Origin of the sequence: Collinsella aerofaciens, from assembly GCF_039758965.1 — a bacterium.
In the GTDB taxonomy this organism is placed as follows: domain Bacteria; phylum Actinomycetota; class Coriobacteriia; order Coriobacteriales; family Coriobacteriaceae; genus Collinsella; species Collinsella aerofaciens_BR.
Map to the genome: position 1 here is coordinate 1 of NZ_JBDMSL010000001.1, position 57,671 is coordinate 57,671.

Here is a 57,671-nt window from a genome sequence, read left to right on the forward strand (position 1 = left end):
TCACCATTGTCGGCCTAATCCGCGGTCTTTCATGCAGCAGGGGCTCTCAATGTTTTTATGTCCTGCTCATATCGTCTCTGCCGGCAGTTGGGGACACTCCTTGGCAATTGACGCATTGGAGCGCTCGGACATACAGTTTTTCGATTCCGTATGTATATATGCGCGTTAATGGGTTATAAAATCTAAGTCTGAACATAGCAGGTCTGCGATGCGGCTCGGGCGACCGGGCCGTTTTTGCGGACAGGGGTAGCGCGAAAGGACTGCACATGCGTCAATTTAAGACCGAGAGCAAAAAACTGCTCGACCTCATGATCAACTCCATCTACACCAATAAAGAAATCTTCCTGCGCGAGCTTATCTCTAACGCGAGCGACGCCGTCGACAAGCTCAACTTTAAGAGCCTGCAGGACCCGAGCGTCAAGATCGACCAGGGCGACCTGGCCATTCGCGTCTCCTTTGATAAAGACGCCCGCACCATTACCATCTCGGATAACGGCATTGGCATGACCGCCGAGGAGCTGGAGCGCAATCTGGGCACCATCGCCCATTCCGGCTCCGAGGAGTTTAAGACCGAGAACGCCGAGCAGCAGGGCTCCGATGTCGACATCATCGGTCAGTTTGGCGTGGGCTTCTACTCGGCTTTTATGGTCGCCAGCCATGTGAAGGTCGTCAGCCGCGCCTACGGCGAGGATGTCGCCCATGTGTGGGAATCCGACGGTCTTGAGGGCTACACCATCGAGGACGGCGAGCGCGCCGAGCACGGTACCGATGTCATCCTGACGCTGCGCGAGAACGAGAAGCTCGATGCCGACGGCGAGGCCGAGACCTACGATCGCTTCCTGACCGAGTGGGGTCTCAAGAGCCTGATTCAGCAGTACAGCAACTATGTGCGCTACCCGATTCAGATGATGGTGTCCAAGAGCCGCCAGAAACCCAAGCCCGAGGACGCCGGCGACGATTACAAGCCCGAGTACGAGGACTACCAGGAGCTCGAGACCGTCAATTCCATGACACCGATCTGGAAGAAGCGCAGCTCCGATGTCGAGCAGAAGGACTACGACGAGTTCTACAAGTCCACGTTCCACGACTTTGACGATCCTGCGCGCACCATCAGCTTCCATGCCGAGGGCACGCTCGAGTATGACGCCCTGCTGTTTGTGCCGGGACGCGCGCCGTTCGATCTGTACAGCAAGGACTACGAGAAGGGCCTGGCGCTCTACAGCTCCAACGTCCTGATCATGGAGAAGTGCGACGACCTGCTGCCCGACTACTACAACTTTGTCCGCGGCGTCGTGGATTCCGCCGACGTGTCGCTCAACATCTCGCGCGAGACGCTTCAGCAGAACCGTCAGCTCAAGGCCATCGCCAAGCGTGTGGAAAAGAAGATCACCGCCGACCTTGAGGATATGCGTGACAACGACCGCGAGGCCTACGAGAAGTTCTTTGAGAACTTTGGCCGCGGCCTCAAGTACGGCATCTACTCGAGTTATGGCATGAAGGCCGATGAGCTCGCCGATCTGTTGCTGTTCTGGTCTGCCAAGGAACAGAAGATGATTACCCTGGCCGAGTATGCCAAGGGCATGCCCGAGGATCAGAAGGCCATCTACTACGCCGCCGGCGACTCGCGTGAGCGCTTGGCCAAGATGCCCGTGGTAAAGGGCGTGCTCGACCGCGGCTATGACGTGCTGCTTCTGACGCAGGACGTGGATGAGTTCACCTTCCAGGCCATGCGTGAGTACGTTGCCGCCGATATGCCCAAGGTCTACGAGGACGATGCTGCCCGCGAGGCTGCCGAGAAGGCTGTGGCCGACGGTGCCGAGCCCGAGGTCGAGGATCGTCATCTAGAGCTCAAGAACGTTGCGACTGGCGATCTTGATCTGGCGACCGAGGACGAGAAGAAGGAGGCCGAGGACGCCACCAAGGAAAACGAGGACCTCTTTAGCGCTATGAAGGAGGCGCTCGGTGACAAGGTCGAGAAAGTTGCCGTCTCCGCGCGCCTGACCGATGCCCCCGCTTGCATCACCACCGAGGGCCCGCTTTCGCTCGAGATGGAGAAGGTGCTCCAGAAGGGTCCCGAGGGCGCGCCCGACGGTATGCCCAAGAGCCAGCGCGTGCTCGAGCTCAACGCCAAGCACCCGGTCTTTTCCAAGCTCGTCGCCGCTCAGAAGGCGGGCGACGCCGACAAGATCAAGCAGTACTCCGGTTTGCTCTATGACCAGGCCCTGCTGGTCGAGGGCATCCTCCCCGAGGATCCCGTAGCCTTCGCGGCGGCTGTTTGCAACTTGATGTAGTTCGGGGATACGGCACCGTAACTAGATTAGAACGAGAGTGGATAATCTCCCACTTTTGGCTCGAATGCGGGCTTGAAGTGAGAGATTTTCCACTCTCGTTTCCTTTTGAATGATCCCTCCGTCCCCAAGGGATCATTTATTTGTGCGGGTTGTGGTTTTGTGACCTGCTGAAATTTAAGATACTGTACAACTGTACGTTAACTCATCTTCGTAGTATATTGCTACCCGCAAAACTCAACACCATTGTGCTTTGAGACGTTAAAGCGCCTACTACAATGGTTGTCGATAGTACGATTCGATTCAACGACAGGATGGATGGTCCAAGCGTGAGTCTCGGCAGCAAACTATCCAATGCAAAGGTCTCCTTTGCGATATTTAAGCGCGACATTAAGCGACTGCTTGTGAACCCCGTCGCCTTGGTGGTTACCCTTGGCGTGTGCGTTATTCCCTCGCTGTATGCCTGGTACAACATCGTGGCCAACTGGGATCCGTACGGAAACACCCAGGGCATCAAGATTGCCATCGCCAACAACGATCGGGGCACCCAAAACGACCTGGTGGGCGAGCTCAACGCGGGCGATCAGGTCGTCGATCAGCTCAAGGAGAACGATCAGCTGGGCTGGACCTTCGTCGATTCTGCGGCCGATGCCAAAGAGGGCGTCGAGAGCGGTGAGTACTATGCGGCCATCGTAGTCCCCAAGAACTTCTCGGATAACCTGGTTTCGATGCTCGACGGCAACTACCATCAGCCCAAGCTTACGTACTACGTCAATGAGAAGAAGAGCGCTATTGCGCCCAAGGTTACCGACACCGGTGCAAACACCATCGAGGAGCAGATCAACTCGGAATTTGTCTCCACGGTGGGCGAGACCGTTGCCAGTATTGCCAAGGATGCCGGAGTCGATTTAAAGGACAAGGCAACCCAGACTCAGGATTCGTTGGCCGGTTCGGTATCAGAGGCTTCCGATACGTTGGGCGAAGTGCGTGATTCGATTGGCGACATGAATGCCGCCATCGATAAGACGAGTGGTTCCATTGCCTCGGCAGATGCGGCACTTGCCGGTCTGCAGGGTCAGGCGCCGTCGCTGACGCAGGCGATCTCCCAGGGCAATGACCTGCTGGGCGAGGCTCGCGCCACGGCGGGCAACTCTGTCGCCTCGCTCTCCAAGGCGCTCTCGGAAGGCAGCCTTGCGCTCACCAAGACGTCAGCCTCTGCGAACGCTGCCATCGGCAAGCTGACGGGCACGGTCACATCTACGACCACCCGTATCGACAACTCGCTCGAGTCTCTCCAAGCGACGATCGACCACAATAAGGCCGTTATCGGGCACTTAGAGATTCTCGCCAATGACACGTCGACAGGTTCCGAGGAAATTGACGCGCGCATTGTATCGACCATCGATTTGCTTCGAGAGCAGAATGAAAAGCTTCAGAGCATCAAGGACGGTCTGTCCGCGCAGTCGAGCGCCATGGCGAATGACGCAGCGGCTGTTTCGGGTGCCAGTGACGCTATCAATAACGCAATTCATACCGGTGCGACCAACCTTGGCCAAGCCCAGACGGACTTGGGCCAAAACGCGCTGCCGAAGGCCTCGAGCGCACTTGATTCGTTTGCCGCCGTCTCGGGTGATCTGACGGGAATCGTGTCTGGCCTCACGCCCACGATTGCAAGTGCGCGCGGTACACTTTCGCAACTCAACGCCACGCTCGGTCAGGCCAAGACCACGCTGTCCCAGACCGATGCCTCGCTTGCCAAGGTCCAGGACAAGCTCGCAACCGCCGCCAACGACATCGCGGCGCTACAGACCTCCGAGTCCATGGGCGAGCTGGCCGGCCTGATGGGCGTCGACGTCGATGATGTTGCAGACTTCATGGCATCTCCGGTCGAGCTGACCTCAAAGTCAATTTACCCGGTCAAGAGCTTTGGTTCGGGCATTGCCCCGTTCTATACCAATCTGGCGCTGTGGGTGGGCGGCTACGTGCTTATCGCCATCTACAAGCTCGAGGTCGACCGCGAAGGCATCGGCAGCTTTACCGCGCGTCAGGGCTACTTTGGCCGCTGGTTGCTCCTGGTGATCCTGGGCGCGTTGCAGGCCATCATCGTTACGGTAGGCGATCTGGTGATTGGCGTGCAGTGCGTCAGCCCGCTGCTGTTCGTGCTGGGCGGCATCGCCATCTCGTTCACCTACGTCAATATCATCTATGCGCTGTCCACCACGTTTAAGCATATCGGCAAGGCTATCGGCGTCATTCTGGTTATCGTGCAGATCCCGGGTTCGTCGGGCATGTACCCCATCGAGATGATGCCAGGCTTCTTCCAGTGGCTGCACCCGCTGCTGCCCTTTACCTACGGCATCAATCTGCTGCGCGAGACGGTCGGCGGCATGTATTCGTTCAACTACCTGTTTAACCTGTGCATTCTGGGCGTGTTCTTGATCGTGGCGCTCTTTATCGGCCTGCAGCTGCGTCCGCTGCTGCTCAACCTTAACCTGCTCTTTGATAAACAGCTCTCCACGACCGGTATGATGATTTGCGAGTCCAACGACCTGCCGCGCCAGCGCTACTCGCTGCGCACGGCCATGCGCGTCATGCTCGATTCCGATTCGTACCGTCGCGAACTGCTCGATCATGCGGTCGCCTTTGAACATCGCTACCCGTACTACATCAAGGGCGGTTTTGCCGCCGTGGTGGGCGTTCAGGTCCTGCTCTTTGTCCTGTCGACGGTTCTCGATATCGACAATAACGGCAAGATCATCCTGCTTGTCATTTGGATCATCTCGGTTATTGCCATCTGCGGCTGGCTGATCAATATCGAATATATCCGAGCGAGCCTCAATACCCAGATGCGCATCTCGGCGCTTTCGGATGAGGACCTGCGTCGCGAGATGCGCGAACACACGGCCGCCATTCCTGCCGCCCGCCACATGTTTGGCCTCAACGCCAGCGAGCGTGGTGCCAAGGGCGGCGATCAGTCCACGGGCCGCTTGCCGCATATCGGCTCGCACCATAAATCTCAGGGCAGCGACAGCACAGCCACAAATGATGGAGATGCCACCGCGCTTGGCAAGCACTCCAAAGGAGGTGAGGCATAAATGAAGAACATCCTGCATCTGTTTAAGCGCGATGTCCAAAACGTGTCTCGCTCCGTGATCGGCTTGGTTGTCGTGATGGGCCTCATTATCGTACCGTGTCTGTACGCGTGGTTTAACATCGCCGGCAGCTGGGATCCGTACGGCAACACCGGCAATCTTAAGATCGCCGTGGTCAACACCGATGAGGGTTACGAGAGCGATTTGATCCCCGTCGAGGTTAACGTGGGCGAAAACGTGACCGCCACCCTACGCGGCAACGAGAGCTTCGATTGGGTTGTGCTCAACAATCGCGAAAAGGCTATCGAGGGCGTTAAGTCGGGCGCGTACTATGCTGCCGTCGTTATCCCCAAAACGTTTAGCGCTGACATGATGACGCTTTTCTCGACCGACGTGAAACACGCCGATATCGAGTTTTACGAGAACCAGAAGGCCAACGCCATTGCGCAGATCGTGACCGAGAAGGGTTCGAGTGCCGTTCAGAGCCAGGTTAACGAAACTTTTACCGAGACCATTACGAGCATCGGTCTTAAGACGGTGTCCAGCCTGCTCGATTACATGAGCACCGACCAGGTCAGCAACTTTATCGCCAACCTGTCCTCGACGCTTGGCGATTCGATTGAGGACCTGCGAGACGTTCAGGCAAATGCTTCGTCGCTGGCGGGCATTTTGAGCTCCACGTCCGATTCGCTGACGTCGGCGAGCGGCATGCTCAAGCAGACCGGTGCCGTCGATGAGTCGACAAAGCAGCTCATGGAACATGCCAAAAGCGGCATCGATGATTCCAAAGAAGCGCTTAAGGCGGCAAACGATGCCATCGATGCCGCAATCGATGGAAGTGCGGGTTCGTTCGACAATGTGTCTGCCGAGCTCGCGAAGGCGTTCGACACCGCAAACCAGCATGTCGACCTTACGGTGTCCCAACTCAACGATGCCGCTGCGGCCCTCAATGCGCGCGCCAAGGATATCGATGCGATGGCCGATCAGCTCCGCAGCCTTGCCGACCAGGTGAGCGATGAGAATTTGAAGGACGGCCTCAAGTCCGCCGCGACGTCGCTGGGCAGAATCGCCGTTGAGTACCGCAACAATGCCAAGGATCTGGCGGCTACCGCGAAGTCTCTCTCCGATAGCATGGCCGAGGTCAACAACTTGCGTGCCGAGGTCGATCAGGCCATCGCTGATGCCAAGGCCGGCATCGCGGGTGCCAAATCCGATTACGATTCCACGTTCTCGGTTAAGGCCAAGGAGCTCAAGAAGACGGTTTCGGGCATTCTGGACTCGCTTGATGGCATCTCGGGCGACCTGGATAGCGCCGTAGGCGGCCTGACCGACGCATCCGGCTCGTTGGCGAAGGGCCTCTCCAAGGCCGCCAAGCTGGTCAACAAGGCTTCCGATCAGCTAGGTGAAGCGTCCGATAAGATCAGTGCGTTTAAGGATGAGCTCGATGGCGCCCTGATGTCGGACGACCTTGCCACGATCAAGACGATGATTGGCAACGATCCCGAGGGTTTGGCCGTGTCGCTTTCCGGTCCCGTCGCGCTCGATCGCAAACCGGTCTATCCGATCCGCAACTACGGCTCGGCCATGGCGCCGTTCTACACGATTCTGTCGCTCTGGGTCGGCTCGATCGTGCTGGCGGCCATGATGAAGGTGTCGGTTGACGATGAGCTTATCAACGAGCTCATCCCCGTACGCCTACACGAGATCTACCTGGGTCGTTACTTGTTCTTTGGCGGTTTGGCTCTGCTGCAGGCAACGCTCGTGTGCGCGGGCGACATCCTGTTCTTTGGCATCCAGTGCGACAACCCGCTGCAGTTTGTGCTGGCGGGCTGGGTTGCGAGTCTCGTGTTCTCCAATATCGTCTACACGCTTACGGTGTCGTTTGGCGATATCGGCAAGGCGCTCGCCGTCGTGCTGCTGGTCATGCAGGTCGGCGGTTCGGGCGGTACGTTCCCCATCGAGATGACCGGCCCTGTGTTCCAGGCGATCTATCCGTTCCTGCCGTTTACCCATGGCATTAACGCCATGCATGCCGCCATGGCTGGCGCCTACCATATGGAGTACTGGGTTGAGCTGGGCATTCTGGCGAGCTATCTGATTCCGTCGCTGGCCCTGGGCGTCGTCTTCCGCCGTCCGGTCATCAAAGCCAACGACTGGATCATCGAAAAACTGGAGTCAACCAAATTGATTTAGTTCAGACACGTAAACGCCGTCGGAACATCGAGATCTTCCAACCCGATGCTTTAGCGTAGTGAATTGCACGGGCTGCTTGGTTGTTGCTACAGTAGCGGGGCGTGCCGGGGGTCCGGTGCGCCCTGCTTTTATTTGACCATGAGGCGGCACGCAGCCATGCGCGTGCGGACACCACGCCCAGATTGAGCGCGAGGATGCCCTATGGCCCAGCATGCCACTGACAATATCGAAATGATGCCCGATAGCCCTGTTGCTCGCGAGGACCTGGGCGCGGGCGGCACCTCCCGCGGCGCCGGCGCTCGCTCGCCGCTGTTCTGGAAAGTCCTGCTGCTTTCGGTGGCAGTCGTCTGGGGCTACTCCTTTACGACCATGAAGGACGCGCTCGACACCATTCCGGTGTTCGAACTGCTCTACGTGCGCTTTCTGCCTGCGGCGTTGGTCATGTTTTTCATCTTCCACAAGCGCATCATCGCGCACCTCAACGCCCGCAACCTTATCGTCGGACTTGGCATGGGCGCACTTATGTGGGCCGCCTACGCCCTGCAGACAGTCGGTCTGGCGCACACCACGGCGGGCAAGAATGCTTTTTTGACGGGCACGTATTGCATCGTTGTGCCGTTCGCGAGCTATTTTCTGAGCGGCGAAAAACTCACCCGCTATAACCTGGGCGCGGCGCTGCTGTGCTTGGCGGGCATTGGCTTGGTGGCGCTCGATAGCGTTGAATTCAACATCGGTGATGTCATTACGCTGGCGGGTGCGGTCTTTTTCGCCATCCAGATGGCGGTGACTGCCAAGTACGGTCGCAAAATGGACATCAACGTCATCACGTTTTGGATGTTTGTGGGCAACGGCGTGCTGAGCCTGGCAACGTCGCTGCTATTCGAGACCCAAGCGCCTCTGTCCGTGTGGACGCCGAGCTTTATCAGCGCGATGGCGTTTCTCTCGGTTGGTTGCACATGCGCGGCTCTGCTCATCCAAAACGTCGGCCTGGCGCATGTCTCGGCCTCGACGGGCTCACTGCTCCTTTCGATGGAGTCGCCTTCGGGCGTGCTGTTCTCGGTGCTGCTGATGGGGGAGGCGCTCACCTCGCGCCTGCTCGCCGGCTTCGCGCTCATCTTTCTTTCGATTATCTTGAGCGAGACGCATTTCGATTTTTTGCGTCGAAAGCCGCGTCCGCAATTGTAAACAATTTGTTGCGCCGCCTCCCGGGGCGGCATTTTTTATGCGTCGCCCTTAAAGTAGTACCTTGCACTTTACGCTATCAAAGTGCTTGCTGCAAAAACGTTACTGGAGGGCTTCTATGGCATCAGCTCTGTCCAATTTTCAACCGCAATCAGCGCCCAAGGCCACCGCGGCGGCGCAGACCGCTATCGGTGACGGTCTTGTTGCAGAAGCTCAGGCTTTTGCAGACGAGCTCGCTGCGTGGCGACACGATTTACATCAGATGCCCGAGCTGGGTAATAGCCTCCCGCAGACCTCTACGTATATCCAAGCGCGCCTGACCGAGATGGACATCCCATTTGCAACGCTCGTCGATGGTTCCTGCGTTGTGGGCCTTGTCGGCGCCGGTGCCGCTGCGGCCCAAGGCAATGGCGTCTGCACGAATGAGCAGGCCGGTACGGTCATCATGCTTCGTGGCGACATGGACGCCCTGCCCGTTGCCGAGGAATCCGGCGAGCCCTTTGCATCCACCAACGGCTGCATGCACGCTTGCGGTCACGATATGCACGCGACGGCGCTGCTTGGTGCGGCTCGTATGCTCAAAGCTCGCGAGGCAGAGCTTGTTGATGCCAACGCTACGGTTAAGTTGCTGTTCCAGCCGGGCGAGGAAACCTTTGAGGGTGCCCGCGCCGCCATCGCCGACGGTCTGCTGCAGAACCCGCGTCCTCAGGTCGCCTTTGCCATGCATGTCAATAGCCAGTCGCCGCTCGGCCTGGTGCTCTACGGCAGCCCGGCGCTCTCGGGCGTGTACGGTTTTCGTATCACGCTTCAGGGCAAGGGCGGCCATGGCTCGAGCCCCGAGATTTGCATCGACCCCATCACGGCCGGCGTGCATGTGCATCTGGCGCTTCAGGAGCTTATCGCTCGCGAAGTGCCGGCGGCTAAGGAGGTCGCGCTTACCGTTGGCAAGTTCGCCGGCGGTCAGGCCGCAAATGTCATCCCCGACACTTGTGTGCTCGAGGGAACGCTGCGTGGCTTCGATGTCGAGCTCATGGCTCATCTCAAGGAGCGTATCGCCGAGGTCGTTAACGGCGTGGCCGCAACGTATCGCACGCCGGCGACCCTCGAGACACTCTCGGATGTTCCCCCGCTCGTACTCGATGACGACATGACCCAGGCGTCGCTTGGCTACGTGGGCGCGGTGCTGCCCAAGGCCGCCTTCCTGCCGCTGTTCCACGCCATGGCGAGCGAGGACTTCGCGCTGATCTCGAGCGAGATCCCGAGTGCGTACTTTACCGTGGGCGCAGCTGTGACCGATACGGACGAGCACTTTGCCCAACACCATCCCAAGGCACGCTTTAGCGATGCCGAGCTGCCGCTCGGCGCCGCGGCCTATACCGCCGTCGCTTTGGGCTATATCGCCGACCACCGGTAGCACCCAACCTTGCCTTTCAAGCCTGCGGGCATGGCCGTAAGGCCTATGCCCTTGTCTTTCAAGGCAATCTTGGGCACTACCGGCGCCCGGCGCAGGCTATTCGTTTGTTTAAAAGGAACAGTATGTCCCAGCAGCATAAATTCTTCCCCGGTTGGCTTGTTGTGGCCTCCGGCTTCGTGATCATGGCCACGTGCTACACGATTTTCGTCAACTGCATGAGCCTGTTCCAGCCGCTGATCGTCAGCAACCTCGGGATTACGCTTGCCCAGTACAACATCTCCAACGCTATCTCCACCGTGGTGAGTGTCGTGGGTTCGCTCGTTATCGGTCATGTTGCCGATAAGGTGAGTGGCCGCGTATTGGGCTCGCTCACCGTTATCGCCACCTCGACGGTGCTCGCGGGCATGAGCTTTGTGGGTGAGCTTTGGCAGGTCTATGTGCTCTTTGCCGTCTCGGGCTCCTTTGCGAGCACCTGGATCGTGTGCCTGGCGTGCTCCGTGGTCATGCTCGTGTTCCTGCTGGCATCCGAGCCCATCGCCGCCAAGCTGCGCGCGAGCGTGGCGGGGGAGTAGGTAGGCCAAAGCGCATCGCCGCTTGTCCGCTTCGTCCGCGGTGGCGCGTCTGGCCGAACGAGCCCCCATACCCTCGTTCGGTCAGACGCGCCACCGCGTTTTGTGTTTGTGCCGTATAATGACCACTACCTATGACGCGATACAAAAGAAAGGTGTTTGCCCATGCAGGCACAGAAGGCGGAGGGAACCCGCGACCTTATCGGCGCCGAGATGCGCGCCTGGCAAAAGATGCAGCAGATCGCTGCCGGCGTGTTCGAGCCGTTTGGCTTTAAGCCCATCGAGACGCCCGCTATCGAGCAGGTGGACGTGTTTGTCCACGGCATCGGCCAGTCGACCGACGTCGTGCGCAAGGAAATGTTCCGCGTGTTCAGCGGTGCCAACCTGGAGCGCGTCTTTACCGAGGGCACCGACACCAAACTCAAGCCCAAGCAGCGCCTGGCACTTCGCCCCGAGGGCACGGCCGGCGTGGTGCGCGCCGTCGTCGAGAACAATCTGGTGCCCCAGGGCTCCACGCCGTTTAAGGCTTACTACGCCGAGGCCATGTTCCGCGGCGAGCGTCCCCAGAAGGGCCGCCTGCGCCAGTTCCACCAGGTGGGCATCGAGTGGCTCGGCGCTCCCGATCCGGCGGCAGACGCCGAGTGCATCATCATGCTCATGGAGTTCTACAAGCGCCTGGGCTTCGATCTTTCCAAGCTTCGTCTGCTCATCAACTCGATGGGTGACGCCCAGTGCCGTCCGGCTTATCGCGAGCAGGTTAAGCAGTTCATCCTCGATCACGCCGACGAGATGTGCGATGAGTGCCGCGAGCGCGCCGAGCTCAACCCGCTGCGTGCCTTCGACTGCAAGAACGACCACTGCCGCGAGATCATGGCCGAGGCTCCGCTGATGGGTGACAACCTGTGCGATGAGTGCCGCGAGCACTACGAGCAGGTCAAGCGCTATCTGGATGCCGCCGGTATCGAGTATGTCGAGGATCCCACCTTGGTGCGCGGCCTGGACTACTACACCCGTACTGTCTTTGAGGTCGAGGCCCCTGGCGCCGGCGTCGGCTCCATCGGCGGCGGCGGCCGCTACGATGGCCTGGTCGAGCTCGAGGGTGGCAAGCCCACGGCGGGCGTCGGCTTTGCTGTCGGTTTTGAGCGCGCCCTGCTGGCCCTGCAGGCCTTTGGCAGCGATTTGGGTGCCGATGAGGCCCCGTGCGTCTATGTCGCCAACGCCGGCAAGGAGCTGCGTCAGAACGTCTTTGCCATTACGCAGGAGCTTCGCGCCGCAGGTATCGTGACCGAGGCCGACTATCAGGGTCGTTCGCTCAAGGCCCAGTTTAAGCAAGCCGATAAGGTAGGCGCCAAGCTCATCTTGGTCCTGGGTGGCGACGAGCTTGCCGCCGGCAAGGTCAAAGTGCGCGACATGCAGAGCCATGACGAGGTGCTCGCCGATCTGGACAACGTCGTCGAGGCGGTTCGCGAGCGCCTGTAGCGCATCTTTTTGAGCTTCGGGCCTGCTAACGTGCCCTGCTCATGGAGAGCGATTGTTACGGGGGTGTTTCGCTTTTATGCGGAATGCCCCCGTTTACGTATGCCGCCCACCGAGAAATACGACCATTTAGGGCAAAAACCTTTGCAATGCAGAAAATACTTTTGTGTGGTAAAGCGCAATCAGTGTCGAAAGTATTTCTCAAGCGCCTATAATGAATACCGCATGTTACGTGCATAGAAGGAGGAATGGGAGGAAACGTGGCTGAGAACCTAAGCAACCAGTCTGTACCCGAAGCCGCGGCGCGCGTCGCTGCCGTGGTCAACCGCCTCGTTAACCGAATCGGCTCGAATGCCGAGTCCAGGGAGCGTCTCGCCGAGATCGAGATCCCCGAGGAGCTGCGCGACAATCTGGCGCTGTTCTTGCGCCTGGAGCGCCGTGTGCTTAGCGAGTATGATCCCGAGATCGCGGACCTGTTCGACAAGATTTTGACAGCCGAGATTGTGGTCAATGCCGGCAACCCCGGTACCTGCGCTGCCGACGAAGCCGTCGACGAGCAGGGCGTGCCCACCGCCGACGAGCCCACTGCCGTGGCATTTCGTGAGGTCGTCGATTTGATCGACAGCCTGCCGCTCGATAAGCAGCAGGTCATCGTTCGCGCCTTTACGAGCTTTTTCCATCTGGCAAACCTGTCGGAGGAGAACTACCGTGTGGCGCAGCTGCGCGAGCGCGAGGCCGGTGCGTCGACCGATACCGAGGTCGATCCTGCCAACGAGCTTACCGTTGCCTATCACCAGCTGGTGAATGAGCTGGGTGTCGAGGGTGCCAACGAGCTGCTCGACAAGCTCGAGTTCCACCCTGTCTTTACCGCACATCCCACCGAGGCCCGTCGTAAGGCCGTCGAGGGCAAGATCCGCCGTATCTCCAACCTGCTGGAGGAGCGTCCGCGTCTGGGCGGCTCCGACCTGGTGGAGAACGAGCGCCATATGCTGCAGGAGATCGACGCCCTGGTGCGTACGAGTCCCATCGCGCTCAAGAAGCCCACGCCGGTCGAGGAAGCCGATACCATCATCGACATCTTCGATAACACGCTGTTCGACGTTATCCCCGTTATCTATCGTCGTTTTGACGATTGGGTGCTGGGCGACAAGGCCGGTACTGTGCCGCCGCTGTGCCCGGCGTTCTTCCATCCCGGCAGCTGGATCGGTTCCGACCGCGACGGTAACCCCAACGTCACCGCCAAGGTGAGCCGTGAGGTCGCCGCCAAGTACTTTACGCACATGGTGCTCAAGCTCGAGGACAAGTGCCGCCACATCGGCCGCAACCTCACGCTCGAGGCTACCTACAGCAAGCCGTCGGCCGAGCTCATTAACCTGTGGAACCATCAGGTCGAGATGAGCCCTCGTTACACGGCCCGCGCCGAGCTGATCTCCGAGCACGAGCCGCATCGCGCCGTCATGCTCGTCATGGCCGACCGCCTGAACGCCACCGTCCGTCGTATCACCGACACCATGTACCACAGCGCCGACGAGTTCCTGGATGACCTGCGCGTCGTCCAGCGTTCGCTGGCCGCCTGCGGTGCCGTCCGTGCTGCCTACGGCCCGGTCCAAACCATCATCTGGCAGGTCGAGTCCTTCGGCTTCCATATGGTCGAGATGGAGTTCCGTCAGCACTCCGTGGTGCATGCCCGCGCCCTTAAGGATATCCACGAGAACGGTATCCATGGCGACCTGCAGCCCATGACGCGCGAGGTCATCGATACCTTCCGCGCTATCGGCTCCATCCAAAAGCGCTACGGCAAGAAGATGGCGCACCGCTACATCATCTCGTTTACCAAGAGCGCTCAGCATGTGGCCGACGTCTTTGAGCTGGCGCACCTGTCCTTTGCACACGAGGAGGATGTCCCCGAGCTCGACGTGATCCCGTTGTTCGAGCAGCTCGAGGACCTCGAGGGCTGCGTCGACGTGCTCGATCAGATGCTTACGCTGCCCGTGGTGCAAAAGCGCCTTGCCCAGACCAACCGCCGCATGGAGGTCATGCTGGGCTATTCCGACTCTTCCAAGGATGCCGGTCCTACCACGGCCATGCTCGCGCTGCACTCCGCGCAGGAGCGCATCGCCAAGTGGGCAGAGAAGAACGATATCGACCTGGTGCTCATGCACGGTCGCGGCGGTGCCGTGGGCCGTGGCGGCGGCCCGGCCAACAAGGCCGTGCTGGCGCAGCCCAAGGGTTCGGTCAACTGCTTCTTTAAGCTTACCGAGCAGGGCGAAGTCATCTTTGCCCGTTACGGCAACCGCACGCTGGCTCAGCGCCATGTTGAGTCCGTTGCCGCCGCAACGCTTTTGCAGTCGGCCCCGAGTGTCGAGAAGACCAACACCGAGACCACGCAGAAGTTCTGGGATATGGCCGAGAAGCTCAACACTGCAAGCCACGAACGCTATCTGGACCTGCTGAACACCGAGGACTTTACACCGTGGTTCTCGACCGTGACGCCGCTGACCGAGGTCGGTCTGCTGCCGATCGGCTCGCGTCCCGCCAAGCGCGGTCTGGGCGCCAAGTCGCTCGATGACCTGCGTACCATCCCGTGGATCTTCAGCTGGAGCCAGGCGCGCATTAACCTGGCCGCTTGGTACGGTCTGGGCACCGCCTGCGAGCAGCTTGGCGATCTTGACCAGCTCAAGGCTGCCTACCAGGAGTGGCCGTTCTTCCGCACCTTTATCGACAACATTGAGATGTCGATCGCCAAGACCGACCAGCGCATCGCCAAGATGTATCTGCACCTGGGCGATCGCCAGGATCTGTCCGAGAAGGTCTTCACCGAGATGCAGCTCACGCGTAAGTGGGTCCTTGCCATCGTCGGTGACGAATGGCCGCTGCAGCGCCGCCGCGTGCTCGGCTGCGCCGTTCGCGTGCGTAACCCCTACGTCGACGCTCTGTCCATCGCCCAGGTCCGCGCCCTTCGCGAGGTGCGCATGAATCAGGACGAGATGGCCGAGGAGAAGAAGGCCGAGTACATGAGCCTGATTCTTTCGACTGTGACCGGCGTCTCGGCAGGATTGCAGAACACGGGGTAATCGATAACCCTGTAGTCGTCCGGGCCCGCCATAAGTTTACTTTTAGGCACGTCCTCGGACATGCAAGAAGCCCTCGCTGCGCACTTCGTGCGGCGAGGGCTTCTTGCGTCCTGCGGAGTGTGCCTAAAAGTAAACTTATGGCGGGCCCTGCGATGTCCGGTCTTCGGCGGATTACTGGCTGGGGGAATAATGGCGCGCTTCGCGCGTTTTGGATGGGGTCTGTCCCGGCGGCGCGTTTGGCGCTTCGCGCCTCGCGTCTTATCGATCGGGATCGAGATGCATCTGGTGCTTCTCGCCTTACGACTGTAGCGGCTGCGGTTCCGTTTGGGATCGCGGCCGTTTTGTTGTGGGTCAAATATGAACGTTGTGTTAACGAGTCGGTGGACGGTGGTGTTTTTCGGTGAGCGGCGTATCCTTCCAACGGTTTATCTAGTGTGTCAGTTGAAAGGAAGAGGGCGCTCGTCATTGTTTGAATGTGAACTGCCGTTTGACCACAAGACGTTGCATCTGGAGCTCGAGGATAAGAACTTCGCGGGTGTGATGGAAGGTCATCAAAACGAGTTTAAGACTACAAAATCGCAGGAAGAGCTGGTGGAGGAGTCGCTTGCCAACCCTTATGGCTCGCCTTCGCTCGAGGAGCTTTGTGCTGGCAAGAAGGATATTGTCATCATTAGCTCCGATCATACGCGTCCCGTTCCCTCGTGTGTGACGATGCCTATTTTGCTGCATCACATCCATTCCGCTGCGCCCGAGGCTCGAGTGCGTATTTTGGTTGCTACGGGTATGCACCGTCCGTCGACGCACGAGGAACTCGTCAACAAGTATGGCGAGGAGATTGTTGCCAACGAGGAAATCGTTATGCACGTCGCGACTGACGACAGCATGATGAAAAAGATTGGCACCCTGCCTTCTGGTGGCGAGTGCATCATCAACAAGATTGCCGCCGATTGTGATCTGCTGCTTGCCGAGGGCTTCATTGAGCCGCACTTCTTTGCAGGCTTTTCTGGCAGCCGCAAGTCCGTCCTGCCTGGCATCGCCAGCTACAAGACCATCATGTACAACCACAACGGTCAGTTTGTGAACGATTCCCATTCGCGTGCAGGCAACCTGTGCCACAATCACGTGAGTGAGGACATGTTTGCCGCTGCCGAGATGGCTCACCTTGCCTTTGTGCTCAACGTGGTGCTCAACGGCAAGCACGAGGTCATCGGCTCCTTTGCCGGCGACATCCACAAGGCGCACGAGGCTGGCTGCGAGTTCGTGAAGAGCCTTGCCGGCGTTGAGCCCGTCGAGTGCGAGATTGCCATTACCACCAACGACGGCTACCCGCTCGACCAGAACATCTATCAGGCCGTGAAGGGCATGTGCTCTGCCGAGGCTACGCTTCCCGAGGGCGGCGTGATCATCGATGTCGCCGGTTGTGCCGACGGTCACGGTGGCGAGGGTTTCTATCACAACATCGCCGACAATGATCCGGCAGAGTTTGAGCGCGCCTGCATCGACCGTCCTAAGGACGAGACCCTGCCCGACCAGTGGACGAGCCAGATCTTTGCCCGCATCCTGGCGCATCACCCTGTGATCATGGTTACCGACCTGTGCGATCACCAGATGATCAAGGATATGCACATGACGCCGGTTAACACCCTCGATGAGGCGCTCAAGCTCGCCTTTGAGATGAAGGGTGCCGATGCCAAGGTGGCCGTCATTCCCGATGGCCTGGGCGTTGTCGTCGCACAGCACTAGTACGCGGCCTAAACGAATCGTTTATAACCGACAAGAAAGATAAGGTTTTATGCTTACCAAACTCCTCTGCGAATTCGGCGCAACGGCCCTCATGATCATCTTTGGCGTGGGCGTGCACTGCGATACCGTGCTTAAGGGCACCAAGTATCAGGGCTCCGGCCACATGTTTGCCATCACCACCTGGTCTTTTGGCATCTCGGTTTGCCTGTTTGTCTTTGGCGGCGCCGTGTGCATGAACCCCGCCATGGTGCTTGCCCAGTGCATCGTAGGCCTGGTGCCGTGGAGCAGCTGCATCCCCTTCATGATTGCCGATATGCTCGGCGGCTTTGCGGGTGCCGTGATCGCGTGGTTGATGTATGCCGATGAGTTCAAGGCTTCCGAGGGCGTCGTCGACCCTATTGCCCAGCGCAACATCTTCTCGACCAACCCTACCACCGAGGGGACGAACTATGCTCGCAACTTCTTCTGCGAGGCCATCTGCACCTTTGTGTTCATCAGCGCCATCCTTGCTGCCGCTAGCCGCGCCGGTGAGAACGTTTTGATGCTCGCCATCTGCGTCGGTCTGATCGTTTGGGCCGTTGGCATGGGCATGGGCGGCATCACTGGCTTCGCCATGAACCAGGCTCGTGACCTTGGTCCTCGCATGGCTTATCAGGTGCTGCCGATCAAGAACAAGGCCGACAACAACTGGAAGTACGGCCTGCTCGTTCCTGGCATTGCTCCGTTTGTCGGTGCCGCTCTGGCCGCACTGTTTGTGCACGGTTTCTTGGGCATGTTCTAGTTTGAGGCTACATAGTTGTCCGCTGACCGCATGGGGTAACTTCCCAGCGCGTCCTCGGACATGCAAAAAGGCTCGCTGCGCACTTCGTGCGGCGAGCCTTTTTGCGTCCTGCGGAATGCGCTGGGAAGTTACCCCATGCGGTCAGCTGCGGGGTCTTTGTTGCGTTCGTACAAGCAACCCAACATATATATCTGAATTTGGATGGGAGGGGCTTGTTACTGGTAGGGGCGTTGGGCTGTTGTCGATACTTTGGGATGGATTGTGCTTTGGGTTGGGGCGGAACTTTGGGATGAGCTTCTTACTTAGTTGAAGAGGGGCTTTATGGCTGAGAGGTAGTCTTTTGCTACGTCGGTTTTGTCTGCTTGGAAGTTGTGCCAGGCCCACCATTGGACGGTTGCTACGAAGCTTGAGGCTATGTGGTGTAGTAGGAAACTGCGGTCCATGTTGCCGGCGGGGCCTGCGGGGTCGACGGGGACGGTTTCGGCTGCGCGCGACATGATGGTCTTGCGGAGACAGTCGGCGAAGACGCGTGAGCCGGCACCGGCTACGAGGGCGCGTACGCCCTGACGACGCTCCCAGAGGTTGTTGAGGATATGCTCGACCTGTACGAGTGGGTCGTCGAGGGGCGTACCGTCATCGTCGAGGGCGTGGGCGCAGATATCGCTCACGAGCGCGGCGAGTAGGTCGTCTTTGCTCTTGAAGAGGCCGTAGAACGTGGCCCGACCCACATGGGCGCGAGCGATGATGTCACCGACGGTGATCTTGTTGTAGTCTTCCTCGCGCAGGAGCTCAGAGAATGCCGCGACGATGGCGGCGCGGCTTTTTTCTTTGCGGGCATCCATGGCTATGCATCCACGTGAACGAGCAGACAACGGAGCGTGCCGGAGCAACCCTCGTAGGGGCGCTTGCCGGCGCCGTAGCCGACGGCCTCGATGCGGTAGCGGGCCGGCAGGTGCTCGGATGTACGCAGCGCGGCAACGATGGCGGCGCCCGTGGGCGTCACGAGCTCGCCGGCGACCGGTGCGGGCGTGAGGGCGATATTGCCCGCCTGGCATAGGTTGACGACAGCGGGGACGGGAATGGGCATGAGACCGTGGGCACAGCGGATGGTTCCGTGGCCCTCGGAGAGCGACTCGACAACGATGTCCTCAATGCCCAGGTCATCGAGGCAGATGGCGACAGAGCAGACGTCGACGATGGAATCGACGGCGCCTACCTCGTGGAACATGACGGTCTCGGGCGTTTTGCCGTGAGCCTTTGCCTCGGCAGCAGCGAGTACGGAAAAAATGGCGAGCGCACGACGCTTAGCGCCATCGCTTAGCTGCGAGCCGTCGATGATGGCGGTGACGTCCGCCAAAGAACGGTGGTGATGATGGTGGGCGTGATGATGGTCCTCGTGGCCATGACCGTGGTCCTCATGGCCATGCTCGTGGCAGTGCTCGTGTTCGTGCTCGCCATGGTCATGATGGTGGTGATCATGCTCGTGTGCGTGCTCGGCAGCTGCTTCGTTGCCGTAGAGCCAGGCCATATCGTGATCGTGGTTCTCGAGCTCCTCTGCAAGCTGGACGTCGAAATCGCAGGCGTCGATGCCATGCTTGTTTACGCGCGTCACGGCGATCGAAAAGCCATCGACCGGCAGCGTGGCGAGCTGCTCGTGCAGATGCTCCTCGCTGGCGCCCAGGTCGAGCAGGGCCGCGACAGTCATGTCGCCGCTGATGCCCGAGGTGCCGTCGATGATAAGCGTGTGCTGATGATTAGACATGGAATGCTCCTTAACGGGCGCAGGACGTGCCGGCGCTCAGATGATTGATAAGACTTGCCTGATAGGCGGCACCAAAGCCGTTGTCGATATTGACGACCGAAACGCCGCTGGCGCAGGAGTTGAGCATGGCGAGCAGTGCGGCTACGCCACCAAAACTTGCGCCGTAGCCCACGCTGGTGGGAACGGCGATGACCGGACAGCTCACCAGACCGCCGACAACGCTCGCCAGAGCGCCCTCCATGCCGGCGATGGCGATGACCACCTGTGCCTGGGCAAGTTCCTCGGCATGCGCGAGCAGGCGGTGCAGGCCGGCGACGCCCACGTCGTAGAGGCGGTCGACCTCGTTGCCATAGAACTCGGCCGTCAATGCGGCTTCCTCGGCGACGGGCAAGTCGCTCGTGCCGGCGCAGGCGACGACGATGCGTCCGTTGCCGGTAGGGGAGGGCTTGCCGCCCACGAGGGCGAGCTGTGCGTCCGGGGCATATCCCAGGTCGATGCCGTTGCCGAGGAGCTCCGAGGTGCGGGCTGCCTTTTCGGCATCCAGGCGCGTGACCAGGATACGTTCCTGGCCGGCATCGCGCAGCGCTTCGATAATGGCGGCAATCTGCTCGGCGGTTTTACCGGCACCGTAGACAACCTCGCCGGCTCCCTGGCGCACTCCGCGCGAAAGATCGAGCTGTGCAAAACCCAAATCGGCGGTCGGAGCCGTCTGGATGCGCGTGAGGGCGACGGCCGGGGTGACTGCTCCGCCGGCAACATCGCTCAGCAACTGCTCAAGATCTCGCTTATCCATATATGTTCCCTTCGACGGCGCAAAGTCTAGCACTCAAAGGGTATGTTTCCGAACACTAAGACAAAATTGTTCGGAAACTATAGGACAGACTGATTCAATTGTTAGACGGATCGGCTAGTCACGCAGGATGATGTCCATGGCGAGCATCAGGTTGCGCTCGTCGATGGCAAACGGGGCGGCCTCGCGCGTCTTGGGCTTGGCACAAAACGCGATGCCCGTGCCCGCGGCCTGAATCATGGGGATGTCGTTGGCACCGTCGCCGATTGCCACGGTATGGGCCATGTCGACACCGCACTCAACTGCCCAATCCAGCATCTGGATGAGCTTGGACTCCTTGGTCACGATGTCTGCCGCCAGCTTGCCGGTGAGCTTGCCGTCTACGACTTCCAGGCGGTTGGCCAGGCAAAAATCGATGCCCGCGGCGGCCACAATCTTGTCAGCGACCTCGTGAAAGCCACCGCTTACCACGCCGACCTTCCAGCCCTTGCTGTGCGCCGAGCGCACAAGCTCCAACGCGCCGGGGGTAAACGTCACGCGCGCAAAGGTGCGCTCGAACACGCTCTCGTCCAAGCCGGCAAGCAGCCCCACGCGCTCCTCGAGCGCCTGCTTAAAGTCGAGCTCGCCGCGCATGGCGCGCTCAGTGATCTGCGCCACTTGCTCGCCTACGCCGGCCTCCTTGCCCAACAGGTCGATAACTTCCTGGTTGATGAGCGTGGAGTCGATATCCATAACGATGAGGCGTGCAGTCATGGCGGGCCTTTCCGAGTGCAGTTGTATTGGGGCACATTGTCGCACGTCGCAAGCCTGGGCGACGGCCACGGTGCGTCAATTGTTTCGTCTCCGTCAAGTCTTTGGGCAAGAGCTACTTTTTCGCGGCACATCGACGCGGGTGCGATAAGATAGAACGCCATGTCCGGCTGCGCGGTTTACGCAGGCTGGGCAAATCTGTACGACGCCGCCCGGAACGACACGGGGCGGCACAGATCCATAAAGGAGGATCACTGGTATGAGCCAGACCCGTCCCATCGATGAGCATTCCATGCACACCCGTACCTGCGGCGAGCTTCGCTTCGAGAACGTGGGCGAAGAGGTCACCCTCACCGGTTGGGTGAGCCGTCGCCGCGACCACGGCGGCCTTATCTTCTGTGACCTTCGCGACCGCGAGGGCATCACGCAGCTCACCTTCGACCCCGAGCACTCCGACGGCGATGCCTTTAAGATCGCCGAGACCATGCGTCCCGAGTGGCCCATCAAGATTCACGGCGTCGTGCGCGCCCGTGGCGAGGAGACCACCAACACCAAACTCGCGACCGGCGAGATCGAGGTCCTGACCGACCACGCCGAGGTACTCAACACGTCTGTCACCCCGCCGTTCCAGATCGAGGACGGCATCGAGACCAGCGAGGACACCCGCCTGCGCTATCGCTATCTGGACCTCCGCCGTCCCGAGATGATGGCCAACCTCAAACTGCGCTCCGACTTTACCTTTGCCATTCGCGAGGCGCTGCACAACCGTGAGTTCATGGAGGTCGAGACGCCCTCCCTGTTTAAGTCCACGCCCGAGGGCGCTCGAGACTTCATCGTTCCCAGCCGTATCCAGCCGGGTAACTTCTACGCCCTGCCGCAGTCCCCGCAGCTCCTGAAGCAGCTGCTCATGGTCGGTGGCGTCGAGCGCTACTACCAGGTTGCCAAGTGCTTCCGCGACGAGGACCTGCGTGCCGACCGTCAGCCCGAGTTCACCCAGGTCGATATCGAGATGTCCTTCGTGGACCAGAACGACGTCATGAGCGCGCTCGAGGAGGTTCTTGCCGATGCCTTCGGTCGCATGGGTGTCGAGATGCCCACGCCGCTGCGTCGTATGGACTACTGGGAGGCCATGGACACCTATGGCTCCGACAAGCCCGATACCCGCTATGGCATGCACCTGGTCGACCTGACCGACATCTTCGCCAACTCCAAGTTCAAGGTCTTTGCGACTGCCGCAAACGAGGAGGGCTCTGTCGTCAAGGCCATCAACGCCAAGGGCGCCGGTGCCTGGGCACGTGCCAAGATCGATAAGCTTGCCGGCGTGGCCTCCACGTTTGGCGCCAAGGGCCTGGCCTGGATCGCATTCCGCGAGGACGGCTCCATCAACAGCCCCATCGTCAAGTTCTTCTCGGACGAGGAGATGGCGGCTCTGCGCGAGCGCATGGACGTCGAGCCCGGCGACCTTGTGATGTTCGCCGCCGGCCCGCGCCTGCTCTCCGACGAGATCCTGGGCGGCATGCGTTCTCACATGGCCAACGCACTCGAGATCAAGCGCGAGGGCCACGACTTCCTGTGGGTCGTCAACTTCCCGCTGTTCCACTGGGACGAGGATCGCAAGGCCTATGCTGCCGAGCACCAGCCCTTTACCCTGCCGACCGAGACCGACATCGCCAAGATCGAGGCCGACCCGTTGGCAGCCGGTTCTTGCACCTACGACTTTGTCATGGACGGCTTTGAGGCCGGCGGCGGCGGTATGCGTATCCACAACGCCGAGATGCAGATGTCCATGCTCAAGCTCCTGGGCTTTACCGAGGAGCGTGCCGAGTCTCAGTTCGGCTTCCTCATGGAGGCCCTCAAGTTTGGTGCGCCCCCGATGGGCGGTTTCGCTCTGGGCCTGGACCGCGTGTGCATGCTGCTCACCGGTTCCGACTCCATCCGCGACGTCATGGCGTTCCCCAAGACGGCCAGCGGCTCCGACCTTATGTCGGGCGCTCCGAGTGCCGTTAGCGGTGCCCAGCTCAAGGACGTCAGCCTGCGCTTGATGTAGGCGAGCGGCTATATATTGCCCGCAACGAGGGAAGGACGCGTGCCTTCCCTCGTTTTTTATGCGCCGAGGTTGTGAGGGCATGGGGTGACCGGACGTCGAGGAAACTGCGTCCCGGAATTTGCGTCCAGAATGGGATGTACTTTCCGCCAGGGTCGCTCAGCGGAAACTGCGTCCCAGAATCCAGCCAAATAACGGGTCGCACTTTCCGGTTGAGCCTTCTGGCGGAAACTGTGTCCCATCATTGACGCTCGAAATGGGATGCGATTTCCGTCCCGCCCTCAACAAGCATCTAACGCTACAATAACTACCACGTGGCTGGGTTTTGCCGGCCGATGTGCGATGTCGCGGGAGGGGACATGGTCGAGTTTACAAAGACGATTAAAGATCCGTTGGGATTACATGCCCGCCCGGTTGCGCTGCTCTATGACATCATTGCCAAGCATCGTAGCGACGTGTCAGTCAGTATCGGCGATCGCCACACGGATGGCCGCGACGTTATAGGGCTCATGGCACTCTGCGGCGAATGTGGCGAAGACGTCGTGTTCCGTGTTTCGGGCGTGGATGAGGCCTCCTGCGTCACGTCGATCAGAAACCTCTCGCTTTAACCTCAACAATGTGACAAAGGGGCGGTCCCCTCTGTTGCATAAATTGGTATCAATAGGCACTGCAAAGAGACGGTCTTTGCGGTGCCTTTGTTTCGTATAGGAAACTTTTTCGAAATCTGAATGGGAGCCCTTTCCAAAAAGTTAACCACGTGCTAGTTTACTATAGCGAACATAGACGTGGTTAACTTTTATCGCGTCGATGTTGAGGACGAACTGACGTTAGGAGCCACTCATGTCTTGCGGACCGCAGATGCCGGCCATGCCGCTTTCGATGGTAAAAGCGGGCGAAACCGTGCGCGTGTCCCGTGTAAAGGGCAATGAGGACATGAAGCACCACCTCAAGGATCTCGGCTTTGTCGAGGGCAACGAAATCCACGTGGTGAGTTCGAGTGGTGCCAATATCATCGTCACTGTGCTGGGCGCACGCTTTGGCATCGATTCCAAGGTTGCCATGCACATCATGACCGTCGGTTAGTCCACAGCATTTGATAAAAACCGAAAGGGGGACAAGAGGATGAAGACGTTGGGTGACGTTAAGGTGGGCGAGAGCTCCACCATCGTCAAGCTTCACGGTGAGGGCGCGCTTCGCCGCCACCTTATGGACCTGGGGCTCATCAAGGGCACTTCGTTCAAGGTCGTAAAGGTAGCACCGCTCGGCGATCCGGTCGAGATCAACGTGCGCGGCTACGAGCTTTCCATCCGCAAGGAGGAGGCGGCCGTCGTCGAGGTCCAGTAGGGGCTTGCTACGTATATTTCTGCAGATAAAGTTAGGTTTTTCTAACTTAATGCAGCACTTTGAAGCACATTATCCAGCCTGCGCGGAGAAAGCAGCGCAGGCACACAAGGAAGAAGGATTGAATGGCGGATTCTCAGATCCATGTCGCGCTGGCGGGTAACCCCAACTGCGGCAAGACCACGCTTTTCAACCTGATCACCGGCGCCAACGGCTACGTTGGCAACTGGCCCGGCGTCACGGTTGAGAAAAAGGAGGCCAAGCTCCTAAGCGACAAGAACGTTACCATCACGGACCTCCCTGGCATCTACTCGCTTTCCCCCTACAGCCCCGAGGAGCAATGCTCGCGCGATTACCTCATGAGCGGCGAGCCCGATGTTGTCGTCCAGGTTGTCGACGCCACCAACCTCGAGCGTAACCTGTACCTGGCGCTTCAGGTTATCGAGACCGGCCTGCCCGTGGTCGTTGCCCTCAACATGGCCGACCTGGTCGAGAAGAACGGCGATAAGATCGACACGGACAAGCTTTCCAAGAAGCTCGGCTGCCCGGTCATGATGATCTCGGCTCTTAAGAACAAGGGCATCAAGGAGCTGTTCGAGCAGGTCAAGAAGTCCGCTGCTTCCAAGGGCCAGGTGCCGGAGCACAAGTTCGATTCCTCCATCGAGGACGTTCTGGACCACATCGAGAATAACCTGCCTGCGAGCGTTCCCGCCAACAAGCGCCGCTACTACGCGGTCAAACTGTTCGAGCGCGACGCGGACGCCTGCAAGCTCATCAACCTCACCAAGGAGAAGGCCGCTCGCGTGGAGCAGCTGGTCGCCCAGTGCGAGCAGGACTGCGACGACGACGCCGAGTCCATCATCACCGGCGAGCGTTACGGCGTGATTGCCCACATCATTGACGAGTGCCTCACCAAGGCTCCGGCAAAGATGAGCACCTCCGAGAAGATCGACCGCGTGGTTACCAACCGTATCCTGGGCCTGCCGATCTTTGTGGTCATCATGTTCTGCGTGTACTACATCGCCGTTTCTACCTTGGGCGGCACGGTGACCGACTTCACCAACGACCAGCTCTTCGGTACCGACGGTTGGTATGTGCTCGGCCAGGGTCGCGACGCCTACGACGCGGCCGTCGAGGCTGCGGGTGACAATGCCGACTCGGTCGACCCGGCACAGTACGGCCCCTATGTCCCGGGTATTACCACCGTGGTGCACGACGCCCTTGTGGCGGGTGGCACCGAGGACGGCGGCCTGGTCGATTCGCTCGTCTGCGACGGCATCGTCGGCGGCCTGGGCGCCATCTTCGGCTTCGTCCCGCAGATGTTCCTGCTGTTCGTCATGCTGTCCTTCTTGGAGGACTGCGGCTATATGGCCCGCGTCGCCTTCATCATGGACCGCGTGTTCCGCCGCTTTGGCCTGTCCGGTAAGTCCTTCATCCCCATGCTCGTGTCCTCGGGCTGCGGCGTCCCCGGCGTCATGGCTACCAAGACCATCGAGAACGAGAAGGACCGCCGCATGACGGTCATGACCACCACGTTCATTCCCTGTGGCGCTAAGCTGCCGATCATCGCCCTGCTCATGGGTTCCATCATCGGCGATTCTTCTACCACCGCCGCGTGGATCAGCCCGCTCTTCTACTTCCTGGGCGTCTTTGCCGTCATCGCCTCGGGCCTCATGCTCAAGAAGACCAAGCTCTTCGCCGGCCGCCCGACCCCGTTTGTCATGGAGCTCCCCGCTTACCACTTCCCGGCGATCCGCTCCTGGGCGCTGCACGTGTGGGAGCGCTGCTGGGCCTTTATCAAGAAGGCCGGCACGATCATCTTCGCCTCTACCGTCGTGGTGTGGTTCCTCTCCAACTTTGGTAGCTACAACGGCTCCTTTGGCTTCCTGCCTGCGATGGACGGCATCCCCGAGGAGTTCATGGACTACTCCGTGCTCGCCATGCTGGGCAACCTGGTCGCTTGGATCTTCGCCCCGCTCGGCTTTAGCACCTGGCAGGCAACCGCGCTGACTGTCTCGGGCCTCGTCGCCAAGGAGAACGTCGTCGCCACCGCCGGCTCGCTGCTGTCCGTCGCCGACGCGGGCGAGACCGACCCGAGCCTGTGGACCGCGTTTGCCGGCATGTTCCCCACCATGGGCGCCTGCGTTGCCTTCGGCGCGTTCAACCTGCTGTGCGCTCCGTGCTTTGCCGCTATGGGTACCATCCGCAACCAAATGGACTCCGGCAAGTGGACCGCGATTGCTATCGGCTACGAGTGCCTCTTCGCTTGGGTGATCGGCCTGTTCATCAATCAGTTCTACAACCTGTTCGTGCTGGGACAGTTTGGTTTCTGGACGATTGTCGCCGTTGTACTGCTGGTTGCGATGCTCTTCCAGATCTTCCGTCCCATGCCCAAGCATGCTTGGACCGACGAGGACGAGACCAACACTGCTTCCACCGCAGTTTCCGCTTAAGTCCGAATAAGGATTAACCCCTTTCCACGAGCCCGGGTGTCCCAGCGACACTCGGGCTTTTTGGTGGGGGAGATGTGGCGTTTCCGCAGATAAAACCGACCAAAATAAACCTGTCCCTTTTTGGTAGGTGGAGAATGGGGTAAAGTAAGTGATGGTTAACTAGAGGAGGCTTGCTATGGCACCTATCGATATTGTTGTACTGGCTGTTATCGGTATTGCGTTTGTCGCCGTGTGCGTGCGCATCTACCGCAAGGGCACCTGCGCTGACTGCGCCCAGGGTGGCGTTTGCACGGGGCATTGCTCTAACAAAAAGACTTGTGCCGCGCTTAAGGGCGTAGACAAAATCGCCGAAGACTTGGGTCGCGGTATCAAATAAGGTCCGGACATCCAAGCGCTCCGCGGGCATCCGTTCGCGGGGCGCTTTGTGCATTTGAGGGAGAGCACGGCGAGTCGAAGAGTATTTTTGGGGTATCGTTAAATCAGTTGCGGTGAAATACGGACTGTTTTGGCTGTCAAAGGCCTTGTCTACTCCGTATTCCACCGCAACTTTTTGTTGGGTGGGCTAGAGACGCTGCATGCGGTACCCGACACCCATGTGCGTCTGAATCATCTTGGGGTGAGAGGGGTCTGCCTCGATCTTCTTGCGCAGGGTGCGCATGAACACGCGCAGGCTCGCCAGATCGCTGTCCCAGCTCGTGCCCCATATCTCGCGGGTGATGAAGGTGTGGGTGAGCACCTTGTCGACGTTTTTCGCCAGAAGGACGAGCAATTTGTACTCGGTTGGGGTGAGCGAGAGCTCGCGTCCGTCTTTCGTCGCGTATCCCGCGGCGTAGTCGATATGCAGCGGACCGTTGTCAAACGTGCTCGCTTCTGTCGACTCGCTCGACGCCATCGAGGAGCGCCTCAAATTCGCACGGACGCGCGCGAGCAACTCATCCACAGAAAAGGGCTTGGTGAGGTAGTCGTCTGCCCCTGCGTCAAGTGCTGCAATCTTGTCGGAATCTTCGGTGCGCGCCGAAATGACGATAATGGGGACTGCCGACCAGCTTCGGATCTTCGTGATGACCTCGATACCGTCAATGTCGGGAAGGCCGAGGTCGAGCATGATGAGGCTGGGGCCGTGCGACACCGCATCCATGATGGCGGCCTGGCCGTTGCATACCTTGCTCACGACGTAGCCGTGGAGGTCAAGCGCGGTCGAAACGAGGTTTTGAACGGTTAGGTCATCTTCGACCAGGAGGATGCGTGGCTTAGCGGCATTATTCATGAATCTCGATCTCCTCGGCGGGCAGGGTAAAACGGAAGACGGCCCCATGGGGGTGGTTGTCGCGAACTTCGATGACGCCGCCATGCGCCTCCACGATGGAGCGGCAGAGCGACAGCCCAAGGCCGATGCTTCGGCGCGAATCCACGGGCTGCGTATTGCTTGAGGTGAAGAAGCGCTCAAAGATATGAGGCTTGTCGCAGTCTGCCACACCCGGCCCATCGTCTGCGACGTCCACCACGACAAACGCACCCTCGCGACGTGCGCTGATGGTGACAGTCGAGTCCTCGGGCGTGTATTTGAAGGCGTTCATGATGAGGTTCGTAAGCACCTGCATGATGAGATGGACGTCGATGCGTACCAGCAGGATGTCGTCAGTGTGCTCGATGGTGACGGCACGTCCATGCGATGCTTGGGCGACATGGCTGAGGGCAGCCTCGATGACCTCGTCGATGAGCTCGGATGTTAAGTTGAGGCGAATGGTGCCGTCCTCGACGCGTGTGATGGCGAGGAGGTTCTCCACGGTATCGATAAGCCAGAGGGAGTCGTCGTAGATGGCATCGGCAAGATCGCAGCGTTGTTCGAGGCTGAGCTTCTCGTCGCTCTTCCGAAGGATTGCCGCAGATCCGGATATAGCCGTGAGGGGTGTCCTCAAATCGTGGCCGATGGAGCGCAAAAGGTTGGCGCGCAGCTGCTCGTTTTTCGCCAAGACCGCAGCCTCTTCGCGCTCTTGCGCCGCCCGGTCGCTTTCGAGCGCCAAGGCGCATTCACCTACGATAGATAGGACGATCGAATGCTCGAAGGCTTCGATCTCGCGCCCCTCCAGGGCGATGCCGATGACACCGAATACCTTGTCGCCGGTGCGAACCGCGAGGTAGAGACAGCGCGCCTCAGGCAGGGTCCGCGTGCTTGCGCCCGCGCGCTTGTTGTTGGTGTAGGTCCAGGTTGCAACGGCGCGCTCGTAGTCGGTGAGCAGCGACGCGGATCGGTTTTCGGTGCCAGCGGACTCATAGAGCGCCTTGCCGAGCGTGCCGTGTTCGGCGGGGTAGAAGACCACGTCGAGTTTTAGCAGTTTGACGAGTTGGTTCATGGCGACGCGGGCGCACTCCTCCGCGCTATGGGCTTGCTGCAAGAGCTGGTTCGTTTCGAGGAGTACGCGCGTTTTGAATGCGTTCTCGGCGGATGTACGGGCGTTGTCGGCGATGCGCGCAGTTAACTCGCCGGCGACCATAGCGGTGGCGAACATGATGCCGAACGTGACCAGATAGCTTCGGTCGTAGCTGGCGAGCGAAAACAGAGGCGTGACGAAGCAGAAGTTGTAAAGCACTACAGAGAGCACGCTCGATACGATCGTGCAGATACGCCCCGTCGTGGTGACGGCGGTCAGCAGGGCCGTGAAGATATAGAGGGATATGATGCTGGAATCGGCAAATCCCAGATGGCGGAAAGCCGTGCCGATCGCCGTGGCGGCAAGAGAGAGAGCCAGCGTGCGAAGCACGTTTCGGCTGCTGGGCGGCTGCAGGGCGAGCGCATGGCGGCGTCCTTTGGGTCGGGAGGGCGGAGTCGACTGTTCTGGAATGATGTAAATGTCGAGGTTCGGGGCGAATGTTATGAGCTGTTCTACGAGAGATTTGCGGCCGAAGAGGGCCTGACGGACGCTGCTGCGCTCGCCCGTGCGCCCCATGACGATCTTCGAAATACCCGACAGGCGCGCGAACTCGGAGATCTGAAACGCGATGTCGTCGCCATAGACGGTTTCCATATGTGCTCCGAGCTGCTCGGCTAGGGCGATATTGGCTGCAAGCTTGGCGCGCTCATCATCGCTCATGGCTTGCGTGCGCGGGTTCTCTACGAACAGGGCGACGAGCTCGCTGCGAAACGCTTTTGCCATGCGTGCGGCGGCACGGACGATGCGGGGATTGGTCGGCGCCGGGGAGACACAGACCAAGATACGCTCCCTGGTGTAGTAGTCACGGTTTCCCAGCACGCGTGCGGCGTCTGTGAGGTGACCGGTGCGATCGGCGCAGCGGCGCAGCGCGATTTCTCGGAGTGCGGTGAGGTTCTCGACGGTAAAAAAATGCTGTTGCGCTCGGTCGGCTTGTGCGGGACGGTAGACGAGGCCGGCGCGAAGGCGCTCAAGTAGGTCTTCGGGCTCTATGTCGACGAGCTCGACCTGGTCGGCATCATCGAAGATACGGTCGGGGATTCGTTCGCTCACGACAACGCCGGTGATGGATGCAACCATGTCGTTTAGGCTCTCGATATGCTGAACGTTCACGGTCGTATAGACGTCGATGCCCGCATGTAGAAGTTCCTCGACGTCTTGATAGCGTTTGTCGTGGCGAGACCCCGGCGCATTCGTATGGGCGAGCTCGTCGACAAGGATGAGCTGAGGGGCGCGCTCGATAGCCGCATCTAGATCGAACTCGCTGAGCGCAATGCCGTTGTGCTCGATGAGTTTACAGGGCACGTTCTTAAGCCCTTGTGCAAGATGGGCAGTTGCCGGACGTTCGTGCGGCTCGATGTATCCCGCGACGACGTCGACACCTCGCCGCTTGGCGGCGTGGGCGGCTTGAAGCATCGCATAGGTTTTGCCTGTGCCAGCAGCGTAGCCAAAGAAAATCTTGAGGTGTCCCCGGCTGGTTCGAGCGTCATCGGCGACCTCGTCTTTCTCAATTGCCTTGAGGATGAGGTCTGGATTGACGCGAGTGTCCGATGCGTCGCGCTGCATAGCGTAGCCTTTCTGAAGCGTTGTCCATGCGTGCATACGCGGTGAAGACGCCACTGTATGCTCGCGAGGTCGAGTATAGGCGCACTGCAGCAGCAATAGTGCTTTCTACCTGCATCTTTACGGCATCTTAAGGTCGTGAGCCCCGGCCCTCACGCCTCTTTAATCCCTAGAAGCGTTTACTGTCCCCAGGCGCCTGCGAGAGCAGGCGTCCGAGACATCGGACCGCGCGTGAAAGGGGCGGTAAATGGACATCCTCATTCCCATCATCGGAGTCGTCTGCATTGGACTCCTTATCTATTACATCTACATTCTGATGAGGAGTGATTCGTAAACTATGGACGCTGCGATTCAGTACATCTTGTACTTTGCCGTGCTCGTCGTCCTGGCCGTTCCGCTCGGTCGGTTCATGGCCCATATCATGGATGGTGAGCATACGTTCCTGTCGCCTGTGATTGCTCCTGTGGAGCGTGGCGTCTATCGTCTGCTTCGCATCGACGCGGCAGAGCAGATGGGGTGTAGGCGCTATCTGGCGAGCGTGCTGGTCTTTTCGGGGATCGGCCTCGTGGCTCTTGTGGCACTCCAGGTGTTTCAGTCCTTCTTGCCAGGCAATCCCCAGCACCTGCCGGGTGTGTCATGGGACCTGTCGTTCAATACGGCTGCTTCCTTCATAACCAACACCAACTGGCAGTCCTACTCCGGTGAGACCACCCTGTCCTACCTTGTGCAGTTCATGGGTCTCACCGTGCAGAACTTCGTTTCCGCCGGCACCGGTATCGCGGTCATGTTCGCGCTGATCCGCGGCTTCCGTCAGGTCAAGGAGCAGGGTCTGGGTTCCTTCTGGGTCGACCTCACCCGCACCGTCCTGTATGTGCTCATCCCGCTGAACCTCGTGTTCGGCATCTGCCTGGCTGCCGGTGGCGTTATCTCCAATTTTCAGCCGGCTCAGAAGGCTGAGCTCGTAGAGCCCGTTGCTGTCCAGCCTAATGCAGACGGCGGTTGGAGCGTTATCGACGGCGCCCAGATCGAGGGCGACACGGTCAAGGTCGACGGCAAGGTCGTCGAGGGCGCCCGCGTGGTCACCGAGCAGTTTTTGCCCCAGGGTCCTGCGGCCAGCCAGGTTGCCATCAAACAATCCGGCACCAACGGCGGCGGCTTCTTTGGCGCGAACTCTGCGCATCCGTATGAGAACCCCAATGCCTTCACCAACATCATCGAGATGACCAGCTTGCTGCTGATTCCGGTCGCCTGCTGCTTCACCTTCGGCATCGGTGTCAAGAATGCCAGGCAGGGCAAGGCCATCTTCGCGGCGATGTTTATCCTGCTCGTGGTCTTTACCGGCATCATCGCCGTTAACGAGCATATGGGTACGCCGCAGCTGGCAGATGGCGGCGCGGTCAACATCGAGATGACCGATGGCCAGGCGGGCGGCAACATGGAGGGCAAGGAGAGCCGCTTTGGCATCGCCTCCTCTTCTACCTGGTCCGCTTTCACGACGGCTGCTTCCAACGGCTCGGTCAACTCCATGCACGACTCCTACACCCCGCTCGGCGGGTTTGTCCAGATGCTCCAGATAGCGCTGGGCGAGGTGGTGTTCGGCGGCGTGGGCTGCGGCCTGTACGGCATGATCGGCTTCGCCATCCTCACGGTATTTATCGCCGGCCTTATGGTCGGCCGCACGCCCGAGTTCCTGGGCAAGAAGATCGAGCCGACCGAGATGCGCTGGGCGGTGGTTCTGTGTCTCGCCACCCCGTTCGCCATTCTGGTGAGCTCCACTATCGCCTGCATGGTGCCCGGTCTTGTCGACCAACTCAACAACGGCGGGGCGCATGGTTTCTCCGAGGTCCTGTACACCCTTACTTCGGCTGGCGGCAACAACGGCTCCTCATTCGCCGGCATGAACTGCAACATCCCGTGGATCAACGTGCTGCTGGGTATCGAGATGCTGTTCGCGCGGTTCCTGCCGATTGCGGGCACGCTCGCCATCGCGGGCTCGCTGGCCGGGAAGGGCAAGGTCGCCGAGGGCGCCGGCACGCTTTCCACCACCAATGCCATGTTCGTGTTCCTGCTGGTATTCGTCGTTCTGCTGATTGGCGCCCTGAGCTTCTTCCCGGCGTTGGCGCTTGGTCCCGTTGCCGAATTCTTCCAGATGGTTGCGTAAAGGAGTCGCAGATTTATGGCTATGCAAAAAGACATGATGAGCCGCGCGGTGCGCGATTCATTTGCCAAGCTTGACCCCCGTGTCCAGGTCCAAAACCCGGTCATGTTCCTGGTGTGGCTGTCGGCCGCCATGACCTCCATTCTGGCTATCGCCTCAATTATTGGGGTACAGGACGCCGACGTCCCCACGTACTATGTGATCGCCATTGCCGTCATTCTCTGGCTGACCGACCTCTTTTCAAATTTTGCCGAGGCACTTGCCGAGGGCCGCGGTAAGGCGCAGGCAGACTCCCTGCGCGCGGCGAAAAAGGACGTCGAGGCCCATCGCATCGAGTCCGTCGAGGATAAGGACCGCTTCACGGTCGTTCCCGGTACCGAGCTCTCACGCGGGGATCTGGTGGTCGTGCGCGCCGGCGAGCAGATTCCGGGAGACGGCGATGTCATCGAGGGTGCCGCCTCGGTTGATGAGTCGGCCATCACCGGCGAGTCTGCACCCGTGGTTCGCGAGGCTGGCGGCGACCGTTCTGCCGTCACTGGCGGCACCACCGTGCTTTCCGATTGGATTGTGGTGAAAATTACCAGCGAGCCTGGCCAGAGCTTCCTGGATAAGATGATCGCCATGGTCGAGGGCGCCGCCCGCAAGAAGACCCCCAACGAGGTCGCGCTCGAGATCTTTCTGGTTGCTCTGTCCGTCATTTTCATCCTCGTGACGATCGCACTGTACTGCTACTCGAGTTTCTCTGCAGGGCTCAACGGTATGGCGAACCCCACCGCTGTGACCACGCTCGTTGCCTTGCTCGTCTGTCTGGCGCCCACCACCATTGGTGCGCTGTTGTCCGCCATTGGCATCGCCGGCATGAGCCGACTGAACGAGGCCAACGTGCTGGCCATGTCCGGCCGCGCCATCGAGGCCGCCGGCGACGTCGACATCCTCATGCTCGATAAGACCGGTACCATCACCTTGGGCAACCGCCAGGCCGCCGAGTTCATTCCGGTCGACGGTGTCGATCCGGCAGAACTCGCCGATGCCGCGCAGCTGTCCTCTCTGGCGGATGAGACCCCCGAGGGCCGCTCCATCGTCGTCCTCGCCAAGGAGCAGTTCGGTCTGCGCGGCCGCACACTCGAGGATAAGGGTATGGAGTTTATCCCGTTCACCGCGGCAACGCGTATGTCCGGCGTGAACTACGAGGGCAATGAGATCCGCAAAGGCGCCGCCGATTCCGTGCGCACCTATGTGGAGGCAGCCGGCGGCGTGTTCTCAAAGGAGTGCGACGAGGCCGTCGAACGCATCGCCAAGGCCGGCGGCACCCCGCTGGTCGTGACCAAGAACTGCCGCGTGCTGGGCGTTGTGTACCTCAAGGACATCATCAAGTCCGGCGTTAAGGAGAAGTTTGCCGACCTGCGCAAGATGGGCATCAAGACCATCATGGTGACGGGCGACAACCCGCTCACCGCCGCGGCAATCGCCGCCGAGGCCGGCGTTGACGATTTCCTGGCCGAGGCCACCCCTGAAGGCAAGCTCGAGAAGATCCGCGAGTTCCAGCGTGAGGGGCACCTGGTCGCCATGACCGGCGACGGCACCAACGACGCGCCCGCTCTGGCCCAGGCCGACGTCGCCGTGGCCATGAACACGGGTACCCAGGCCGCCAAGGAGGCCGGCAACATGGTCGACCTCGATTCCAGCCCTACCAAGCTCATCGAGGTCGTGCGTATTGGCAAGCAGCTGCTCATGACCCGCGGTTCGCTCACGACCTTCTCGGTGGCCAACGACATGGCGAAGTACTTCGCTATCATCCCGGCCCTGTTCTCGCCGATCTACCCGGGCCTTGGCGCGCTCAACATCCTCGGTCTGGCAAGCCCGCTGTCCGCGGTTCTTTCGGCCATCATCTATAACGCGCTCGTTATCGTCGCGCTGATCCCGGCCGCGCTGAAGGGCGTTAAGTACCGCGAGGTCCCGTCCGGACAGCTACTGACCCACAACCTGCTCGTGTGGGGTCTGGGCGGCATCGTTGCCCCGTTCGTATTCATCAAGCTCATCGACATGCTGCTCGCGTTCTGCGGCATTATGTAAGTGGAGGTTTGTATGTTCAAAGGTGTTGCATCGCGCGCACTGGGCGTGTTCGCGCTGTTTACCGTTGTCTGCGGCCTGGGCTATACGCTCGTCGTGACCGGCATCGCCCAGGTTGCGTTCCCGTATCAGGCGAACGGTTCGCTCATTACGGTCGACGACAAGATCGTGGGTTCCGAGCTCATCGGCCAGAACTTCGATGGCGAAGCCCATATGTGGGGTCGTATCCAGAACGTGTCAATTGTCGAAGGCGAAGACGGCGAGCTCATGGCGTATGGTGCCCCGTCCAACCTGTCCCCGGCGAGTGGGGAGTATCGGCAGCTGATAGATGCGCGCGTGAAGAAGATCCGCGCCGCCAACCCCGATGCCGATATGGACGCTGTGCCCGTCGACCTGGTGACGTGTTCGGGGTCCGGCCTCGACCCGGAGATCTCTCCCGATGCCGCCGAGTACCAGGTCCCGCGCCTGGCGAAGGCCACGGGCAAGAGCGAAGGCGAGGTGCGCGAGATCATCGCCCAGTGCACCAAGGGCCGATTCCTAGGCGTCTTCGGCGAGCCCACGGTCAACGTGCTCAAGGTGAACCTTATGCTGGACGGCGCGCTGTAGGTGAGGGAGTGGCGGATGAGGGCATGACTGACTATCTGAGCCCTCAATTCCACCCCGCCCATCAGTTGCGGTGAAATACGGACTGTTTTGGCTGTCAAAGGCCTCATCTACTCCGTATTCCACCGCAACTTTTTATGGGTCGAGCAGAAGTTGGGGAAGCGCGTGCGGTCGGGTGCTGCGCGGTTGCTGATACGATAAGTACGTTAGCAACTGCCGCCCAGCGGCTCAAACGAAAGGAACCCTGTATGGAGTCCTCCGCCTACCCGATGCTCTTTAGCCCGATCAAGGTCGGAACGACCGAGGTCAAGAACCGCGTCTTTATGCCGCCGGTGTCTACCAACCTTGCCGATCATGGCTATGTGACCGACGATCTGGTCGATCATTACCGTGCCCGCGCTAAGGGCGGCGTTGGCCTGATCATCACCGAGGTCGTGACGGTCGAGCCTACCTATACCTATCTGCCGGGCGACATGTGCTGCTACGACGACACGTTTATCCCTGGCTGGAAAAAGCTCGCCGCGGCCGTCCACGAGTATGGCTGCAAGATCATGCCGCAGCTCTTCCACCCCGCCTACATGGCCTTTAACATTCCGGGCACGCCGCGCCTGATCGCTCCGTCCTTCGTGGGACCGTCCTATGCCCGCGAGGCGCCGCGCCCCATCACGGTCGACGAGATTCACGAGCTCACGCATCAGTTTGGCGACGCTGCCGTGCGTATGCAGAAGGCTGGCGTCGATGGCGTCGAGGTCCATGCGGCGCACGCCCACGGTATGCTCGGCGGCTTTTTGACTCCGCTCTACAACAAGCGCACCGACGAGTACGGCGGCTCGCTCGACGCCCGCATGCGCTTCTTGCTCGAGGTCATCGCCGAGATTCGCGAGCGCTGCGGCAAGGACTTTATCATCGACGTCCGCATCTCGGGCGATGAGTACACCGATGGCGGCCTGACCCTCAACGACATGATCTACGTCTCGCGTCGTCTGGAGAAGGCCGGCGTCGACATGATTCACGTGTCGGGCGGTACCACCATCAAGCGCGGCTCCGCGATTCCCGCCGCCGGTACCCAGCAGGCCTCGCATGCCGCCTGCTCGCGCGAGATCAAAAAGCACGTCAACATTCCCGTCGCCACTGTCGGACGTATTAACGAGGCCTGGATCGCCGAGGAGCTGATCGAGGACGGCGCTGCCGACATCTGCATGATGGGCCGCGCCAATCTGTGTGATGCCGAGTTCTGCAACAAGGCCGCTGCCGGCAACGCCGACGATATTCGCCCCTGCATTGGCTGCCTGCGCTGCCTGAACGGCATTATGTTTGGCAAACGCATCTCCTGCACCGTTAATCCGGATGTGGAGCGCGACGAGGCTGGCTACGAGCCTGCCGCCGAGGCCAAGAACGTGCTCGTTGTGGGCGCTGGTCCTGCGGGCATGGAGGCGGCGTTCATTGCCGCCAAGCGCGGCCACAACGTGGTGCTCGTGGACAAGCAGGACGAACCGGGCGGCGAGATGCGTATCGCAGCCGTTCCGCCGGCAAAGCAGGAGCTCACCCGCGTGATTAAGTATCAGTATCGTCGCCTGGCCGAGGCGGGCGTGAAGTGCATATTTGGCACCGAGCTTACTGCCGAGGACATTCAGCGCGACTACGCCGGCTACGAGGTTGTCCTGGCTTATGGCGCCGAGCCCATCGCTCCGGCCTTCATGCAGGGCTTTAAGCAGGTTATGACGGCCGACGACCTGCTGGGTGGCAAGGCTTTCCCGGGTAAGAAGATCGTCATCGTGGGCGGCGGCACCGTTGGCTGCGAGACGGCCGATTACCTGGCCCCGTTGGTCAACGACCTGTCGCCGGCCAACCGCGATGTCACCGTCATCGAGATGACCAAGACGCTCGCCGCCAACGAGGGCGGTGCCGGTCGCGCGGTGCTCATCACGCGCATGCTCTCCAAGGGTGTCCACGTGCTGACCGAGGCCAAGGTGACCGAAATCACAGAGGACACCATCAGCTACGAGAAGGACGGCGAGGTCCACACCATCGCCGGTGCCGATACACTGGTGCTTGCCATGGGCTATCGTCCCAATACCAAGCTGGCCGACGACCTTGCCGCTGCCGGTGTTGCTGTCCACGTGCTGGGCGATGCCCAGAAGTGTGGCAACATCCGCGACGCCATCGGCGATGGCTACAAGGTTGCCTGCGAGCTCTAGTCAACCCCTTTACACCAATCGATTGCAAAAAGCGGCGGCTGCCCTGTGTGTTGGGCAGCCGCCGCCTGCGTTTTGCCAAAGAAAGATTATTGTCGGGCCCTAAATGCCTTTTGCTTCTGCTCCCTCCGCAATCATGTTGCGGTTATACACCAGGTGCAGATACATCGCGTCGTGCGCGGCGGTGGGATTGCGCGAGGCGATGGCGTCGGCCACATCGCGGTGCGTGCGGATAGTTTCCTCGACGAGCTTTTTGCCAGTCACGTCGATAAAGAGGGGGACGGATGCCTTGAGCACGCCCATCAGGCGGGGAACGACGAGGTTGCCGCAGCTTTCGGCAATGGCATTGTGGAACGCGGTGTCGGCGGCGGAGTAATCCTCACCGGCCTCGGCCAGGTGCTCGGATTCGTCGCAGAGCTCTTTGATACAGATGACCTGGTCGTTGGTTGCGTGCTCGGCCGCCATGCGTGCTATCTGCGGCGGTGCCACGGCCCTCTCGCACGTCAACGATGCCGGTTTTTGGATGTGCTCCTCGTTCCTGGAGATTGACGAGAAAACCACCCTCAAGTCCTGGACCATTATGGAGACGCTCATCGGCCTTTCGGGTCTTGCCTGCGCCCTGGTGATTTCGTTCTTCGCCTAGTTCGCGTAGCTAAGCATCTTTTGCCGAGTGCATCGCTCGGTACCCATTTACACCTGATTCATTAACCAACGATTGGTACAACCGTTCAAATCAAAAGAGGAGAGCATTATGGACGAGAAGACCAAGGCACAGATTCAGCAGGAGGCAGCCGACCTGGTTGCCAAGCTGCAGCCGCGTTCCGGCAAGTTTCGCACCATCAGCCCCGAGATGGACCCGCTGCGTCTGGGGTCTGGCTGGACCATCGAGGATCTGGACAAGCCGCAGGTCATTATCGAGTCGACGTTTGGCGACTCGCACCCGGGTTCTGCCGGCCTGTTTGAGCTGGTCGAGGAGGTCCGTGCTGGCGTTGCCGAGGCTGGCGGTCACGGTGCCCGTTACTTCTGCACCGATATCTGCGACGGCGAGGCCCAGGGCCACGACGGCATTAACTACTCGCTGCCCAGCCGCGACATGATCGCCAACATGATCGAGATCCATGCCAAGGCCACCCCGTTCGACGCCGGCGTCTTTGTCGCCAGCTGCGATAAGGGCCTGCCTGCGAACCTCATGGCCATGGGCCGCATCAACATCCCCTCCATCGTCGTTACCGGCGGTGTCATGGATGCAGGCCCCGACCTGCTGACCCTGGAGCAGCTCGGCGCGATTTCTGCCCGCTACGAGCGCGGCGAGATCTCTCGCGAGGAACTTGAGTTTGCCAAGCACAACGCATGCCCCAGCTGCGGCGCCTGCTCCTTTATGGGCACCGCGTCGACCATGCAGGTTACCGCCGAGGCCCTGGGCCTTATGCTCCCCGGCACGGCCCTGCTGCCCGCAACCAGCTCCGATCTGCGTGAGTTTGCGCGCGAGGCCGGCCGTCAGTCCGTGTGGCTCTCCGAACACAACCTGTGCCCGCGCGACATCGTGACCAAGGAGTCCTTCGAGAACCTCATCATGGTCCACGGCGCCATTTCCGGCTCCACCAACTCGCTGCTGCATATCCCTGCGATCGCCCGCGAGTTTGGCATCGAGATGTCCGCCGACGACTTCGACCGTCTGCACCGTGGTGCCCACTACCTGCTCAACGTTCGTCCCGCAGGTGAGTGGCCGGCGCAGTTCTTCTGCTATGCGGGTGGCGTGCCGCGCATCATGGAGGAGATCAAGTCGATGCTCCACCTCGACGTCATGACCGTCACCGGCAAGACTCTCGGCGAAAACCTCGAGGACCTTAAGAACAACGGCTACTACGAGAAGTGCGGCCGCTACTTGGAGAAATGGAACCTCAAGCGCGAGGACATCATTCGCCCGTTTGACCAGGCTTTTGGTACCGACGGCTCCATCGCCATCCTCCACGGCAACCTTGCCCCCGAGGGCGCCGTCGTCAAGCACACGGTTGTTCCGCGCGAGATGTTCCAGGCCACGCTTAAGGCCCGTCCGTTCGATTGCGAGGAGGACGCCATCCACGCCGTCCTGACGCACGAGGTCAAGCCCGGCGATGCCGTTATCATTCGCTATGAGGGCCCCAAGGGTTCCGGTATGCCCGAGATGTTCTACACCACCGAGGCTATCGCCAGCGATCCCGAGCTGGGTGCGAGCATTGCCCTTATCACCGATGGCCGCTTCTCCGGCGCCTCCAAGGGCCCGGCTATCGGTCACGTTTCGCCCGAGGCTGCCGTGGGCGGCCCGATTGCCCTGATCGAGGAGGGCGACCTTATCCAGATCAACATTCCCGAGCGCTCGCTGTCTATCGTGGGCATCGCCGGCAAGGAGATGGAGCCGGCCGAGATCGATGCCGTCCTGGCCGAGCGCCGAGCCGCTTGGAAGCCCAAGGCTAATCGCTATACCTCCGGCACGCTCAAGTTCTTTACCGAGCATGCAGTTTCCGCCATTCAGGGTGGCTACATGGAGTAGCGCCCATGCGCATCAAATATCTCCTCTCATAGATGTGCGGCACAAAGAGCCCCGAGCCACGTCACCGGGGCGCGTTGTTCAGCGCCGCCGGGGCGCTCCACTCAAACGACAAGAGACGTCTTACGCAAGCGCCCGCGTCCGTGGATAAAACCACGGGCGTGGGCGCTTCACTTTATTCCCAGCCGCTTTATTCCCAGCCCTTCCACACGTCAGGCTCGTAGCCAACGGTTGCCTGGCGGCCGTTGCGAACGATGGGCTCACGAAGAATCTGCTGGTTATCGAGCACCTTTTCGAACTTCTGGTCGGCAGCAAGATACTGTACGAGCGCAACCGTGTCGGCATCTTTCGCCTTTGGATCGATCACAGCGTCGATCCCGCCGACGGCGCGCGCCACGCTTTCGAGCTCGCCTTTGCTCATCCCCTTTTCCTTCAAGTCGATGAACTGGAACTTCACACGACGTTCCTTGAAATAGCGCTGCGCCTTCTTAGTATCGAAGCTTTTTCTTCGTGCCGAATATCTGGATGTTCATACGTACCGCCTTCGCTCAATTCTCGTCCGTCCATGATACGACAAGGGAGCCGAGCAAAAACAGAGCAGGCGGAGATGGAGGAGGACGGCGACCGACCGTCGGCAAGAGTCGGCCGGATCGGACTGGCGCCCAGCGCGCGCCGGCGACACGCTCGCAGCTGCACACATAGCCGATGTACAAGCTCGCCGCGGCGTTCCCTCGCCCCGCGGTGTGGCGATAGAGAAGCACGCCACCCGTCAACGATGGCGCCTCGGTGAAGAAAATCAACGTCTGGGTTACATCCCTTGAAAGGGGCGAAGACGGCTGCTAGAATACCTCCCCGCTATGAAGGATTTGACCAAAGCATACATCGCAATTCGGCGGCCCCTGGTATACGGGGCCTCTCCTGTTGTTCCCCAAGTGCGCTCTGAGCAGCCGCTTTCTTCCTGTCGTATCTGATGCACGCATAGCACGTGCATGTTATTTCGCCCGTGGGCCGGCGCGCCTTCGGCGAAGAATCGAATAGATACGAAGGAAGCTTATGTCTGATAATTGTACGGTCGCGCCCGCCAATGGGCGCATTACCGGTACCCAGATCCGCATCGTCGCGGTCGTCGTCCTGGGTGCCTTCTTGGCGCTACTGAACCAAACGGTGATGTCGCCTGCGCTGCCGGTCATCATGTCCGATTTCGCCATCGATGCCTCGACTGCCCAGTGGATCATGTCCATATACCCGCTGGTGAGCGGCATCATGGTCCCCGTTTCGGCGTTCCTTATCGACAAGTTCAGCACCCGCGCGCTATTCTTCGGGGCGACGCTGGTGTTCGCGCTGGGCACGCTGCTGTGCGCCGCAGCCCCTGATTTCCTGTTCCTCATCATCGGTCGCGTGTTGCAAGCGGCGGGCTCAGGCGTGCTCATGCCGCTTGTCTCGGTGGTTCCCATGCTGGTGTTCCCCGTCGAGAAACGAGGAACGGCTATGGGCATGGCGGGCATCGTCATGTCGGCGGGTCCCGCGGTCGGCCCCGTCGTAGGCGGTGCGGTGATCGACACGTACGGCTGGCGCACCATGATCGGCGCCATCGTCCCCCTCGCAATTCTCGTGCTGGTGCTGGGCGTGTTCATGCTGAAAAACGTGGGCGAGCTGAAGAACCCCAAGCTCGACCTGCCCTCGGTCGTCCTCTCCACCATCGCCTTCGGCGGACTTCTCTACGGGTTCTCGAGCGCCTCGTCGATGGGTTGGGGCAACCCCGTGGTGCTCGGCTCGATCGTCGCGGGTGTCGTGTGCTTGGTGCTGTTTGTCGTACGCCAGGGCAAAATCGAGGACCCGCTGCTTCAACTGGGCACGCTCAAGACGCGCGAGTTCCGCGTGGCCGCCATCATCGTCACGCTCATCAACGCCGCATGCCTGGTCACCAACACGCTGTTGCCGTTGCTGCTGCAAACCTCGCTTGGCGCTTCGGCCTTCGAAACCGGCATGGCCATGCTTCCCGCCGCGGCGGTGGGCATCATCATCAGCCCTATCTCCGGCGTGGTGTTCGACAAGTTCGGTCCGCGTGCCATCTCGATCGTCGGCCTGGCCCTCATGACCGGCGCCCTGTTCCTGCTCTCGCTTTCGACGGTAAACACGCCCATCTTGGTGGTTGCGCTGTTCTGCATGCTGCAGTCCGCCGGCCAGTCGCTCGCGAACATGCCGGTGAACACATGGGGTGTCAATGCCTTGAAAAATGACATGATCGCCCACGGCAACGCCATCGCGAACACCGGCCGCCAGGTCGCCGGCGGTTTGTGCACGGCGCTCATCGTCACGGTCATGACAAGCGTCACCGCGTCGGCCGGCGTCGATGCGAGCATCCAAGTAGCCACCGCCGTGGGCGCGGGCGTCGCTTACAAGGTGTGCGCGGCAATCGGCCTCGTTTCCCTTATCTGCGCCATATTCAGCGTGCGCACCAAGAAAACCGCACCGAAAACGAAGGAGGCATAAGCGATGTCCGAGATTCTGTCCGAGCGCATCCCGCTCGAGCTCGAGGGGACGCCCGTTTCGAGCATCATGATTGAAGAGCCGTTCACCTGCACGCAGGATTGCACGATTTCCGACGTGGTGCGCATGCTCGCCGAAAACGAGGTGAGCAGCATGCCCGTAATCGATGAGCGCAACCAGGTGGTCGGGTTCATCTCCGACGGCGATGTCATGGGAGCCATCGCGCAGCATCGCGCTCACACCATCTTCACGGGCGGCGACGCGTCCATGCTGTACTTCGACGATCAGAGCCTTGAGCAGCGCATCGAAGACCTGAAGGATCGCTGCGTCATGGATTTCGCGACGCGCCAGGTAGTGTGTGCCCGTCCCGAGCAGAGCATCGCCCGCGTCGCCGCGCTGCTGGCGAAGAAGAAGTTCAAGAAGCTTCCTGTGGTTGATGACGAGGGCAAACTCGTGGGGGTCATCCGCCGCTCCGCCATCACCAAATACATCTTCGGCATCCTTTTCCAATAGGGGCAGGTCGCACTTGAGGCGAACATCTCGAGGCATCGAGCCAGCAACTGGACCAGACAACCTTGACACGCACGCGCTTTCCCTCGATGCTTCGGTAAGGGGAGCTGCGAAAATCGCAGTACGGGTGATCGGCGCCGCGCCCCCGAAGGCAAAAGCGAACACGGGAGCGATACGATGGGAAAAGTCCTGGACGAAGATTTGGTTTATGAGATTCTCTCCGTCGTGGCAGAGATTCCGGCGGGATGCGTCGCCTCGTACGGTCAGATAGCGCGCCTCATCGGCAGGGAGAAAAACTCTCGCCTGGTCGGAGCGGTGCTGAGCGAGGCGGATCGCTACGGCGATTATCCCTGCCACCGCGTCGTCAACCACGCGGGACGCCTCGTGCCAAACTTCCCCGACCAGCGAGCACTACTGACGGAGGAAGGAGTCGCCTTCCGAGACAACGGCTGCGTCGACATGAAAAAGCACCAGTGGAACGAGTAGCCAGGCAGCGTAGCGTCGAAAGGAGCGACGCCACGGGGAACGACCTGCGCCCCGCCGCCGGACAACCTATGGCAAAGTGACACGTCCTACAAAGAGCGGCGCACCAGTACGAGACACGACCGCGACGTAAAAAGACCCTATGATACTCGTAAGCATCTATCTGATTGCCCGCCTCGAGGTACCCAAAGAACGAGAGATGCCGAAACCCCTAGACAAAGAAAAAGGTCGGGAGCTTTTATGCTTCCGACCTGAAGTTTCATGGTCGCGGGGGGCGGATTTGAACCACCGACCTTCGGGTTATGAGGTCGCTACGACGTTGTTTCATTCAGACATTTCGACCCAAATTGAAGTCAATATAACTCCAGGTCATTTGATGTTTTCATAGATTTACGAAAGAAAAGTACGCGGAATAATTCGACCCAAATTCGACCCACAACGAGCTTGAAAGCGGTCAGGCGGAGCATTACCCTTGGGGTGTGACCCCACGCAGGGCCCACCACCAAGGGTAATGCCCAGCCGCCCCAGCCCTTTGCGCCATTCCGCGCAACCGAGCGCGATTCTCAGGCACTTCAGGCAAGGAACACGATGAACGACCGTCCTCTCGTCATAGGCAAAGGAACGAAGCAACGCCGCGACAAATACACGTGGCGCTACCGTCACAGCCTCGGCAAGGATCCGGTCACGGGCAAATACCGCTATTCGCCGTGGCAGACCATACATACCACCAAAAGCCGAGAGGTCGACGCCGCACTCGAAGCCTACAAGGCAGAACTCAACAGCGGCACCTACGTCCAAAAATCGAGGGACACCGTCGGCTCGTACGCAAAAAAGTTCCACGACAACCGCGAAGGAACCATCACGCCGCTCGCCTACTCGACATCCTACTCAATCGAGAACCGGACGCGCACATCACATGCATGATGCTCATGCTCGACACCGACATGAGAAGGGCAGAAGCCCTCGGGATGACGTGGTCCGATGTCTCCGTCGAGAACAGAAGCATCCTCATTGAGCAGCAGTTCGCGGCCGATCGAAGCGTTCGCTCGCCCAAAAGCAAGAAAAGCGTGCGGAGGATCTCGATAAGCGAGACGCTGACGTCGTATCTCGAATTCTGGAAAAAGGAGCAGGCCCGCGAAATGGAAGCCTTCGGCCTGGAACAAGTCAAAGGCACTCCGCTCGTCCACTCATTCGAACGAACGAAAGACAGGCATCCCCAAGTCAACTTCATGGACCTGAATGGGTTTTCGCGCTGGTTCAGAAACTTCAGCGTCGAGAACGGGTTCGGCAAGTTCGAAGGCGTTCGAACATACCATTATGTGAAGGAACTGTCGACGGGGAAACGATTTCGAAGCGTTATGAGCATAAAGAGTGGCTCGAATTGAGGGATTACCTCAGGAAGCATCCCAAGGTTCGCGAGGCGAGGCATATCAGCACATATGAGAGCGAGCACCTTCCTTACGGATATTCGGGCCTATCGAGCCACACCGCTACTGCCGCTACTGCCCGCTACTGCCCGCCAGCTTCCGAACCAGCGGGCGGTAGCAGCACCCCGAACATCTCGCCGACAGCGCAGAGAGTCGTCGACCTGGCGGCCAAGGCCGACATCGAGGACGTGATGCTGTGCGACCTGCCCGGCGTCCTGTCCTTCCTAGGGCTGCCACCTGAGACGGAGATGCCGCCGGGCAACAAGGGGAAGACGAAGCTCAAGAAGCTCTACAGGAAGGTGGCGCCGAACAAGGCATACCACTCCGGCGAGCGCGCCAAGGATTTGATCTCGCACCTCGACATGGCAGAGATCAGGGCATCGGCGCCCGTCCAAGAATTGGGATGCAGTTCAATACGAGCTCGGGGCTCTTTTCGTCTAGGTTGGGGACGCATGGCCGGACGAAAACAATTTGCGTCTGGTAATAAGCGTACGAAAGCGCAATTTACGTCTTAATTCCGTACGCAAATCAAGACGAAAATCGTTTACGTCTGCTTTAATCCGTACGAAAACGGTTTTCGTCTTGCAGGGCAGTTGCCGTTTCTACAGTTCAACTTCCAGTTCGGCTTTGTGCTCGTAGAGGTAGTCGCGCATGTAGGGGATGGCAAATGAGACCTTGCCGTACGAGGGAGCCTCGATAATCGATTCTCTTAACAGGCGGCTGCGGACGGAACTCACCTGTTGAGGCGTTTTGTTTAGGGCATCGGCAACCATGCTGGTCGAGCTCGTCTGCCCCAAAGATGCCATGCTCAGCAGATAAGCGATGCACGTGGGCGGAATGCGCTGTAGCGCGGGCTCAATCACCATGGCACAGAAGCGTTCGCGTGCCGTTGCAATGCCGCGCTCGGCTTCTTCTTCTCCAATAATCGGTGTATGTGCGCGTCTTGCCAACTGCCATGCGTAGTATCCAACGAGTTGGATCATGAAAGGATAACCTTGCGTTGCCTCGGCAAGTTGCCCGGCAATACCTGGCTGCAACTCCATGCCAGACGCTTCAATGGTTTCCTCGAGGGAGTACGACACTTCGGTTACTGCCACAGCCTTCAGGTCAAAGGGGAGGGCACGGCGCAAAAACGTAAGTGTCTTTCCGTTGATGATGCTTTCAATCATCGAAGGCAGCCCCGCAAAAACAAAGGCTATATCAAGGTCTTCGCCGATAACCTGCTGAATCGCAATGGAGAGCGTTCGGACCTCATCGAGCTCTGCGTCTTGAACCTCGTCGAGAGTGATGAGCAGGCCATTTTCATTCTTGGATATTGTCTGTCTCATGGCGTCGCGTAGCGATGGACCGATTCGCTCAATGTCTATGCTGCCGATGGATATGCCAGCTACGGTGGGCTCAAATCTGGCGTGTTTGGCCTGGAATTTGGGCTGCAGCTGTTCGAGAATGCGTTGGCAAAGTCCCTCGGTTGCGACCTCTTTTATGACCGTCCAGCCACGGCTTTGCGCCAAACGTGAGCACTCGTCAAGGAGGACCGTCTTGCCCGTTCCACGGACGCCGGCTATGCGCATTAGGCGCCCCGGGGCACCAGGCCCGTTGACGAGGCCCTCATTGAATTCTTCGAGCACATCTTCGCGGCCGATAATCGTGGGAGGTGTTTTACCTGCTGTGGGCTTAAAAGGGTTTGTTTGCATGTGAGCCACCTTTGCTCAAGATATAGCAAGATATAGCAAAGTATAGCAAGATATAGCAAAGTAAGCGCTACTCGCGGGTTTTGCGGTGGTGCTATTTTCCAAATGCCGCGCGGATAAAGCGCTGGGCGAACAGCTTGTTGGCGACGTTGATGACATGGCCCAGGAACAGTGCCGAGATGGCGGTCGTGACGCCAAAGCCGCCCAGGTTGTACATAAAGATCAGCGACAACGCGAGCGAGGCGGCGACATGTGAGCAGTCAAACACGACTTTTACGTCACCAAAGCGGCGTTTAAGCTTTTCGGCAATGACTTGCACCAAGCCGTCGGGCGCGTTGGGGACAACGCCCATGTTGACGACGAGACTTACGCCAAATGCGGTGACAGCGAGGGAGAGCAGCATGGTCGCAATCTGTGTGGGGAGTGCCGTGGGATGCAGTGGGTTGACCGCCATGAAGAGGTCGGTCAAGCCGCCAATCAGCGTTGAGAAGAACAACTCGAGCAGGATGCGCGGCTGGAACTCGCTTCGCAAGATGGCTAATTGCGCCACGATGTAGGCGACGTAGGTTGCGGTGATCCAAAAGCCGAGCGTCTTGCCAGTGAGCATGGATAGGGTTGTGGCAAAGCACGTGAGCGCGGCGACGCCCAGGCCGGATGCCGTCTGGAGACTCATACCGAGTGCCAGTACTGCAACGCCCACAAGATACATCAGCATTCTGATGACGGTATGGCACCAGTCGATGTTCTCGCCATGCATGATGATGAGCGGTCGCATGTTGCTACCCGTCCTTTCGGTTGTGTGAAAAAGCTGACCCGGGCCGGCAAAAGAGGGTTATCGGAGGCACTGCTGCAAAAGCAGAAAAGCCGGCCCCACGGTCAGTCGTCTAGGAAGTGTCTCGCTGTGCCGGAATGGGACTAAAGGTCCAACGAGACGGGAAGAAAGCAAATGGTATTGCGTGGGCGATAAGATGCCAAGATGGTAGGGTGCGTCTTAGCATCCTATTGCCCACGCTCAACGAAATCGGTTTCGTTTGAGTCTAAGTATACGCACGGGATTTTATTTGCGAAGAGAAAAACAATAAAAAGGTGAACGTTCACCTAATCGCAACAACTCGTTGGCTGTAGTTGCGGTGGAATAGTTCCTGTTTTGCTGCTGAAGGCCTTGAACAGGAACTATTCCACCGCAACTTATGATGGGGCGGGGGATGCGATAGTATTGCATGGTGGTATTCGACTAACCGAGGACTTATCCGAGGGCTTTATGGAACAGCACCAGCATTATCAGAGCCTGCAAGACCAGGCGTACAACGCATTGCGCTCCAAGATCATCTATGCCGAGCTCAAGCCCGGCACGCGCCTTTCGGCGATTGGTCTGGAAAAAGAGACGGGAATCGGGCGCACACCCATTCGCGAGTCCTTTGTGCGTCTGCGCGAGCAGGAGCTGGTGGAAACGCGTCCCAAAAGCGGCACCTACGTCTCTAAGATCAGCATGGAACGCGCTGAGAACGCTTGTTTCTTGCGCGAGAAGCTCGAGAGAAGCGTGCTTATTAAATGCTGTTCGGCCGCCTCGCCCGAGCAAAAGCAGTGGCTTGAGCAGATTCTTGCCGAGTCCGAGTCGCTCGACCATAGCGAAACGCGTCGCTTTTTCGACCTGGATAACCTGTTCCATGAGACGTGTTTCGTGATTGCCGGCCGTCACATGTTGTGGGATTGGATGAAGAGCATCAACACACATTTTGAGCGATACAACTGGTTGCGTATGGTGTCGCAGGACCTGGATTGGGAGCCGATTCGTCGGCAGCATCGCCGGATTCTCGAGGCCATTAAGAGGGGCGATACCGACACGGCGAGCTATCTGGCAGAGACGCACTTGCACCTGATGCCCGAGGAGCAGGGCCCGGTTATCGCCTTGCATCCCGACTATTTTGAGCTGTCCAAAGACTCGTTCATCTAATCAATCCCCATATAAGTTGCGGTGAAATAGGGACTGTTTTGTGACCTAGGTGGCGCAAACAGTCCCTATTTCACCGCAACTGCGTTGGGGTGTGACCGGGGCACAAAGATGCGGTGCCGCTTGGAGGGAAAGACCGGAAGCAAAGGTCCATTCCTCCAGACGGCGCCGCAGCTGTTTTGATGGCTCGGCTTTTACCGAAGTGGCTCAGTTGAGCGCGACTGCCAGCCGATTATACAAAGCGGCTCGGGGGCGTGTCGCTTCCGTCACGTTCTATCAGCATACAAGACGGTTTTGGTTCTTGTTCGTGACGGAAACGGCGCGCTTCCGAGCCGCTTTAAAAGAAAGGGGGCGAGGTCTAGGGCACGCCCCCTTTCACGATAGAGAGCTAAACCTAGCCGCGGACCTTCTTGACGACGTCCATGGCCTCGCGGGCGATCTGCTCGACCTTGGAGAAGTCGCCGTCGGCAAACAGGGCCGGCTTGACCATCCAGGTGCCACCGCAGGCGATGATGGCGGAGGAGCTCAGGTACTCCTCGACGTTGGCGGTGCTCACGCCGCCGGTAGGCATAAAGCGGTGACCGACAAACGGAGCGGCGAGGGCCTTGATGGTGTTCAGGCCGCCATACTGGGACGCGGGGAAGAACTTGGTGACCTTGAGGCCCAGGTTCTCGGCTGCGGTGACCTCGGAGGGGGTCACGGTGCCGGGAAGGACGGGCAGCTCGATGTCGATGCAATGCTTCACGACGTCCTCGTTGTAACCCGGGGAGACGATGAACTTGGCACCGGCGGCGCGGGCCTGCTCAACCTGCTCGACGGTCAGGACAGTGCCGGCGCCAACGCACATCTCGGGCTCGGCCTCGGCCATAGCGGCGATGCACTCGGCGGCGCAGGCGGTGCGGAAGGTGACCTCGGCGGACTTCATGCCAGCTGCCATAAGGGCGTGGGCGAGCGGGGCGGCGTCCTCGACCTTGTCGAGCACAACGACCGGCACGATGCCCAGGGACTCAAGCGTGGTGTAGAACTGATCGAACATGATGTTCCTTTCGATGTGTGGCGCGCATGGGCGCGTGATTACCAAATGTGCTGGTCAGGAGCCGATTTTGGATTGGTTATCGGAGGCACCGCTTGGGGTTCAAGCAATTCCAAAACCGGCTGCTCGACCAGTCATGTAGGGAATGCCAGACAAAACCGGAATGGGACTGGTGGTTTTGCCCGGCCGGAGGAATCGGGGAGCGGGCCGCAGAGGTATGGGATTGGAAAGCTGCGGCCCGCGGAATGGAGACGGACTAGCGTGCGACGCGGGTGCCACCGTCGGCGGCTGATGCCACGGCTGCGATCTCGTCTGCGGTCACCAAGTTGGAATCGCCCTTGATGGTGAGCTTGAGGATCGAGGCTGCAATCGCATAGTTGACGGCGTCCTGCGGGTCAAAGTCGTTGATGAGGGCATGGACGAGGCCGGCGTTGAAAGCGTCGCCGGCGGCAACGCCCTCGAGCACGTGCACGTCGTGAGCAGGGGAGAACCAGTGCTCGCCACTCTCGGCGTCAAAGAGCATGCCCATCCAGATGGAGCGCTCGACGCAGGAGATGTTGCGGACGACCGAAGCGACCTTCTTGCAGCCGTACTCGGCGCAAATCTGACGGGCCATCTCGACGTAGGTGTCGCGCTCCTCGATGCCGTGGGCAAGGGAGCCGGAGACGCAGGTCATGCCGAGGCCAGCAGGCGCGTCCTCGTCGTTGGCGATGCAGATGTCGACGAGCGGCAGGAGCTCCTTCATGGTGGCCTGCGACTTCTCGGGCGACCACATCTTGCCGCGATAGTTCACGTCGCACACGGTCGTGATGCCCTTGGCGCGGCAGGCGGTGAGGGCATCCTTGCAGGCGGCAGCCATCTCATCGGAGACGGCGGGGGTCACGCCGGAGAAATAGAAGACATCGATGCCCTTGAGGATCTCGTCCCAGTTAAAGACGTCGCGCTTGGCCATGTTGATGGCAGAGTACTTGCGGTCGTAGACGCAACCGTTACCGCGCTGCGAGGCGCCGACCTCAAACACATAGGAGCCAAGACGGTCGCCCTGACGCACGACGCGCGTGGTGTCGACGCCGTAGGCCTTCAGCGAACGCAGGGCGCACTCGCCCAGACGGTTGGCCGGGACAACGGAGACGTAAGCGGCCTTGTCGCCCTGGTAGGCCAGGGAAAGCGCAGTGTTGGCCTCGGCGCCGCCGTAGTGGACGTCAAACTCGGTTGCCTGCTCAATACGCAGGTGGTCTTTGGGTGAGAGTCTCATCATGATCTCGCCGAAGGTAAGAACCGTTTTACCCATGGTCGCGCAGCTCCTTTTACTCGTGCGTACACCTTTGATATGGCGTTGGCACGCAGGTGCCAAGACGGTAGGGTGCGTCTTTGCACCTGCGTGCCAACGCTCGCCGAAATCGGTTTACGAAATCGGTTTCGTTTCGAGTTGTAGTATACTCACCTACAGCGTTTTGCAACCGAGATTTTTAAAAAATGCCTAAAATGGCTCAGACCGCCGACAATTGGGAAACGGGGTGCGTTATGGCGCAGATGAGAATCAAGGACATTGCCGCCGAGGCGGGCGTGAGCCCGGCCACGGTCTCGCGCTATCTCAACAACCGCCCCGGGCAAATGACCGAGGAAACCCGTGCTCGCATCGCGGCGGTTATCGAGCGCACCGGCTATCGCCCGCGTGCCGCCGCGCGCAATCTACGCAGCTCGCGCACCAACCTCATCGGCGTGATCCTGGCCGACATCGCCAACCCGTTCTCCAGCGCCATGCTCGAAGGGCTTTCCGTTAGCGCCGCCGCGCGCGGCTGCTCGCTCATGACGGCCATTAGCGGCAACGACCCCGCTAAGGAAGCGGAGTCGCTCACCAGGCTTATCGATGCCGGCGTGGACGGCCTGGTCGTCAACACCTGCGGAGGCAATGACGAGGCGATCGCCGCGGCAGCGGGACGTCTGCCCGTCGTGCTGCTCGACCGCGACGTTGCCGACGGCGGTGTTGACCTGGTGACATCTAACAACCGTGAGCTGGTCGCCGGCTTGGTAGACGCCTTGGCAGCTGCGGGCAGCGAGCGTCTGTGCCTGCTCACCGAGGCAAGCGACGATAGCCCCGTGCGTCGAGAGCGCGCCGAGGCCTTTGCCGACGAGCTTTTGCGCCGCGGCCTTGCGGGCGAGGTCGTCACCCTGGCCGATGGCGGTGCCACGGGCGTTGGTCGCTTGGACAAGACCATCCGCGACTACGCGGGCAAAAGGCTCGGCCTTATCGCCGTCAACGGCCTGGTTTTCCTGCGTCTGACCGAGGCGCTGGCGCAGCTTGGTCCCTCGCTGCCGGCGGGGCTCAAGATCGCGACGTTTGACGACTACCCCTGGAACCATGTGCTCTTTGGCGGCGTCACCACGGCCGCGCAGGACACCCTCACCATTGCCGAGCGCGTAGTCGAGCGCCTTTCCGAGCGCATCGACGTCGTTACCACCACCGTGGGCGAGGCCGCAAAGCTGGCGCCCAAACGCATCGAGATCCCCGGCCACATCGAACACCGCGCATCGACCTCGCGCTAACCATTCGTTCGCAACTGCCTGTTCGCGCACGTTTTTTGAGCGCTTGATACGCTTTAACCCTGCGGAAACATTTTTCTGCGATAGTATCTGCGATATAGACCAGTCGAAACCCGCCCGAAAGAAAGGGGAGCGACATGAACCAGCAGAACATCGATTACGTACTCCGCTCCGTAGAGCAGCGTGACATCCGCTTTGTGCGTCTGTGGTTTGTCGACATTCTCGGCCGCCTCAAGAACTTTGCCATCAGCCCCGAGGACCTCGAGGTCGCTTTTGAGGAGGGTATTGGCTTTGACGGCTCCGCTATCGAGGGCTTTGCCACGCCCGAGGAAGCCGACATGCTGGCGTTTCCCGATGCTTCGACCTTCCAGATCCTGCCGTGGCGCCCGAGCCACAACGGCGTCGCCCGCGTGTTCTGCGACGTGTGCACTCCCGATCGCAAGCCGTTTGCCGGCGACCCGCGCGATGCCCTGCGCCGCATGTTCCGCAAGGCCGAAAAGGCCGGCTACCTGCTCAACGTGGGCGCCGAGCTGGAGTATTACTACTTCCCCGACGAGCACACGCCCGAGCCGCTCGACAACGTGGGCTACTTCGATCTTTCGGTGAGCGATGCCGCCCGCGACCTGCGCCGCAACACGGTCCTCACGCTCGAGAAGATGTCCGTGCCCGTGGAGTACACCTTCCACGCCGCCGGCCGCTCGCAGCACGGCATGAGCCTGCGCCACGCCGAGGCCCTGAGCATGTCCGACGCCATCACCACGGCCAAACTCATCATTAAGCAGCAGGCTTACGAGAGCGGGTGCCACGCCTCCTTTATGCCCAAGCCGTTGGCGGGCGAGGACGGCAGCGCTATGTTCCTGTGCCAGTCGCTATTCGACCACGACGGCAACAACGTCTTTTGGGGCGAGGACGACGAGAAGTATCACCTCTCCGATATCGCCAAGCACTACATGGCCGGCATCCTGGCGCACGCGCGCGAGATCAGCGCCATCACCAACCCCACGGTAAACTCGTACAAGCGCATCACCACGGGCGGCGACTCCGTGCCGCAGTACGCCACGTGGGGCCTGCGCAACCGCGCGAGCATGGTCCGCATCCCGGTCTACAAGCCCGGCAAGCAGCTGTCCACGCGCATCGAGCTTCGTAGCCCCGACCCCATGGCCAACCCGTACCTGGTCAACGCCGTCACGCTGGCGGCTGGTCTCGACGGCATCGAGCGCAAGCTGGAACTCCCGCCCGAGGCAACGGCCGAGACGCTCAAGCTTACCGACCGTCAGATGGTCGAGGCCGGCTACACGCCGCTGCCGCGCTCGCTCAAAGAGGCGCTCGACGTGTTTGAGGACTCGCAGTTTATGAAGGATGCCCTCGGCGAACACATCCACAGCTTCTTCCTCAAAAAGAAGCGCGACGAGTGGCATAAGTTTGAGTCTACGATCACCGAGTGGGAGATCAAGCACTACCTGGCGAACTCCTAATCGCGCTGGCTTGTTCCAGTACGATTGAGCTCATTTCTTTGGAGGCCGATATGTCCGAAAAGAGTGCCCTGTTCATGGCGCGCACGACGCGCTTCCACGAGTTTGCCCGCAGCTTGACGACTACCCTGGGTGTCGAGGTGAGCCTGGCTACTCCCGATTCGCCGACTGCGGCGCACGACTTTGACCTGCTGATCCTCGATTCCGATGGCATCCGCAGCGACCGCATCGATCAGATTGCCAAGTGGCTTGACGATCGCGGCGGCGTCCCCATGTTGGTGATCGTCGACGATGAGGCGCTCGGCACCCTGCGCCTGCCCAATCACGCGCATGCCGACTTTGTGTGCCCCACGGCGACGCCCAACGAGCTCAAGGCTCGCGCGCAGCGCTTGATGGGCGAGGAGGAGACCGTTACCGCCGACGATGTGCTCAACATCGATAACCTCGAGATCAACCTGGCTACCTACCAGGTGACGCTCGATGGCGAGCCCATCGACCTGACGCTGATGGAGTACTCGCTGCTGAGCTTTTTGGCGACGCACCCCAACCGCGCCTACAGCCGCGAGGTGCTGCTGCACCGCGTGTGGGGCTTTGAGTACTGCGGCGGTACGCGTACCGTCGACGTGCACATCCGACGCATCCGCTCCAAGGTGGGCCCGCAGATCGCGGCACATATCACCACCGTCCGCGGCGTGGGCTATCTGTTTAAGGACTAGCTTTTCACCACAAAGGGGACAGGCACCTTTGTGGTGGTTTTGCCGTAGGCCGGGTCCTTTCGGGCCTGCAACAGAACTTAAGCCTTCCTAAAAGATTGCGTTCTCATACACGTTCGCCCGCATATTGGGGTACAACTCAACGTGAACAATGATGGCCCGCCACATGTTTGGCGGGCCTTTGGTTATTTGACGAAAGGATCGCAGCCATGAGCGAGAACGATTCCCAGCGTCCCCAGGATGTGGGCCACGTCGGCGAGACTCAGCAGCAACCGCGCGTACAGGTTGAGTCGACGCCTGCCGGCAGTAACATTCCCTACGTGCAGGCCTACGACACGCAGACCGGCAAGCCGCTGGGTGGCCAGCAGGTTGTAAACAAGCACACGGTGGTCAAGACCAAGACCAAAAAGCTGCCGATCTTTATTACGGCACTCGCCGGCTGTGCATGCGGTGCCCTGCTGGTCATTGCGCTCATTATGAGCGGCACGCTCGATATCGGTGGCGGCAAGAATGCCGTGACGGCGGGTGCTTCGGGCTCATCGACGCAAAAGATTACGATTGATTCCGAGGACACCACGTTGGCCGAGGCCGTTTCCGCCAAGGCCCTGCCCTCCGTCGTTTCCATCACCGCCACTTCGAGCGGCAGCCAGAATGGCTCGCTTTCGCAGTCTGCTGATGAGTCGGATAGCTCGGGCAGCGTCGGTTCGGGCGTAGTGCTCGATACCGAGGGCCACATCCTCACCAACAACCACGTGGTCGACGGCTACGACCAGTACGTGGTTACCATGGACGACGGAACCACGTACGAGGCCGAGTTCGTGGGCAACGATGCCTCGAGCGACCTGGCCGTCATCAAGCTCAAGGACGCCGACGCTTCCAAGCTCACGCCGATCGAGATCGGCGACTCCTCCAAGCTCAACGTGGGCGAGTGGGTCATGGCAATCGGCTCGCCGTTCGGCAACGAGCAGTCTGTCTCCACGGGTATCGTGTCGGCGCTGTATCGCTCCACGGCCATGAGCTCTACCAGCGGTAACACCATCTATGCCAACATGATCCAGACCGATGCCGCCATCAACCCGGGCAACTCCGGCGGCGCGCTCGTCAACGACAATGGCGAGCTGGTGGGTATCAACTCGCTCATCGAGAGCTACTCGGGCTCCAGCTCGGGCGTGGGTTTTGCCATTCCGGTCAACTACGCCAAGAACATTGCCGACCAGATCATCGACGGCAAGACGCCGGTGCATCCGTACATGGGCGCCACGCTTTCGAGCGTCAACGCGCTCAACGCCCGCACCAACAAGCTCAGCACCGATAGCGGCGCGTATGTGGCAAGTGTCGTCGAGGACGGCCCTGCTGCTAAGGCTGGCATCCAAGAGGGCGACGTCATCACCAAGCTGGGCGACGACGAGATCACGAGCGCTGATGGCCTGATCATCGCACTGCGCAGCCACGAGGTGGGCGAGAAGGTCGAGATCACGCTCATGCGCGGCAAGGAAGAGAAGAAGGTCACGGTTGAGCTGGGCTCCGATGAGGAACTGCAGAACCAGCAGCAGGACGACAGTTCGACCGACACCGGCAACGGCGGTATTACCGACGAGCAGCTGCGCCAGTATCTGGAGGAGCTGCTGGGCCAGCAGGGCCAGGGCCAGGGCTACGGTCAGGGTTTCTAACGAGCCGTATCGCACATATCGAAGCCAGAGGGGCTGTCCCATCAACGCGGGACAGCCCCTCTTTTCTCATTGATCCGTTGGGGACGGAGGAAAACGGACCATTTGGAAATGGCAAGGGCATGGTTTGATTGCGCGATCCACCCGGTCTGGCGGCTGCCGATTCGGTGCGGTTGGAAAGGGCGATTTGGCTCCATCGCGACCGGTGGTACTCTTGTATCCGTTTGAAATCGAGCGAAGGAGTGCCGCTATGGAGCAATCGAGCCTGTTTGGTGACGGCGTGGACATCGATACCGAAACACCCGCGAGCACGGATACCGCTTCACCGGCTGATGCCCGTGCCCAGTCGGCAGCGCGTGCGGCCGAGCTGCGCCACGAGCTCGATTACCACGCCTATCGCTACTACATGCTCGACGCGCCCGAGATCACGGACGCCGCCTTTGACAAAATGCTCGTTGAGCTGCGGGAAATCGAGGCGACCTACCCCGATCTGGTAACGCCCGACAGCTATACCCAGCGCGTGGGCGGCTACGTGAGCGAGCAGTTTACGCCGGTCACGCACATGGCACGCATGTATTCCATGGACGATGCCATGGATCTGGACGAACTCGACGCATGGCTCCAGCGCACCGAGGATGCGCTTGGCGCCGGTAGCGTCACCTATACCTGCGAGCTCAAGATTGACGGCTTGGGCGTTGCGCTTACCTATCAAAACGGCACCTTCGTGCGCGCGGCCACACGCGGCGATGGCACCACGGGCGAGGACGTGTCGCTCAACGTCCGTACCATCAAGGATGTGCCCATGCACCTGTCCGAGCCGGCGCTCGCCCACATGGGCGCCGACCGCGAGCGCACCATCGAAGTACGCGGCGAGGTCTATATGCCCAAGGGCAGCTTTGTGCGCCTGAACGACGAGGCCGATGCCGAGGGCCGCGACCCCTTCGCCAACCCGCGCAACGCCGCCGCCGGCAGCCTGCGTCAGAAGGATCCCAAGGTCACGGCGCGCCGCGACCTTGCCACCTTTATCTATGCCATCGCCGATACCGACCCGCTGCACGTCCACAGTCAGCGCGAGTTCCTCGATTGGCTGCGTAGCGCCGGCTTTAGCGTCAACCCCAACGTGGCTCGTTGCGCAACGCCGGCAGAGGTCCACGAGTTCTGTGCCCAGGCGCTCGAACATCGCGGTGACCTGG

46 protein-coding genes (1 of these 46 running past the window's edge) are annotated in these 57,671 nt (G+C 60.1%); 34 read left to right on the forward strand and 12 right to left on the reverse strand.

Annotated elements, in window-relative coordinates; translation table 11 throughout:
* The first annotated feature begins 266 nt into the window (after positions 1 to 266).
* The 10 genes from htpG (at position 267) to larD (ending at position 17,812) form a co-directional block, all read left to right on the forward strand.
* Positions 267 to 2,291, forward strand: coding sequence for a molecular chaperone HtpG (gene htpG / locus ABHU32_RS00005; RefSeq protein WP_346978356.1), 2,025 nt, complete (start codon positions 267 to 269; stop codon positions 2,289 to 2,291).
* Between the two features lie 326 nt (positions 2,292 to 2,617).
* Positions 2,618 to 5,383, forward strand: coding sequence for a YhgE/Pip family protein (locus ABHU32_RS00010; RefSeq protein WP_346978357.1), 2,766 nt, complete (start codon positions 2,618 to 2,620; stop codon positions 5,381 to 5,383).
* A complete protein-coding gene (locus ABHU32_RS00015) occupies positions 5,384 to 7,573 on the forward strand; it encodes a YhgE/Pip family protein (RefSeq protein ID WP_346978358.1) in 2,190 nt (729 codons plus the stop codon).
* A gap of 201 nt (positions 7,574 to 7,774) precedes the next feature.
* Positions 7,775 to 8,758: a DMT family transporter gene (locus ABHU32_RS00020; protein WP_346978360.1), complete on the forward strand. Its 984-nt coding sequence runs from the start codon at positions 7,775 to 7,777 to the stop codon at positions 8,756 to 8,758.
* 115 nt (positions 8,759 to 8,873) lie between these two features.
* Complete coding sequence (locus ABHU32_RS00025; protein WP_346978361.1) at positions 8,874 to 10,169, forward strand: M20 family metallopeptidase; 1,296 nt, start codon at positions 8,874 to 8,876, stop codon at positions 10,167 to 10,169.
* A 122-nt stretch (positions 10,170 to 10,291) separates the two neighbouring features.
* Positions 10,292 to 10,741 (forward strand): hypothetical protein, encoded by a 450-nt coding sequence (locus tag ABHU32_RS00030; protein ID WP_316365174.1) that lies wholly within the window; start codon positions 10,292 to 10,294, stop codon positions 10,739 to 10,741.
* A gap of 162 nt (positions 10,742 to 10,903) precedes the next feature.
* Entirely contained in the window at positions 10,904 to 12,217 is a 1,314-nt protein-coding gene (gene hisS / locus ABHU32_RS00035; protein WP_117640032.1) for a histidine--tRNA ligase, read from the forward strand.
* Between the two features lie 257 nt (positions 12,218 to 12,474).
* Positions 12,475 to 15,288, forward strand: coding sequence for a phosphoenolpyruvate carboxylase (locus tag ABHU32_RS00040; protein ID WP_370446102.1), 2,814 nt, complete (start codon positions 12,475 to 12,477; stop codon positions 15,286 to 15,288).
* A 465-nt stretch (positions 15,289 to 15,753) separates the two neighbouring features.
* A complete protein-coding gene (larA, locus tag ABHU32_RS00045) occupies positions 15,754 to 17,031 on the forward strand; it encodes a nickel-dependent lactate racemase (protein ID WP_346978362.1) in 1,278 nt (425 codons plus the stop codon).
* Positions 17,032 to 17,080: 49 nt separating this feature from the next.
* Positions 17,081 to 17,812, forward strand: a complete 732-nt coding sequence (larD, locus tag ABHU32_RS00050) for a D/L-lactic acid transporter LarD (protein ID WP_346978363.1) — start codon at positions 17,081 to 17,083, stop codon at positions 17,810 to 17,812.
* A 302-nt stretch (positions 17,813 to 18,114) separates the two neighbouring features.
* On the opposite strand, the gene ABHU32_RS00055 is transcribed toward larD, so the two are convergent.
* The 4 genes from ABHU32_RS00055 to serB form a co-directional block, all read right to left on the reverse strand.
* Entirely contained in the window at positions 18,115 to 18,654 is a 540-nt protein-coding gene (locus ABHU32_RS00055; protein ID WP_346978364.1) for a TetR/AcrR family transcriptional regulator, read from the reverse strand.
* Positions 18,655 to 18,656: 2 nt separating this feature from the next.
* On the reverse strand, positions 18,657 to 19,574 hold the full coding sequence (larC, locus tag ABHU32_RS00060) for a nickel pincer cofactor biosynthesis protein LarC (RefSeq protein ID WP_346978365.1): 918 nt from the start codon (positions 19,572 to 19,574) through the stop codon (positions 18,657 to 18,659).
* 10 nt (positions 19,575 to 19,584) lie between these two features.
* Positions 19,585 to 20,367 (reverse strand): nickel pincer cofactor biosynthesis protein LarB, encoded by a 783-nt coding sequence (larB, locus tag ABHU32_RS00065; protein WP_346978366.1) that lies wholly within the window; start codon positions 20,365 to 20,367, stop codon positions 19,585 to 19,587.
* Positions 20,368 to 20,481: 114 nt separating this feature from the next.
* The gene (gene serB, locus ABHU32_RS00070; protein ID WP_346978367.1) at positions 20,482 to 21,117 is read right to left on the reverse strand and encodes a phosphoserine phosphatase SerB; all 636 of its coding nucleotides are present in this window, start codon (positions 21,115 to 21,117) and stop codon (positions 20,482 to 20,484) included.
* Between the two features lie 256 nt (positions 21,118 to 21,373).
* Here serB and aspS point away from each other — a divergent pair, with 256 nt between their 5' ends.
* The 6 genes from aspS (at position 21,374) to ABHU32_RS00100 (ending at position 27,328) form a co-directional block, all read left to right on the forward strand.
* Positions 21,374 to 23,161 carry an aspartate--tRNA ligase gene (aspS, locus tag ABHU32_RS00075; protein ID WP_117770446.1) on the forward strand — a complete coding sequence of 596 codons (1,788 nt, stop codon included), beginning with the start codon at positions 21,374 to 21,376 and terminating at the stop codon, positions 23,159 to 23,161.
* Between the two features lie 356 nt (positions 23,162 to 23,517).
* Positions 23,518 to 23,766 (forward strand): HPr family phosphocarrier protein, encoded by a 249-nt coding sequence (locus tag ABHU32_RS00080; RefSeq protein ID WP_158556992.1) that lies wholly within the window; start codon positions 23,518 to 23,520, stop codon positions 23,764 to 23,766.
* 232 nt (positions 23,767 to 23,998) lie between these two features.
* Positions 23,999 to 24,241: a FeoA family protein gene (locus ABHU32_RS00085; RefSeq protein WP_022094360.1), complete on the forward strand. Its 243-nt coding sequence runs from the start codon at positions 23,999 to 24,001 to the stop codon at positions 24,239 to 24,241.
* Between the two features lie 39 nt (positions 24,242 to 24,280).
* Positions 24,281 to 24,502: a FeoA family protein gene (locus tag ABHU32_RS00090; protein ID WP_006234774.1), complete on the forward strand. Its 222-nt coding sequence runs from the start codon at positions 24,281 to 24,283 to the stop codon at positions 24,500 to 24,502.
* A 122-nt stretch (positions 24,503 to 24,624) separates the two neighbouring features.
* A complete protein-coding gene (gene feoB / locus ABHU32_RS00095; protein WP_346978369.1) occupies positions 24,625 to 26,952 on the forward strand; it encodes a ferrous iron transporter B in 2,328 nt (775 codons plus the stop codon).
* A 175-nt stretch (positions 26,953 to 27,127) separates the two neighbouring features.
* A complete protein-coding gene (locus tag ABHU32_RS00100) occupies positions 27,128 to 27,328 on the forward strand; it encodes a hypothetical protein (protein WP_035136858.1) in 201 nt (66 codons plus the stop codon).
* 186 nt (positions 27,329 to 27,514) lie between these two features.
* Here ABHU32_RS00100 and ABHU32_RS00105 read toward each other — a convergent pair whose 3' ends face one another.
* Together ABHU32_RS00105 and ABHU32_RS00110 are read right to left on the reverse strand one after the other, a co-directional pair.
* Positions 27,515 to 28,219 carry a response regulator gene (locus ABHU32_RS00105; protein WP_117583373.1) on the reverse strand — a complete coding sequence of 235 codons (705 nt, stop codon included), beginning with the start codon at positions 28,217 to 28,219 and terminating at the stop codon, positions 27,515 to 27,517.
* Complete coding sequence (locus ABHU32_RS00110; protein WP_346978371.1) at positions 28,212 to 30,947, reverse strand: ATP-binding protein; 2,736 nt, start codon at positions 30,945 to 30,947, stop codon at positions 28,212 to 28,214. Before ABHU32_RS00110 ends, ABHU32_RS00105 begins: the two co-directional genes overlap by 8 nt.
* Positions 30,948 to 31,281: 334 nt before the next feature.
* Between ABHU32_RS00110 and kdpA the strand changes: the two genes are divergently transcribed.
* The 4 genes from kdpA (at position 31,282) to ABHU32_RS00130 (ending at position 37,973) form a co-directional block, all read left to right on the forward strand.
* Positions 31,282 to 33,105 (forward strand): potassium-transporting ATPase subunit KdpA, encoded by a 1,824-nt coding sequence (gene kdpA, locus ABHU32_RS00115; RefSeq protein ID WP_346978373.1) that lies wholly within the window; start codon positions 31,282 to 31,284, stop codon positions 33,103 to 33,105.
* Positions 33,106 to 33,120: 15 nt separating this feature from the next.
* Positions 33,121 to 35,175, forward strand: coding sequence for a potassium-transporting ATPase subunit KdpB (gene kdpB / locus ABHU32_RS00120; protein ID WP_346978374.1), 2,055 nt, complete (start codon positions 33,121 to 33,123; stop codon positions 35,173 to 35,175).
* A 12-nt stretch (positions 35,176 to 35,187) separates the two neighbouring features.
* Positions 35,188 to 35,778 (forward strand): potassium-transporting ATPase subunit KdpC, encoded by a 591-nt coding sequence (gene kdpC, locus ABHU32_RS00125; protein WP_346978376.1) that lies wholly within the window; start codon positions 35,188 to 35,190, stop codon positions 35,776 to 35,778.
* Positions 35,779 to 36,023: 245 nt separating this feature from the next.
* Entirely contained in the window at positions 36,024 to 37,973 is a 1,950-nt protein-coding gene (locus ABHU32_RS00130; protein ID WP_346978377.1) for an oxidoreductase, read from the forward strand.
* 99 nt (positions 37,974 to 38,072) lie between these two features.
* Here the strand turns inward: ABHU32_RS00130 and ABHU32_RS00135 are convergent, their stop codons facing one another.
* Positions 38,073 to 38,435, reverse strand: a complete 363-nt coding sequence (locus tag ABHU32_RS00135) for a FadR/GntR family transcriptional regulator (RefSeq protein WP_346978378.1) — start codon at positions 38,433 to 38,435, stop codon at positions 38,073 to 38,075.
* Between ABHU32_RS00135 and ABHU32_RS00140 the strand changes: the two genes are divergently transcribed.
* Together ABHU32_RS00140 and ilvD are read left to right on the forward strand one after the other, a co-directional pair.
* Positions 38,434 to 38,613 (forward strand): GntT/GntP/DsdX family permease, encoded by a 180-nt coding sequence (locus ABHU32_RS00140; RefSeq protein WP_232219726.1) that lies wholly within the window; start codon positions 38,434 to 38,436, stop codon positions 38,611 to 38,613. The two genes, ABHU32_RS00135 and ABHU32_RS00140, sit on opposite strands and share 2 nt — an antisense overlap.
* A gap of 108 nt (positions 38,614 to 38,721) precedes the next feature.
* The gene (gene ilvD / locus ABHU32_RS00145) at positions 38,722 to 40,500 is read left to right on the forward strand and encodes a dihydroxy-acid dehydratase (RefSeq protein ID WP_346978380.1); all 1,779 of its coding nucleotides are present in this window, start codon (positions 38,722 to 38,724) and stop codon (positions 40,498 to 40,500) included.
* 187 nt (positions 40,501 to 40,687) lie between these two features.
* Here the strand turns inward: ilvD and ABHU32_RS00150 are convergent, their stop codons facing one another.
* Positions 40,688 to 40,918 (reverse strand): arsenate reductase family protein, encoded by a 231-nt coding sequence (locus tag ABHU32_RS00150; protein ID WP_430393421.1) that lies wholly within the window; start codon positions 40,916 to 40,918, stop codon positions 40,688 to 40,690.
* Positions 40,919 to 41,550: 632 nt separating this feature from the next.
* On the opposite strand from ABHU32_RS00150, the gene ABHU32_RS00155 reads away from it, so the two are divergent.
* The 6 genes from ABHU32_RS00155 (at position 41,551) to ABHU32_RS00180 (ending at position 45,922) form a co-directional block, all read left to right on the forward strand.
* A complete protein-coding gene (locus tag ABHU32_RS00155) occupies positions 41,551 to 42,990 on the forward strand; it encodes an MDR family MFS transporter (RefSeq protein WP_270225546.1) in 1,440 nt (479 codons plus the stop codon).
* A gap of 3 nt (positions 42,991 to 42,993) precedes the next feature.
* Positions 42,994 to 43,500, forward strand: a complete 507-nt coding sequence (locus tag ABHU32_RS00160) for a CBS domain-containing protein (protein WP_006234745.1) — start codon at positions 42,994 to 42,996, stop codon at positions 43,498 to 43,500.
* Between the two features lie 174 nt (positions 43,501 to 43,674).
* The gene (locus ABHU32_RS00165) at positions 43,675 to 43,983 is read left to right on the forward strand and encodes an MGMT family protein (protein ID WP_055309689.1); all 309 of its coding nucleotides are present in this window, start codon (positions 43,675 to 43,677) and stop codon (positions 43,981 to 43,983) included.
* Positions 43,984 to 44,568: 585 nt separating this feature from the next.
* Positions 44,569 to 44,904 carry a hypothetical protein gene (locus ABHU32_RS00170; RefSeq protein ID WP_006234743.1) on the forward strand — a complete coding sequence of 112 codons (336 nt, stop codon included), beginning with the start codon at positions 44,569 to 44,571 and terminating at the stop codon, positions 44,902 to 44,904.
* 5 nt (positions 44,905 to 44,909) lie between these two features.
* Positions 44,910 to 45,365, forward strand: a complete 456-nt coding sequence (locus tag ABHU32_RS00175) for a site-specific integrase (RefSeq protein ID WP_346978383.1) — start codon at positions 44,910 to 44,912, stop codon at positions 45,363 to 45,365.
* On the forward strand, positions 45,362 to 45,922 hold the full coding sequence (locus ABHU32_RS00180; protein WP_346978385.1) for a hypothetical protein: 561 nt from the start codon (positions 45,362 to 45,364) through the stop codon (positions 45,920 to 45,922). Before ABHU32_RS00175 ends, ABHU32_RS00180 begins: the two co-directional genes overlap by 4 nt.
* An 87-nt stretch (positions 45,923 to 46,009) precedes the next feature.
* Here the strand turns inward: ABHU32_RS00180 and ABHU32_RS00185 are convergent, their stop codons facing one another.
* Both ABHU32_RS00185 and ABHU32_RS00190 read right to left on the reverse strand, forming a co-directional pair.
* A complete protein-coding gene (locus ABHU32_RS00185) occupies positions 46,010 to 47,101 on the reverse strand; it encodes an ATP-binding protein (protein ID WP_346978386.1) in 1,092 nt (363 codons plus the stop codon).
* 91 nt (positions 47,102 to 47,192) lie between these two features.
* The gene (locus ABHU32_RS00190; RefSeq protein WP_055309694.1) at positions 47,193 to 47,873 is read right to left on the reverse strand and encodes a YczE/YyaS/YitT family protein; all 681 of its coding nucleotides are present in this window, start codon (positions 47,871 to 47,873) and stop codon (positions 47,193 to 47,195) included.
* A gap of 486 nt (positions 47,874 to 48,359) precedes the next feature.
* Between ABHU32_RS00190 and ABHU32_RS00195 the strand changes: the two genes are divergently transcribed.
* Positions 48,360 to 49,052, forward strand: a complete 693-nt coding sequence (locus ABHU32_RS00195; RefSeq protein ID WP_346978388.1) for a GntR family transcriptional regulator — start codon at positions 48,360 to 48,362, stop codon at positions 49,050 to 49,052.
* A gap of 391 nt (positions 49,053 to 49,443) precedes the next feature.
* On the opposite strand, the gene eda is transcribed toward ABHU32_RS00195, so the two are convergent.
* Together eda and ABHU32_RS00205 are read right to left on the reverse strand one after the other, a co-directional pair.
* Entirely contained in the window at positions 49,444 to 50,085 is a 642-nt protein-coding gene (gene eda / locus ABHU32_RS00200; protein ID WP_006234738.1) for a bifunctional 4-hydroxy-2-oxoglutarate aldolase/2-dehydro-3-deoxy-phosphogluconate aldolase, read from the reverse strand.
* 253 nt (positions 50,086 to 50,338) lie between these two features.
* On the reverse strand, positions 50,339 to 51,373 hold the full coding sequence (locus tag ABHU32_RS00205; RefSeq protein ID WP_346978389.1) for a sugar kinase: 1,035 nt from the start codon (positions 51,371 to 51,373) through the stop codon (positions 50,339 to 50,341).
* Positions 51,374 to 51,606: 233 nt separating this feature from the next.
* On the opposite strand from ABHU32_RS00205, the gene ABHU32_RS00210 reads away from it, so the two are divergent.
* The 5 genes from ABHU32_RS00210 to ligA all read left to right on the forward strand — a co-directional run.
* The gene (locus ABHU32_RS00210; RefSeq protein WP_346978390.1) at positions 51,607 to 52,629 is read left to right on the forward strand and encodes a LacI family DNA-binding transcriptional regulator; all 1,023 of its coding nucleotides are present in this window, start codon (positions 51,607 to 51,609) and stop codon (positions 52,627 to 52,629) included.
* Positions 52,630 to 52,763: 134 nt separating this feature from the next.
* Positions 52,764 to 54,101 (forward strand): glutamine synthetase family protein, encoded by a 1,338-nt coding sequence (locus tag ABHU32_RS00215; RefSeq protein WP_055286015.1) that lies wholly within the window; start codon positions 52,764 to 52,766, stop codon positions 54,099 to 54,101.
* Between the two features lie 50 nt (positions 54,102 to 54,151).
* Entirely contained in the window at positions 54,152 to 54,814 is a 663-nt protein-coding gene (locus ABHU32_RS00220; RefSeq protein ID WP_195543861.1) for a response regulator transcription factor, read from the forward strand.
* A gap of 206 nt (positions 54,815 to 55,020) precedes the next feature.
* Positions 55,021 to 56,481, forward strand: coding sequence for a S1C family serine protease (locus ABHU32_RS00225; RefSeq protein WP_346978391.1), 1,461 nt, complete (start codon positions 55,021 to 55,023; stop codon positions 56,479 to 56,481).
* Between the two features lie 247 nt (positions 56,482 to 56,728).
* Positions 56,729 to 57,671 carry the start of an NAD-dependent DNA ligase LigA gene (ligA, locus tag ABHU32_RS00230; protein WP_346978392.1) on the forward strand. The gene runs 1,286 nt beyond the window's last position, so 943 of the gene's 2,229 nt are visible here — the first part of the coding sequence; the start codon lies at positions 56,729 to 56,731; its stop codon lies beyond the right edge, outside the window.

Coding starts and splice junctions, on each gene's coding strand:
- ABHU32_RS00155 (WP_270225546.1), top strand. CDS start 41,551: ATGTCTGATAATTGTACGGTCGCGCCCGCCAATGGGCGCATTACCGGT.
- htpG (WP_346978356.1), top strand. CDS start 267: ATGCGTCAATTTAAGACCGAGAGCAAAAAACTGCTCGACCTCATGATC.
- ABHU32_RS00020 (WP_346978360.1), top strand. CDS start 7,775: ATGGCCCAGCATGCCACTGACAATATCGAAATGATGCCCGATAGCCCT.
- ABHU32_RS00170 (WP_006234743.1), top strand. CDS start 44,569: ATGAACGACCGTCCTCTCGTCATAGGCAAAGGAACGAAGCAACGCCGC.
- ABHU32_RS00190 (WP_055309694.1), bottom strand. CDS start 47,873: ATGCGACCGCTCATCATCATGCATGGCGAGAACATCGACTGGTGCCAT.
- ABHU32_RS00110 (WP_346978371.1), bottom strand. CDS start 30,947: ATGCAGCGCGACGCATCGGACACTCGCGTCAATCCAGACCTCATCCTC.
- hisS (WP_117640032.1), top strand. CDS start 10,904: ATGCAGGCACAGAAGGCGGAGGGAACCCGCGACCTTATCGGCGCCGAG.
- ABHU32_RS00215 (WP_055286015.1), top strand. CDS start 52,764: ATGAACCAGCAGAACATCGATTACGTACTCCGCTCCGTAGAGCAGCGT.
- ABHU32_RS00080 (WP_158556992.1), top strand. CDS start 23,518: ATGGTCGAGTTTACAAAGACGATTAAAGATCCGTTGGGATTACATGCC.
- aspS (WP_117770446.1), top strand. CDS start 21,374: ATGAGCCAGACCCGTCCCATCGATGAGCATTCCATGCACACCCGTACC.
- ABHU32_RS00205 (WP_346978389.1), bottom strand. CDS start 51,373: ATGGGTAAAACGGTTCTTACCTTCGGCGAGATCATGATGAGACTCTCA.
- ABHU32_RS00135 (WP_346978378.1), bottom strand. CDS start 38,435: ATGGCGGCCGAGCACGCAACCAACGACCAGGTCATCTGTATCAAAGAG.
- ABHU32_RS00140 (WP_232219726.1), top strand. CDS start 38,434: ATGCGTGCTATCTGCGGCGGTGCCACGGCCCTCTCGCACGTCAACGAT.
- ABHU32_RS00025 (WP_346978361.1), top strand. CDS start 8,874: ATGGCATCAGCTCTGTCCAATTTTCAACCGCAATCAGCGCCCAAGGCC.
- ABHU32_RS00085 (WP_022094360.1), top strand. CDS start 23,999: ATGTCTTGCGGACCGCAGATGCCGGCCATGCCGCTTTCGATGGTAAAA.
- ABHU32_RS00150 (WP_430393421.1), bottom strand. CDS start 40,918: ATGAGCAAAGGCGAGCTCGAAAGCGTGGCGCGCGCCGTCGGCGGGATC.
- ilvD (WP_346978380.1), top strand. CDS start 38,722: ATGGACGAGAAGACCAAGGCACAGATTCAGCAGGAGGCAGCCGACCTG.
- ABHU32_RS00225 (WP_346978391.1), top strand. CDS start 55,021: ATGAGCGAGAACGATTCCCAGCGTCCCCAGGATGTGGGCCACGTCGGC.
- larC (WP_346978365.1), bottom strand. CDS start 19,574: ATGTCTAATCATCAGCACACGCTTATCATCGACGGCACCTCGGGCATC.
- ABHU32_RS00185 (WP_346978386.1), bottom strand. CDS start 47,101: ATGCAAACAAACCCTTTTAAGCCCACAGCAGGTAAAACACCTCCCACG.
- larD (WP_346978363.1), top strand. CDS start 17,081: ATGCTTACCAAACTCCTCTGCGAATTCGGCGCAACGGCCCTCATGATC.
- kdpB (WP_346978374.1), top strand. CDS start 33,121: ATGGCTATGCAAAAAGACATGATGAGCCGCGCGGTGCGCGATTCATTT.
- ABHU32_RS00030 (WP_316365174.1), top strand. CDS start 10,292: ATGTCCCAGCAGCATAAATTCTTCCCCGGTTGGCTTGTTGTGGCCTCC.
- ABHU32_RS00220 (WP_195543861.1), top strand. CDS start 54,152: ATGTCCGAAAAGAGTGCCCTGTTCATGGCGCGCACGACGCGCTTCCAC.
- ABHU32_RS00055 (WP_346978364.1), bottom strand. CDS start 18,654: ATGGATGCCCGCAAAGAAAAAAGCCGCGCCGCCATCGTCGCGGCATTC.
- ABHU32_RS00090 (WP_006234774.1), top strand. CDS start 24,281: ATGAAGACGTTGGGTGACGTTAAGGTGGGCGAGAGCTCCACCATCGTC.
- ABHU32_RS00195 (WP_346978388.1), top strand. CDS start 48,360: ATGGAACAGCACCAGCATTATCAGAGCCTGCAAGACCAGGCGTACAAC.
- ABHU32_RS00105 (WP_117583373.1), bottom strand. CDS start 28,219: ATGAATAATGCCGCTAAGCCACGCATCCTCCTGGTCGAAGATGACCTA.
- larB (WP_346978366.1), bottom strand. CDS start 20,367: ATGGATAAGCGAGATCTTGAGCAGTTGCTGAGCGATGTTGCCGGCGGA.
- ABHU32_RS00175 (WP_346978383.1), top strand. CDS start 44,910: ATGCTCGACACCGACATGAGAAGGGCAGAAGCCCTCGGGATGACGTGG.
- serB (WP_346978367.1), bottom strand. CDS start 21,117: ATGACTGCACGCCTCATCGTTATGGATATCGACTCCACGCTCATCAAC.
- ABHU32_RS00165 (WP_055309689.1), top strand. CDS start 43,675: ATGGGAAAAGTCCTGGACGAAGATTTGGTTTATGAGATTCTCTCCGTC.
- ABHU32_RS00160 (WP_006234745.1), top strand. CDS start 42,994: ATGTCCGAGATTCTGTCCGAGCGCATCCCGCTCGAGCTCGAGGGGACG.
- ABHU32_RS00015 (WP_346978358.1), top strand. CDS start 5,384: ATGAAGAACATCCTGCATCTGTTTAAGCGCGATGTCCAAAACGTGTCT.
- eda (WP_006234738.1), bottom strand. CDS start 50,085: ATGTTCGATCAGTTCTACACCACGCTTGAGTCCCTGGGCATCGTGCCG.
- kdpA (WP_346978373.1), top strand. CDS start 31,282: ATGGACGCTGCGATTCAGTACATCTTGTACTTTGCCGTGCTCGTCGTC.
- feoB (WP_346978369.1), top strand. CDS start 24,625: ATGGCGGATTCTCAGATCCATGTCGCGCTGGCGGGTAACCCCAACTGC.
- ABHU32_RS00210 (WP_346978390.1), top strand. CDS start 51,607: ATGGCGCAGATGAGAATCAAGGACATTGCCGCCGAGGCGGGCGTGAGC.
- ABHU32_RS00130 (WP_346978377.1), top strand. CDS start 36,024: ATGGAGTCCTCCGCCTACCCGATGCTCTTTAGCCCGATCAAGGTCGGA.
- ABHU32_RS00100 (WP_035136858.1), top strand. CDS start 27,128: ATGGCACCTATCGATATTGTTGTACTGGCTGTTATCGGTATTGCGTTT.
- kdpC (WP_346978376.1), top strand. CDS start 35,188: ATGTTCAAAGGTGTTGCATCGCGCGCACTGGGCGTGTTCGCGCTGTTT.